This window comes from Altererythrobacter sp. C41 (assembly GCF_016803135.1).
Lineage (GTDB): Bacteria > Pseudomonadota > Alphaproteobacteria > Sphingomonadales > Sphingomonadaceae > Pelagerythrobacter.
This window is the reverse complement of sequence record NZ_JAEVFE010000008.1, coordinates 1-55,143: the sequence shown is the minus strand read 5'-3', so window position 1 is coordinate 55,143 and position 55,143 is coordinate 1. Positions and strand designations below refer to the sequence as shown.

Genomic DNA, 55,143 nt, shown 5'->3' with positions numbered 1-55,143 from the left:
GCACGCGCGTGAGCCTGCGCCCGCGCAGCGGCAGGAAGCTGGCAACCGCGAGCCCCACGGCGATCGCAAGGCCGAGCAGCGGCAGGACGCTTATCTCACCCAGCGCAAGTACCGCGGCGAGCGCCGCCAGCATGATCGCGCCGATCAGGATCAGCGGACGCCGGATCCGCTCGATCGAGTCGCGCCGCCAGCGAAGCAGCGGACCGACGGCCATCACCAGCAGCATCGGAACGGCGAAGATCGCGCCCACCGGGTTGAAGTAGGGCGGCCCCACCGAAACGCGCACGTCGAACGCCTCGGTCAGCAACGGATAGAGCGTGCCGAGCAGCACGATGCCCAAGATCGCGCTCAGCATCACGTTGTTGAATACTAGGGCGCCCTCGCGACTGGTGACGGAGAACCGCTGCCCTTCGCTCACCGTGCCCGCCCTGAGGGCAAACAGAGCCAGGGCGCCACCGATGTAGAGGGTCAGAAGCGCGAGGATGAAGCTGCCGCGCTCCGGGTCGACGGCGAAGGCGTGGACGCTCGTCAGAATGCCCGAGCGCACGAGGAACGTGCCGACCATGCTCATCGAGAAGGCGATGACGCCGAGCATGATCGTCCACGCGCGCAGCGCGTCGCGCGCGGCAAGCACGCTGGCGGAGTGGAGCAGCGCCGTCGCCGCGAGCCAGGGCATGAGCGATGCGTTCTCGACCGGGTCCCAGAACCACCAGCCCCCCCAGCCCAGCTCGTAATAGGCCCAGTAGGAACCCGCGGTGATGCCGAGCGTCAGGAACACCCAGGCCCCGAGCACCCAAGGCCGCATCACGCGCGCGAACTCGGGCGTGACCTGCCGTGTTACCAGCGCGCCGACCGCGAAGCTGAATGCGACCGAGAGGCCGACGTAGCCGAAATAGAGCGTCGGCGGATGGAACGCGAGGCCGATGTCCTGCAGCAGCGGGTTGAGCCCCAGCCCCTCGATCGCAGGCTGCGGCAATCGCTCGAACGGATTCGAGCTGACGATCAGGAACGCGTAGAAGCCGAGCCCGACGAAGGCCTGCGCGGCCAGCGTGGCAAGCATCGTCTTTTCAGGCAGGCGCCGCTCCACCAGCGCGATCAGCGCGCCCGAGAGCGCCATGACGGCGACCCACAGCAGCATCGAGCCTTCGTGGTTGCCCCATGCCCCGGCGAGCTTGAAGATCATCGGCTTGGCCGAATGGGAGTTGGCCGCGACCAGCTTCACCGAAAGATCGGTGATCGCGAACAGCCACAGCAGCATCAGGAAGGCGAACGCGCAGACGATCCCCTGGATCACCGCCGCCGGCCGCACCAGCGCCGCAGCGCCCTCCCCGCCCGGACGCTGCGCCATCGCGCCGGCATAGAGCTGCAAGGCAGCAAGCGCTGCCGCAAGCCACAAGGCGGCCAGGCCGAGCTCCGCAATCACGCCCCGCCCTCGATCTCGTCCTCGGTCTCGGCGACGACTTCGCGCTTCTGATGCTCGGTCATCTCCTGCAACTCGCGCGGGACGTAGTTCTCATCATGCTTGGCCAGCAGATTGTCGGCGACGAATGTGCCGTCGGACGCGAGACGTCCTTCGGCCACGACGCCCGATCCCTCGACGAACAGGTCCGGCAGGATGCCCGCGAAGCGCACCGGCACCCGCGCCTTGCCGTCGCCGACCACGAAAGCGACGGTCACGCCGTCGGGCAGCGTGCGGATCGAACCTTCCTCGACCATGCCGCCGAGCCGTACGGCGCGGTCAGGTTGGGGCGGCTCGGCGACCATCTGCTCCGGCACGTAGAAATAGCTCGCCTGATTGCGCAGCGCCCAGGCGGCCAGCAGGCCCGCCCCGACCAGCGCGACGAGCGCGATGACGACCAGCACGAGCCGCTGGTGCTTCGGTTTGAGCGCGCTCACTTGCGGCGCGCCTCCTCGCGGCGGCGCTCGGCGCGCTTCATGTCCCACCAGGCCCACGCGACCAGGGCCAGCGTCGCAACGATACCGACGGCATAGGCCGCGATCACGAAGTCCCACTGGTCGAGCGCTTCACGCATCACGCCGCCTCGCTCGCCTTGCGCCGCAGCCGCGCCTCGGCCTGGATGTCGCCCAGCAGCGCGCGCATCCGTGCGAGCACGACGCCGCCGAAGATCAGCGAGAAGCCGAGCACGGCGATCAGCAGCGGCACGAGGAACTCGGCATCTATCGCGCTCTTGCCCGCTGTGATGCTCGGCGGCTGGTGGAGCGAGTTCCACCACACGACCGAGCGGTTGATGATCGGAATGTTGATCGCACCGACGAGGCCGAAAATCGCCGGAATGCGGCTCGACCCGCCTTCGCGCGCGACGGCCTGTGCCAGCGCGATATAGCCGAAGTAGAGGAACAACAGCACCAGCATCGAGGTCAGCCGTCCGTCCCACACCCACCAGGTGCCCCAGGTCGGGCGGCCCCAGATCGATCCGGTGGCGAGGCACACCGCCGTGAATATCATCCCCGGCACGGCCGCCGCCCGCGCTGCGAGGTCGGCGAGCGGATGGCGCCAGACCAGATAGACTCCGCTCGCTATGGCGATCGCGGTCCAGCCACCCATGCCGAGCCAGGCAGTCGGAACGTGGAGGAAGAGGATGCGCACCGTTTCGCCCATCAGCCGATCGGGCGGCACTACGAACAGACCCCACACCAGCGCCGCGCCGGCGAGCACGAGCCCGCTCAGGAGCAGCAGCGGGGTCAACCAGCGCGCAAGCGACAGGAACCTCTTGGGATTGGCGAAGCCGTGCATCGATGACATCCGTACGCCGCGCGCAATGGCAGGCCGCGCCCTTGGGGGCAAGGGATTCGCGAAGGCCGCCCGAGAATGCTGCCCCGGAGATCGCAGGGGACCGTCACAAGCTCGCCGTCATCCCAGCGAAAGCTGGGATCGCTGGCCGCAATGTCCGACCTGATGGCACCCGATCCCAGCTTTCGCTGGGATGACGAGGGAGATGGGAGGCGGGAGCAGAAGCGCTGCCGGAGCGGCGGGTACAGCCCCGCCCTCAGCGTCCGATCAGCTTCTGCGCCATGCGGTCGGCGACGACGTCGGGCGAGACGCCGCTCGCATCGCTCTCCTGCCAGATCTCCTCGAGCCGGCCTGGGATCTGCGCGATGCGCTTACGCACCTCGTTGATGTCGCACGGTGCGCTGTTGCGGCGCGCGAGATATTCGAGCGTCACGCTGATGATCCCGCCTGCGTTGATCACGTAGTCGGGCGCATAGAGAATGCCGCGCTCGGCGAGCATCTGGCCATGATGCGCGCGGGCGAGCTGGTTGTTCGCCGCGCCGGCCACGATCGACGCGTCGAGCCGCGCGATTCCCTCGTCGTCGAGAATGGCGCCCAGCGCATTGGGGCTGAACACGTCGCAAGAAACGCTCATGATCGCGTCGGGCGCGGCGGTTTCGGCGCCGAGTTCGTCAGCGAGCGCGGCGGCGCGGTCCATGTTGATGTCCGACAGGGTCAGCTTCGCGCCGTCCTTCGCCAGCAGACGCGCAACGCCCCCGCCGACGCTGCCCGCGCCCTGAACCGCGACGTGGACGCCGCTCACCGAATCCTTGCCCAGCTTGTGACGCACCGCGGCCTTGATGCCGTGGTAGATGCCCATTGCCGTGAAGGGGCCCGGGTCGCCGCCGGCAGTACCCTCGCCCTCGACCGGGAGGCCGGTAACGTACTGCGTGCGCCGCGACACCGCGACCATGTCCGCCTCGCCGATGCCGACGTCTTCCGCCGTGACATAGGCGCCGCCCAGCGCATCGACCGCGGCCCCGAAGGCCTCGAGCATCTCGGGCGTCTTGGTCCGGTCCTTGCCGGCGAGGATCACTGCCTTGCCGCCGCCCATCGGCAGACCGGCCATGGCGTTCTTGTAGCTCATACCGCGGCTCAGCCGCAGCGCGTCGCGCATGGCGTCCTTCGGGTCGGCATAGTGCCAGAAGCGCGTGCCGCCGGCGCCGGGGCCGAGGTGCGTGGAGTGGAGCGCGATGATCGCGGTCAGCCCCGTTGCGCGATCGCGCACGAGCTGAACGAGTTCGTGATCGTCGTAGTCCGGTTCGGTCCAGAATGCCGTCATTTCAGGAAGAAGTCCCACTGCCAACCGACGGCGAAGATTGGGGAAAATGGGGCGATCGACGGGATCCGAACCCGCGACCTCCGGTACCACAAACCGGCGCTCTAACCAACTGAGCTACGATCGCCACATGCCCCGGCCCGTTATCGAACCTGCCGTGCAAGCGGGGCTGATACGCCCCTGCGCCACACGGTCAAGCCGCGAACGGCGCGGGCGCGGGCCTGTTGCATAAGGATGCTCGTTTGGGAAGCGAAATCTTCGCCCTTCGCCGGCAAACGCAAGATTCTTTCGCTGCCATTCGGAGACCGGCGCCGTCGCCGCCGACTTCGGCCGGTTCAGAGCGAATCCCCATGCTGTGCGAGGCCGCGCGCTAGTAAGCGGAAGACCGAAACGCGAGAAGGGCGGCCCGACCGGACCGCCCTTCCCTTTTTCGCCATCCCAGCGACAGCCGGGATCGGACACTACGACTACGGCGCGCCGACGCGCACCATGTCTCGCGTCACTTCTTCTTGAGGCTGAGCCCGCCGAAACGCTTGTTGAACGCAGCCACGCGGCCACCTTCGTTGACGAGGCGCTGGTTGCCGCCGGTCCAGGCCGGATGGCTGGTCGGATCGATGTCGAGCGTCAGCGTATCGCCTTCGCTGCCCCAGGTGGAGCGCGTCTGAAACTCGGTCCCGTCGGTCATCTTGACGGTGATCGTGTGGTAATCGGGATGCGTATCGGCCTTCATGGCGTGATGTCCTTTGCATATGACCGGTTCCGACCGGCCGGCAATGTCGGGAAAGCGGCGCCCTTAAGGCGCTGCGAGCGATTTGGCAAGCCGTTCCCCTCCCGCTCGCGGAAGGCGGGTCAGTCGCTCGGCGGATCGGCGACCATCGCCGTGAACTCGGCTTCGGAGGTGGTCTTGCCCTCCACGCTGGCCCTACCCTTGAACTTGTAGACCCGGCTGCGCTTCTGGAGGAACTCGACTTCCAGGTCGAGCAGGCACCCCGGCGTCACGGGCGCACGGAACTTGGCGTTCTCGATCCCCATGAAATAGACCAGCTTGCCCGTACCCGCGAGTTCGAGGGTCTCGATGCCGAGGATCGCGGCGGCCTGCGCCAGCGCCTCGATCTGGAGCACGCCGGGCATGATCGGCGCGCCGGGGAAATGCCCCTGGAAGAAATCCTCGTTGAAGGTCACCGCCTTCACCGCGTGTATCCGCTCGCCGAGGTCGATCGAATTGACCCGATCGACCAGCAGAAGCGGATAACGGTGCGGCAGGGCCTTGAGCACCTTGCGGATGTCGTACGGCTGCGCGCCCGATTCCTCGCTCATCGCCCTGCCTTCTTCGTCTTACGAATCAACGACCGGTCGGCTGCTGCTGTTGCTGCGCCGGCTGCGCGCCCTGGGCAGCCTGCGCCGCGGCCTGCTGCTCGCGAATTTCGCGCGGCACCCAGCCCTGCGGCGGCGTGATCTGAACGCTGGGCAGCAGCGTGTTGAGTTCGTTCAGCACGTCCTGCGTGAGGTTGTGCTGCGCGCCGGCGAAGATCACCTGGCCCGTCGTCGCGTCGAGGATCAGCGAGACGTTCTTCTTCTGCGCGGCGGCCTGCACCGCCTCGTCCAGACGGTCCTCGATCTGTTCCTGCGTATAGGCGCGGCTCAGCGCGACCGGCGCCAGGATCTGCTGCAGTTCGCGCTGGCCCGACTGCTCGATCTGCTGGATCTGAGCGGCCTGCTGCTGCAGCGCCTGCTGGTCCGGGCTGGCGGCCTGGCGGTCGGTGTTGAACTTCTGCACCATCGGCGTGAGCTGCGTTTCGAGCTGCTGGCGGCGTGCCTCGGCCTGGTCGATCTGCGCCTTGTAGGTCGTCTGGCGCTGCTGTTCCGCCGTCTGGTAGGCGTTGGAATTGGCGATAACGGCCGGAAGGCTGACGACGCCGACGCCGCGGGCGTCCTGCGCCGCAGCCGGCGCCGCGAGGATCATCGGGGCCGAAGCCGCCGTGAGCATGAGACCGGCCGCGAAGACCGGCTTGAGAAGGTTCTTCATCAGAATTGGGTTCCTACGTTGAAAGTGAAGGTCTTCGTGTCGTCGCCCGGCTCCTTTTTGAGCACGTGGGCGAAGTCGATGCGGAACGGCCCGAAGGGCGAGTTCCAGTTCACGCCGATGCCGACCGAGATACGGGGGCTGGCGGTATCGCCCAGGAAGACCTCCTGGAACGGGTTCGCCACCTTGTACATCGCCGGATCGTTCGGATTGCCCGCGGCATCGGTCGGATCGGTGGTCGTCTTCGTCTCGTCGGTCGGATCGATGAAGAGCGGATCGCCATCGCCGTTGCGCAACTGGCGCTGGACGCCGTCGGGGAATGGCGCGCTCTGGAGTATCGGACGCGTCACATTGAACAGCGCGCCGACATCCATGAAGATCGAGGGCCGCAGACCCATTTCCCGCGCGCCGGAGCCGAGCGGAATCTCGAGCTCGGCACGGCCGAGGTAGTAGGCATTGCCGCCCAGGGCGTCATCCCCAACCCGGTCACGGTCCGTGACCACGACCGGATTGCCATCCTCGTCGGCCTCGATCGGCTGGCGCAGCACGCGCGGGCCGACGCCGCGGATGTCGAAGCCGCGCATCTGCGGCTCGCCGAGGAAGAAGCGGTCGGTCAGGCGCACATCGTCGACGCCCGGGCCGCGGTCCTCGAGCCCCTTGATGAAGCCGCCTTCGGCCGACAGCGAGAAGATGAACCCGCTGAAGACGTTCCAGTACTTCGCGCCCTTCGCCCGGAAGCGAAGATACTTCACGGAGCCGCCGAGCCCGGCATATTGGGTGCTCAGCGAGAAGTTGTGCCCGCGGGTCGGCCGGTAGCGGTTGTCGAGCGTGTCGTAGGCGATGGTCAGGCCAAGGATCGAGCTCGTGCGCTTGCCCAGCGCCTCGCACAGATAACGGCCGGCGAGGACGGGGTCGCACTCGGTGATCCCGTCGCCGTCGATGTCGCTGAAGTAAGTGAACTCGTCGAGTGAGACGTTGTCGTAATTCAGCGTATAGCTGCCGATCGCCGACATGTATTCGGTCAGCGGTACGCCGGCACGAACTTCAAAGCCGGTCGTCGACTGCTCGAACGTGCGGTTGCGGTCGTTGTTGAGGAAGTTGAAGCTGTTGTAATCCTTGCGGTAGATGTCCGCGCCCATCGAGATGTTGCGGTCGAATACGTAAGGCTCGGAAAAGCTCAGCGCGGCCGAACGCGAGTAGCGCGACCAGTTGACCGAGGCACCGACCGTCTGGCCGCGGCCGCGGAAGTTGCGCTGGCGGATCGAGCCGGCGAGGATGAAGTTCTCGATCGACGAGAAGCCGGCCGAGAGCTGCAGTTCGCCAGTCGGCTGCTCCTCGACGTTCGCCTCGAGGACGATGCGATCGGGGGCGCTGCCCTCCTTCTGCTCGATCTCGAAGTTTTCCTGGAAGTAGCCGAGCGAATTGATGCGGTTGCTCGAGCGCTTGACCTGAAGCGAGTTGAACGCGTCGCCCTCCGCCACGCGGAACTCGCGGCGGACGACCTTGTCCTGCGTCAGCGTGTTGCCGTTCACGTCGATCCGCTCGACGTAGACGCGCGGCGCCTCGCGCAGGACGAACGTCACGTCCATCGTGAGGTCTTCCTGGTTGCGGACGAACTGCGGCTGCGCATCGGCGAAGGCGTAGCCGAAGGTGCCGGCGAGCTCGTTGAGCTGCTCGACCGTGTCCTCGACCAGCTTCGCATTGTACCAGTCGCCGGTCTTCATCGGCAGGTTCTGCGTCATCCGCTCGCTGTCGAAGTCGCGGATCTGGCTGTCGACCGAGACGTCCCCGAACCTGTAGCGTTCGCCCTCTTCGAGGACGTAGGTGATGATGAAGTCTTCCTTGTCCGGCGTCAGCTCGGCGACGGCGGAGACGACGCGGAAGTCGGCGTACCCTTCGGTCAGGTAGAACTGGCGGAGCTTCTGCTGGTCGAACGCCAGGCGGTCGGGGTCGTAGCTGGTGTTCGAGCTGAAGAAGCGGAAGAAGCGCGCTTCCTTGGTGACCATCTCGCCCTTGAGTTCGCCATCGTCGAACTCCTCGTTGCCGAGGATGTTGATCTGGCGGACCTTCGACTTGGGCCCTTCGCTGATCTCGAACACGACATCGACGCGGTTCTGGCTTAGCTCGACCGTCTTCGGCTCGACCGAGGCGGCGAAGCGGCCCTGGCGCTTGTAGAGCTCGATGATCCGCGCGGTATCGGCGCGGACTTTGGAGCGCGTGAAGATCTGGCGCGGCGCGAGGCGGATTTCGGGCAGGATCTTGTCGTTCTTGATCCGCTTGTTGCCCTCCAGGATGATGCGGTTGATCACCGGGTTCTCGGTAACCTCGATCACCACGTTGCCGCCGTCGTTGCGGACACTGGCTTCGGAGAACAGCTCGGTCGCGTAGAGATCCTTCAGCGCCTGGTCGGCTAGCGCCTGGGTGTAAGTGTCGCCCGCGCGCATCTGGATATACGAAAGGATCGTCGCGGGCTCGAGCCGCTGCGCGCCGACCACGCTGATCGAATTGATCGTCGGACCCTGCGGCGCCGCGGCGGGCGCAGGCTGCGTGGTCGTGGCCGTGGTTGCTGGCGGAGGAGCGACTACGGGCTCGGGCCGATCGGTTTCCGGCGCGGGAGCCGGTGTTTCGGGCACCGGCTGCTCGGGCTGCGTCTCGGGAGCCGGTTGCTGCGGCATCGTTTCCGGCACCGGAGCGGGGGCCGGTCCCACCTGCGCCAGCAGCGGCGCAGGAACGCCTGCCAGCATGGTGCCGCAGAGCAGGGCCAGCGCGAAGCCGGTGCCGGTCTTGCCGAATGCGCCGGCGGCTTTCTCGCGTTCAATCATCGACACGGCGATCCCGTCCAATCCTTACCAACTGCACCACTGGGCCGCTGCCCAAAGCATCGGAGCGACGGCGAATGCCGCCCTTGCCCGATGCCGTGCCCCCAATCAAGCAAAGGAAGGAACCATTCCCCCGCGCTTTTCCGCCCCCAGGTCCGGTCAGCTCCCGAATATCGGCAGCGAAACCAGATCGTTGATCGTGACGAACACCATCAGCGCGAGCACCACCGCAACGCCGGTGCGGAACGCCAATTCCTGTCCGCGCGGGCCGACCGGCTTCCGGCGGACAGCCTCTGCCGCGTAGAAAGCCAGATGACCACCGTCCAGCGCCGGAATTGGCAAGAGGTTGATGAATGCCAAATTAAGCGAGATCAACGCGATGAAGTTGATGAAAGCGAGCGGACCGAGGCTCAGCTGCTCACCCGAATACTTGGCGATCTTGATCGGCCCGCCGAGTTCCCGGACCGAGCGATCTCCGGAGACGATCTGCTTCACCCCGGTCACCATCATATGCGCGATGCCGATGCTGTGATCGACGGCCATGGCGGTCGCGGCGATCGGGCCCTGCCGCTCGAATTCGAATTCCGCCTGCGCAGGGCGGATGCCGAGCAGGCCGATCTTCGACGTGTTGCCGAACCCGTCGGTCACCTGGTGGCTATCCGCGGTCACTCTGATCGGCAGGCGCTGCCCATCGCGGTCGACCACGATCTGGAACGTGCGCCCCGGGTAGAGCATCACCGCGTCCTGAATGTCGCGGAAATCATTCATCCGCTCGCCGTCGATCGAGACGATCCGGTCGCCGACCTCGAAACCCGCCTCTTTCGCCGCAGAGCCCTCCGAGAACTCGGCGACCGTGAGTTGACGGTCGGTCTCCACCGGCACCGGATTGCCGACGACCATGAAGAACGCCGCGAAGATCGCCAGCGCAACCAGAATGTTCGTCGCCGGCCCGGCGAACACGATCAGCGCGCGCTGCCACAGCGGCTTGAAGTGGAAGGACCCGGCGCGCTCGTCCTCGGGGATCGCGGCGATCTTCTCCGGATCGGGAATGCTCGCCGGGTTCATGTCGCCCTTGAACTGGACGTAGCCGCCCAGCGGCAGAGCGGAAAGCTTCCACCGCGTGCCGCGGCGATCGGTCCAGCCGGCGAGTTCCTTGCCGAAACCGACCGAGAAGGCCTCCGCCTGCACGCCGAACAGGCGCCCGACGAGGTAGTGACCGAACTCGTGGATCGTGATCAGCGGCCCAAGCACCAGCAGGAAGCCGACGATGTACATCCAGAATGAAGGCGAATCAGCCAATTGGCGTAGTCTCCAGCAGCTCGCGAGCCCGCCTGCGCGCCTCGGCATCGACACCGAGAACGTCGTCCAGGCTCGAAGGTGCCATGGGGGTATAACGTTCGAGAGTTTGCTCGACCACTAACGCGATCCGCGTGAACGCCATCTGACCGGCGAGGAACGCGGCGACCGCGATCTCGTTGGCCGCGTTGAGCACGGCCGGCGCCGCACCGCCGGCATGCGCGGCCTCGCGCGCCAGCCGGGTCGCGGGAAAGCGCACTTCGTCGAGCGCCTCGAACGTCAGCGAACCGAGCGCCGCGAGGTCGAGAGGTGCGCACGGCGTGTCCATCCGCGCGGGATATGCGAGGCACGAGGCGATCGGCACGCGCATGTCGGAGGGGCCGAGCTGCGCCAGGGTGGAACCATCGCGGTACTCGACCATCGAATGCACGACGCTCTGCGGATGGACGACGATGCGCAGCGCCTCGAGCCCGACCGGGAACAGGTGATGCGCCTCGATGAATTCGAGCCCCTTGTTCATCATCGTCGCCGAATCGACGCTGATCTTGGCCCCCATGCTCCAGTTGGGATGCGCCACCGCCTGCGCGGGCGTGGCAAGAGCGAGCTGCTCCGCCGTCCAGGTGCGCAGAGGGCCGCCGCTGGCGGTCAGCGTAATCGTGCGCACGTCCTCGATCCTGCCGCCCTGGAGGCACTGGAAGATCGCGTTGTGCTCCGAATCGACCGGCAGCAGCGTGGCGCCATGCTCGGCGACGGCGGCGGTCATGACGTCGCCTGCCGAGACCAGCGCTTCCTTGTTGGCGAGCGCGATCGCGCCGCCGCGGCGGATCGCCGTCATCGTCGGGCGGAGGCCGGCACAGCCGACGATCGCCGCGACCGTCAGATCCACCGGCCGCGAGGCGGCTTCGCACAGCGCCGCCGACCCGCCGGCAGCCGCGACGCTCGACCCGGCCAGCGCCTCGCGCAGATCGCTCAGGCAGGCTTCGTCGCCGACCACCGCGATCTCGGCCTCGAATTCGCGTGCGAGCGCCGCGAGCTCACGCGCGCTGCAATTGGCTGTCAGCGCCACCACGCGCCATTCGTCGCGGTTGCGGCGCACGAGGTCCAGCGTCGAAGCGCCAACCGAGCCGGTCGCGCCGAGAATGGAGATCGAGCGTGTCAATTGGCGATGCTCGCCGCAAGCATGCCGACCGCGATTGCCACGGGCAGCAGCCCGTCCACCCGGTCGAACACGCCGCCGTGGCCCGGGATCAGGTGGGAGCTGTCCTTCACGCCCGCGCGCCGCTTGAGCCAGCTTTCGAAGAAGTCGCCAGCCTGCGCCAGAACCGCGAGCCCCGCGCCAAGCAGCGCGGCGCCGCCGAGGTTCTGCGCATCGAGATCCAGGCCGAGTTCGAAGCGCGGGCCCAGCCATGAAACGCTCGAATCGATCGCGACCACCCACAGCACGACCCACAGGGCCGAGGCGGCCATTCCGCCCAGTAGCCCGGCCCAGGTTTTCGACGGGCTCACGCGCGGTGCGATCTTCGGTCCGCCGATGGCGCGCCCGGTGAAGTAGGCGCCGGTGTCGGTGAAGATCGTGACGCCGAGCACGAGCACGATCAGGAAGTCCGCCGCCCCGACCAGGATACCGGCGGCCATGCCGATGTAGAGCGCACCCGCAATCAGTGCGGCGAGCCGGTAGGGCACGTTCGCCGTCGCGCGGGATACGAGCACCACGAACTCTGCGAAGCAGACCAGCGCGACGATACCGACGAACAAGTCGAAGACCCGCCCACCCTGCCAGAACGCGGCGCCTGCGACCGCCAGCATGACCACTGCCGAGGCCAGACGCACCGGCAGGTCCGCGCTGCGGGTCCTCAGCGGAACGGGTTCGCTCTCACCAGTCATCGCTCTCCTCGCTCGTGGGAAACGACGCTCAGGGAACGGAAAGCGTCACCGGCCGCCATAACGGCGCTCCCTTCGCGCGAAATCGTCCAACGCGTTCTGCAGGTGCTCGGGCGTGAAGTCGGGCCATAGCGTATCGACGAAGATCATCTCGGCATAGGCGGCTTGCCACAGCAGGAAGTTCGACAGCCGCACCTCTCCGCTCGTGCGGATCAGCAGGTCGAGCGGCGGCAGGTCGGCAGTATCGAGATGCGCCGCGATCGTCTCAGGCGTAATCTCGCCTTCAGACGCGGCCTTGGCTGCGGCGCGCGCGATCTCCTGCTGCGATCCGTAGTTGAGCGCGACGGCCAGCGTGCGAGCGCCACCGCTGGTCTTCGCCAGCGCATCTTCGAGCATTGCAACGATATCGGGCGCAAGCCCCTGCCAATCACCGATAATCTTGAGCTTGACGTCATTTGCGATGAATTCCGGCAAGTCCGATTTCACGAACTTGCGCATGAGGTTCATCAGGTCGTCGACCTCTTCGCCGGGCCGCTTCCAGTTCTCGGAACTGAAAGCGTAGAGCGTCAGGCATTCGATGCCCGTATTCGAGAGACCGCGCACGAGCGTGCGCACCGCCTCCACGCCGCGCTGATGGCCGAGCGCGCGCGGCAGGTGCCGGCGCTTCGCCCAGCGGCCGTTGCCGTCCATGATGATGGCGACATGGCAGGCCTGTGCCGGGGTGTCGTCAGCCATTTCCCCGCTCCTCTCGGGAGGAAGGGATCAAGGTACGGCGGCACGGCGCGACGCGGCGGGCGCGACATCCGCACCACTCCGCTGCGACCAGGATCACCTTCGGTTCGCCAAGTCTCACTGCCCTTCCTCTGGAAGCGAAGCCGCCCCGAAAGGGCGACAGGAGGGGGAAGGTCGTCCGATCTCCCTCACTGGGTCAGGATTTCCTTTTCCTTCTGCGCGGCGGCGGCATCGGCGTCGGCGACGTACTTGTCGGTCAGCTTCTGCACCTCGTCCTCGCCGCGCTTGCGGTCGTCCTCGGAGATTTCCTTCTTCTTCTCGTCTTCCTTGAGCGCTTCCATGCCGTCACGGCGCACGTTGCGGATCGCGATCTTGGCGTTCTCCGCATACTTGCCGGCGATCTTGGCCAGCTCGCGGCGGCGCTCTTCCGTCAGGTCGGGCAGCGGGAGGCGGATGGTCTGCCCGTCGATCATCGGGTTGAGGCCGAGATTCGCATGCGCGATCCCCTTCTCCACCGCGGTCACGTTGGCCTTGTCCCACACCTGCACGGCCAGCATGCGCGGCTCGGGCGCGTTGACCGTCGCCACCTGGTTCAGCGGCATCATCGACCCGTAGACCTCGACCTGCACCGGATCGAGCAGGCTGGTGTTGGCACGTCCGGTGCGCAGACCGGAAAGATCGCTCTTCAGACTGTCCACCGCGCCCTGCATGCGGCGCTCGATGTCGTTCTTGTCGTACTTCGCCATTCGTCAGGCTTCCTCTTTCACTACCGTGCGGACGCCGTAACCGGCGAGCACCCGCGCCAGATTACCCTTTTCGCGGATCGAAAAGACCACGATCGGAATCCGGTTGTCGCGGCAGAGCGCCACGGCGGAAGCGTCCATCACTTTGAGATTGTTTGCCAGAACCTTATCGTAACTGACCGTGTCGAAACGCTTTGCCGAAGCGTTCGTCTTCGGATCTGCGTCGTAGATGCCGTCTACGCTCGTGCCTTTGAACAGGGCGTCGCAGCGCATTTCAGCGGCGCGCAGCGCGGCTCCGCTGTCGGTGGTGAAATAGGGCGCGCCGACGCCGGCGGCGAAGATCACCACCCGGCCCTTCTCCAGATGCCGCTCGGCCCGGCGGCGGATCACCGGTTCGCACACCTTGTCCATCTCGATCGCGGACTGCACGCGGGTCGGGACGCCGAGCTGCTCCAGCGCGCTCTGCATTGCCAAGGCGTTCATCACCGTCGCGAGCATGCCCATGTAGTCGGCCTGGGCGCGATCCATTCCCTGCGCCGCGCCGGCCATGCCGCGGAAGATGTTGCCGCCGCCGATCACCAGGCACAGCTCCAGCCCGGTATCCTTGGCCGCCTTCACTTCCTGAGCCAGTTCGGAGACGAATGCGGGATCGATGCCGAACTGCTGATCCCCCATCAGCACCTCGCCCGAAAGCTTGAGCAGTATGCGCTTGTATTTGGGGGATGACATAGGCGATGGGGTTTCCGGATTCACTTGCGGGTTGCCGGCGTCCTTAGCCGCCTCGCCCCCCGTGCGCAAAGGGAAAGCCGGTCATGGGAAGAGGATCGCCATGGCGTGCGCTGCGCTGGGCGCTCGTCATGCTGCTGGCCGCCGTGGCGGCGCTGACGGCGAAGGCCTGGAGCGACACGGTGGCCGGGCCCCACGTCATGCGCCTCACCGCCAGGATCAAGGGTATTCCCTCGGACACTCCGCCGATGCGTCTGCTCCTGCTTTCCGACATTCACGTCGCCGGCCCCGACATGCCGCCGGAGCGGCTGGCACGAATCGTCCAGCAGGCGAACGCGCTTCGGCCCGACGTGGTGCTGATCGCCGGCGATTTCGTCAGCGAGAAACGCACCGCGACCCGGCTCTATCCTGCGGAGGCGGCGATCGCTCCGCTGGCCGCGCTGGAGGCGCCGTCCGGCAAGATCGCGGTGCTCGGCAATCACGATCACTGGTTCGGCATCGCGGCCGTCCGCCGCGAGCTGGAGCAAGCTGGATTCACCGTCCTCGCGAACGCCGCCGCGCGCGCGGGCCCGCTTGCGATCGGCGGGATCGACGACGACTATACCGGCCATGCCGACCTGCCTGCGACGCTCGCAGCGATGGACCGGCTCGGCGGAGGATCGGTCCTGCTCAGCCACAGCCCCGATCCCTTCCCCGACCTGCCTGTAGGCTTCGGGCTCATGCTGGCCGGGCACACCCATTGCGGGCAGATCCGCTATCCCTGGGGCGGCTCCCCGGCGACGATGTCCGCTTACGGCGATCGCTATGCCTGCGGTGCGGCGCGCGAGAACGGGAACCTGCTCGTCACCACAGCAGGCCTCGGCACCAGCGTGCTCCCGTTCCGGCTGTTCTCCCGGCCAGAAATGTGGCTTATCGAACTCGTTCCGGCGGGCCGCTGAAAGCCTCCACAAGTCGGCGCGCGCATACGAAAACGGCCGCCGAACCGAGGTCCGGCGGCCGCGAATTTCGCTCGCTCGTTCGGTCGATCAGCCGGCGACGGCTGCGGCGACCTCCGCTGCGAAGTCGCTCTCTTCCTTCTCGATGCCTTCACCGAGCTGGAAGCGGACATAGTCCTTGAGCACGATCTCGCTACCCGCGTCCTTGCCGGCCTTGGCAACGACGTCGGAGATCGGGGTCTTGTTGTCCATCACGAAGAGCTGGCTGAGCAGCGCGTTTTCCTTGGCGAACTTCTTCACCGCGCCGTCGACCATCTTCGCCTGCACTTCGGCCGGCTTGCCGCTTTCGGCCGCCTTCTCTGCAGCGATCTTGCGCTCGCGCTCGATCACTTCGGCGTCGAGGCCGTCGGCGTCGAGTGCCTGCGGGAATGCCGCGGCGATGTGCATGGCGAGCTGCTTGCCAAGCGCTTCGAGCGTGCCGGCGTCGGCCTCGCTCTCGAGCGCGACGAGCACGCCGATCTTGCCCAGGTTCGGCGCGGCGGCGTTGTGGACGTAGGGCACGACCACGCCCTTGGCGACCGAGACCGTCTTCATCCGGCGGAGCTGCTGGTTCTCGCCGATGGTCGCGACGTTGTCGGTCAGCTTGTCCGCCACGGTGCCGCCATCGGGATAGGCGGCAGCTTTCAGCGCCTCGATATCGTCACCCTCGACGCCGAGGGCGACTTCGGTCGCCTTGCGCACGAAGTCCTGGAACTTGTCGTTCTTGGCGACGAAGTCGGTTTCCGAGTTGACCTCGACCGCGACGCCGCGGGTGCCTTCGACGGCAACGCCGACGAGGCCCTCGGCCGCCGTGCGGCTCGACTTCTTCTGCGCGGTGGCGAGCCCCTTGGCGCGCAGCGCGTCGACCGCGGCTTCGATGTCGCCGCCGGTTTCCTCGAGCGCCTTCTTGGCGTCCATCATGCCCGCGCCGGTCTTCTCGCGCAGGGCCTTCACGTCAGCGGCAGTGAATGCAGCCATTGTCGTTTCCTTTGATAATCTCTGGGCGCCGGGCCCGTGTTCAGGCCCGGCGCACTAGGTCGTGTTTGTGACGGCCGTGTGGAAGCTCAGGCAGCCGCTTCGGAAGCCGCGGCTTCCGCGGGCGGCACTTCCATCGCACCCACGTCGTCACCCGAATCGGCGACCTTGCCGCCACGGCCCGCGATCGCCGCGTCGCGCACGGCGTCGCAGTAGAGGCGCACGGCACGGCTGGCATCGTCGTTGCCGGGCACCGGAAAAGCGATGCCGCTCGGATTGACGTTGGTGTCGAGGACCGCGACGACCGGAATGCCGAGCACGTTGGCTTCCTTGATCGCCAGATCTTCCTTGTTCGCGTCGATCACGAACATGACGTCGGGAATGCCGCCCATGTCGCGAATGCCGCCGAGCGAGAGCTCGAGCTTGTCGCGCTCGCGGGTGAGCTGGAGGACTTCCTTCTTGGTGAAGCCCGAGGTGTCGCCGGAAAGCTGCTCTTCGAGCGTCTTGAGGCGCTTGATCGAGCCCGAGATCGTCTTCCAGTTGGTGAGCATGCCGCCCAGCCAGCGGTGGTTGACGAAGTGCTGGCCCGCGGCGCGGGCCGCCTCGGCGATCGGCTCCTGAGCCTGACGCTTGGTGCCGACGAACAGCACCTTGCCGCCCGCGCGGACCGTCTGCTCGATGAAATCGAGCGCGCGCGAGAACAGCGGCACGGTCTGCGACAGGTCGATGATGTGGACACCGTTGCGCGCGCCGAAGATGTACGGCTTCATGCGCGGGTTCCAGCGGTGGGTCTGGTGGCCGAAGTGTGCGCCGGCCTCGATCAATTGCTGCATGGTGACGGTAGAAGTCGCCATTGGTCTTTCCTTTCCGGTTGAGCCTCTGGAGAGCTGGAACCCGTGCGGAGATCCCGCGGCAGGCACCGGTATGTGGCGCTCTCCATGTGGATTTGCGTGGCTGAAACCGGACCGACAGAGTCCGGGAATCGCCCCGCGGGCGCGCCTTTAGCCGGGATCGAGGGAAGAATCCACCCTCGATTCGCCGCAGGAATCGCGAACCCCGGCACAATAGCGCTTGACAGGCTGGAACAAAAAGGGAACATTATTCCCGTCGCCCGGAACGAGTCGTGCGGCAACCCGGTTATCCACAGCGAGCCCACAGTCTGTCAACACCGTGGGATCGCAATGCAAGGATCACGATCATGCTCGGCGTTACCCTGTTTGCACTGTTTCTGACCGCCACCGTGGGCGCTGCAGTGGTGCTGGCGGACAGCTTCGTTCGTGGCCGGGAAGCTTTCGCACGTCTCCGCCGGGAAATGGCGCAGGCCGAGCACGCCGTTGATCCCATCCGCGTCGTGATCGTGAATATGTCGGAGAGCGAGCCGCTTCCCGCCTGGCGCCCTCGCCCGATCAGTCGAGCAGGTGGTCGTCTCCAGCGGCAGATGCCGCGGACGCAGGCATCGCTGCCCGCGGCCGCCTGACGCGGGAATAGCGGACCAGCGCATAGGGCATCAGCACGAGATAGCCGACGCAGATCGCGACGAGCGTCCACCAGGGTTCGAGCAACAGGGCGGCGAAGAGTATCCCGACCCCCGCGATCAGCTCCAGCCTGACATTGCGCCGCGGGCGAATCGAGGTCCAGCTCAGCGTCGCGATGTTGGAGATCATCAGGAAAGCGATCGCCACCATCCAGATCGCGCAGATCACCGGCTCGCGGAAACCCTCCCACCCGGTCGCCATCCACAGATAGAACGGCAGGAACGCCAGCCCCGCCCCTACCGGCGCGGGAACGCCGGTTAGGAACCCGGCCGACTTGTGCGGCTGCTCGTCCACGTCGATCTGCGCATTGAACCGCGCAAGGCGCAGTGCACAGCAGATCGCGAAGGCCAATGACGCGAACCAGCCCAGCCGGGGCAAATCCTGCAAGGTCCAGAGATAGAAGATGAGCGCGGGCGCGACGCCGAACGAAAGCGAATCGGCCAGGCTGTCCAGCTCGGCACCGAATCGCGACTGCGCCTTGAGGAGACGGGCGATCCGCCCATCGATCCCGTCGAGCAATCCGGCCAGAATCACCGCCACGATCGCCAGGCGCCAGTTGTCCGAGATCGCAAAGCGGATTCCCGTCAGACCGGAGCAGAGCGCGGCGGCGGTGATCGCGTTGGGCAACACGGCGCGCAGCGAAAGGCCCCGCACGCCGCCTGCAGCCATGGGTATCTCATCTTCCGCCGCCTTGGGGCCGACGCGCGGATAGTCGTCGTTCACTGGGCGATGCCCTCGATCAACTTCTGCTCGCCGATTTCGGCAAGGATAGTCTCGCCCGCGACCACCTTCTGCCCGACCAGCACCTTCGAATCGGTTCCGGCGGGGAGATAGACATCCACCCGGCTGCCGAAGCGGATCAGGCCAACACGCGCGCCCGCCGCCAGGGTGTCGCCCGGCTTGACGAACGGCACGATCCGCCGCGCGATCAGCCCGGCGATCTGCGTGAAGCCGATGGATACGCCATCCTGTCGTTCGATCAGGATATGCTGGCGCTCGTTCTCTTCGCTCGCCTTGTCGAGGTCGGCGTTGACGAACTTGCCGGGAATATAGACCAGTCGCCGCACCGTGCCGCCGATCGGCGCGCGGTTGATGTGCACGTCGAACACGCTCATGAAAATCGAGATGCGCGTGACCGGCTGATTGGCAAGCGCCGGTGTTCCGCTGCCGTCGTCCATGGTCAGCTCCGCCGGCGGCTCCACCTGCGCTATCAGCGAGACGAGCCCATCCGCGGGCGAGACGATCGCTCGCTCATCCTGCGGGACGACGCGTTCGGGATCGCGGAAGAAGGCGAATACGCCGAGCGAGAGGAACGCCATCGGCCAGGCGATCGTCTCCCATGCCAGGAATGCCGCGGCCAGGCTGATGCCCACCGCGATCAATCCGAACTTGCGCCCTTCGGGGTGAATAGCCGGCCATTGCCAGCCGACATCACCGCGTCCCTTGTTGTCGACCAATTCACCAGCCATCCCCGCCATCTAGAGGCTCGGCTCCATCCAAACAAGCGGCACGACGCTCCCGACTGCGCGTTAGGACGATGCTTACCATCTTGCCCTATCGCCTCCGCTCGATGGGCATGCGAGAAGAAAGCACCCGCCGCTGGATCGGCGAGGTTCCGATCTACGGGGCGACGCTGGCGCTGTTCGCACTGTGCGCCGCACTGCTGACGAGCAAGGGCATCGGTCTGGATGCCGAACCTGCCGTGGCCAATGCCCGGCTCTATCTGGTCGCAATCATCGCCTGGCTCTGCATCGACGCCACGCTGTACCTCGCGCGTCATCGCCCAAGCGAGCCGATCGCCGCGCTGCACCGGCGCTACGCAGGTCCGGCGGCTGCGCAGCAATGGCTTGCCGGGACGCCCCTGCTCGCCCTCTGCGTACTGCTTATGCCGTTCTTCTCGAAGATGAAGGCCGCGATTCCACTGTTCAACGAATATACCTGGGATGCACGGTTCATCGCCTGGGATCGCGCGATCTTCTTCGGTCACGATGCCTGGCAGGTGCTGCAGCCGCTGATCGGCTATCCGCCGATTACCGCGGCTCTCGCATTTCTCTACCATGCCTGGCTTCTGCTGCTCTATCTCGGCTGCCTCTATTTCGCGTTTGCCGCGATCGACCCCGCGATTCGACGCCGCTTCTTCCTTACTTACGTGCTGGCATGGTCGGTGATCGGCGGAGGTGTCGCGACCCTGCTCGCCTCCGCCGGGCCCTGCTTCGTGGGGCCCCTGTTCGGCGATCCCGCGTTCGACGCGCAGATGGCCTATCTGCGGGCAGCCGACACCCAGATACCGGTGATGACGCTGTCGGTGCAGGAGATGCTGCTCGACTGGCATCTGGCCGACACCGACGGCCTCGGTAGCGGCATTACCGCCATGCCCTCGATGCATGTGGCGATCGCGTTCCTGTTCTGGCTCGCGGCCCGGCACGTATCGCCGATCGCCGGACGCTGGCTCCTTGCCTTCTTCGTCGCGATCTGGATCGGCTCGGTCCACCTCGCCTACCATTATGCGGTCGACGGGCTGGTCTCGGTCGTACTTGTGGCGCTCCTGTGGCGCGCCTCGGCCCTCACGTTCGACTGGTGGAATGCAAGGACCGCGGCCTACGCCGCGCGGGTTCAGCCGATCCTGCGAACGAAGACCGTTCCCGCCGAGTAACCCGCGCCGAAACTGCAGATCAGCCCAGTATCTCCTGGCGCGAGATCGTCGCTGTGGAGATGAAACGCGATGATCGAGCCGGCGCTCGACGTATTGCCGTAGGTGTCCAGCACGGTCGGACTCTCGTCCTCGTTCGCCTCGTGCCCCAGCACCCGATGCGCGATCAGACGGTTCATTCCGGTATTGGCCTGGTGGAGCCAAAGCCGGCGCAGTGTCTGTGGATCGATGCCGAGCCGTTCGGCCTCGTCCAGAATCATCTGCGAGACCATCGGCACGACTTCCTTGAACACCTTGCGCCCCTGCTGGACGAAGAGCTTGTCGGGCCGGTCGGCGGTTTCAGGATGCGCGCGGTTGAGGAAACCGAAGTTGTTGCGGATATTGTTCGAGAACACGGTCTTGAGCCGCGTGCCGAGGATGTCCCAGTGCTGCGCCGGCGCGATGGCCGCGTCCTCCACCAGCACGGCCGTGGCAACGTCGCCGAAGATGAAATGGCTGTCGCGGTCGCGCCAGTTGAGGTGGCCGCTGGTGATTTCGGGGCTGACGACCAGGACCGAACGGGCATTGCCGGCGCGGATGTAATCGGCAGCGGTCTGGATGCCGAACGTGGCCGAGGAACAGGCGACATTCATGTCGAAGCCGAAGCCGTCGATGCCGAGGGCCTGCTGGATCTCGATTGCCATGGCCGGATAGGGCCGCTGCATGTTCGACGCGGCGCAGAGCACCGCATCCACATCGGCAGCATCGCGCCCCGCCCGCGCGAGTGCTTCGCGGGCCGCGGCAACTCCGATTTCGGCCAGGATCGAAAGCTCCTCGTTCGCGCGCTCCTCCCACCGCGGCGCCATAACCTCCGGATCGAGAACCGGCGCTTTCGCCATCACATGGCGGGCCTTGATCCCGCTGGCCTTCTCGATGAAGTCGACCGAGCTCGGCTCGAGCGGCTCGACCTCGCCCGCCTCGATCGCCTCGGCATTCCGCGTGTTGAACCGCTCGACGTAGGTGTTGAAGCTGGCGACCAGTTCCTCGTTGGAAATGCTCTCTTCCGGCGTGAACAGGCCGGTCGCGGAAATCACTGGACGATGTGTCGGCTGCATTGCGCTCAACTAAAGCGGCCTGCGGGGACCGGCAAGCACCGACGCCTGACCGCGCCTCCAGAACGCTATGTCCCGCCATGCAATCGATGCCGTTCCGATAGCCCGGTGAGTCCCACGACCCGCCGCTTTCCACGGCACCCGCCTCATAGCCCGGCATTCCGCATCCGGGGCGTCAAAATGGAGTGACAAAATGCGAAAGCCAACCGTGCTCATAGGTCTCCTGGGAGCAGCAGCGGGCTTGGCCGCCGTCTCCTCGGCGGCGGCACAAGCCAAGGGCGAGCCTCAACGGTCTTCCGAACCGCCCCCCGGGCTGATGAAGGCATTGGAGAAAGCGGCGCCGGGCATTCTTCGGGCAATGAACGCAACGGAGGGCTCCAACAGCCGCCTGCAGGATCTGCCCATCAGCGTTTAGGCATAGACAAAGGGCGTAAACCTGACCCCGCTTCGGCGGGGTCTTTTTATGCCAGTGGCGATGACTTGGAAGGCGTGGTGGACAGGGCTGGATTCGAACCAGCGTACGCTTGCGCGGGCAGATTTACAGTCTGCTGCCTTTAACCACTCGGCCACCTGTCCACATGCCTGGCGTGCGGGAATTGGCGTCTCCTCAAGGGAGCTGCCGTCTGCCGAGAGGCGCCCCTTTGGCGAAGCGGCGCTTGCCTGTCAATGGGGCCGCTGGCATGGGCCGGACCGAGCGAAAGATCGAGCGAAGATAGGGAGTTTCGATTGGCCAAAGGTGATCGCAAGCGAGCGCTGCGCGGGCGCGCCGGGCGTATGCAGGGCGGGCGCGGCAGCGGACGCGCGAGCACCGGCCAGGTGCGCCTGTGGGGCCGGCACGCCGTCGAAGCGGCACTCAGGAATCCCGCGCGCGTCCATCGCAAGCTGTGGGCGACGCGAGAGGGGATCGATTCGCTCGATGGCGAACTGCCGCCCGATTTCCCTGTCGAGTTTGCCGATGGCCCCGATCTTGCGCGGCTCGTCGCGCGCGATGCACCGCACCAGGGGCTGGTGCTGGAATGCGCACCGCTCGAGGACATGCATCTTGACGAGGTGCTTTCCGGAGATCCGGCGCATCCGCTCGTGGTGCTCGATCAGGTGACCGATCCGCACAACGTCGGCGCGATCCTCCGCTCTGCCGCGGCATTCGATGCCTGCGCGATCGTGACGCAGGACCGCCACGCACCGCCGGAATCGGGGGTGGTAGCCAAGTCCGCGTCGGGTGCGCTGGAGATCGTGCCCTGGGTCCGCGTGGTGAATCTGGCCCGCGCGCTGGAGAGCGCCGCGGAGGCGGGATACTGGCGGATCGGCCTCGCCGGGGAGGCGGAGACGACTCTGGCGGACGCGCTGCCAGCGGCGCCGATCGCACTCGTCCTCGGCGCCGAAGGCGAAGGCATGCGGGCCAATATCGCCGCGCATTGCGATGCGCTTGCACGGCTGCCGATCAGCAGTGCGATGGAAAGCCTGAACGTTTCGAACGCGGCTGCGATCGCGCTATATGCAGTGGCGACGCGTTGACGGGCGAACAAGCGGGGGCAGACAGGATGACTATTGCGACCACGATCCGGCGCACGGCGATGGCCGGGTTCGCCTCTGCTGCGGCGCTGCTGCTGACCGGCTGTTTGCTCTCACCAGGTGTCTTCACTTCCCAGCTCGAGCTACGGAAGGGCGGCAGCTTCTCCTACACCTACGACGGCGAGATCTATCTTCTCGCTCTGAGCAAGCTCGCCGACCTCGGCAATGCGGCGGAGGATGCGGCGGACGAGTTCGTCGAGCAAGCGTGTTACGACGACGAGACGTTCGAAGAGCATCCGTGCACCGAAAAGGAGCTCGCCCAACAGAAAAGCGACTGGGAACAGCAGGCGGAACAGCGCAAGCAGGAGCGGGAGAGAGAAGCCGAGATGACACGCGCGATGCTCGGCGGCATCGATCCGGCCGATCCCGAAGCCGCGCAGGAATTCGCCGAACGGTTGCAGCGGCAGGCGGGCTGGGAGAGCGTCGAGTACAAGGGCGACGGGCTGTTTCAGGTGAATTTCCGCATCGCCGGCAAACTCGATTATGATTTCGTCTTCCCGACCATCGAACGCCTGCCGACGTTCAACTTCTTCGTGCTCGCCGCAAAGCGCGACAACGGCACCGTGCGGATTGATGCGCCCGGCTTCGCGCCGCAGAGCAGCGGCAGCCCGTTCCGTGAAATGATGGCGGGAATGGCCGGCGCCACCACCGCGAGTGAGGGCTCGGCCGAGCAGGACGCGTTGTCCGCTCCCGAGTTGAACGGGACGTTCCGCATCGTGACCGACGGCGAAATCCTCGCCAACAACACCGACGAGGGCCCTGTCGAAACGCCTGATGGCAGCATGCTCGAGTGGAAGGTGACCAAGCGCACGCAAGTCGCTCCGACAGCGCTGATCAAGCTGGTGGACTAAACCCGCTTCTGTGCAGATGCCGGGATCGAAGACATCGCCTCGATCCCGGTGAGAAAATTAGCGCTTTCCGAACAGGTTGCCTGCGAAGCCGGCGATGTCGTCGAACGGGTTGCCGTCGTGGTCCTGGTCGAGGATCTGGGTGAAGCGCGCAAGCGAGCCTTCCCCACCGATCTGCTCGACGATCTGCTGGAGGACACCAGTATCGAGACCCGTCTTCTGCGCGGCGATGCCGACGGTGTCCCCATCCTCGTGATGTGCTTCCCCCAGCGCGGCGATCGCCTGCTCGGCCTGAGCCGGATCGATGCCGAGCTTTTCGGCCATGTTCTTTACGGTGGGATGGTTATGCGCCGCACCGAGCAGTTGATCGAAAAGAGCCATTTGTCGTCCTCCTGGTGATTGATCCGTCCGCGCCCGATTGTACGCGCGCACGGCTGAAACGAAAGGCCCCCGCTCCGGTTTCCCGGGCGGGGGCTCTCCTCTCCAACTTGTGCACGGCTTCCTCTCCGAAGAGAGGAAGCGGATCAGGCCGCTACCGGCGCGTTCGGTGCGGCGTCGCGGACGCCTTGATCCACATGATCGGCGAAAGGTGAGAAGTTGTCGATGAAAAGCTGCACCAGCTTCTGGGCGGTCCGATCGTATTCGCCCTGGTCCACCCAGGTCGAACGTGGATCGAGAATCCCGCTGTCGACGCCGGGCACGCTGACCGGGACCTCGAACCCGAAGTTCGGATCCTTGCGGAACTGGGCATCGTTGAGGCTGCCGTCGAGCGCTGCGTTCAGAAGCGCGCGGGTGGCCTTGATCGGCATGCGGTGGCCGGTGCCGTACTTGCCGCCGGTCCAGCCGGTGTTGACCAGCCAGCACTGCACCCCGCCCTCGGCGATCCGCTTCTTGAGCAGATTGCCGTACACGCTCGGATGGCGGGGCATGAATGGGGCGCCGAAGCACGTGCTGAAGGTCGCCTCCGGCTCGGTCACGCCGATCTCGGTGCCCGCGACCTTCGCGGTGTAGCCCGAGAGGAAGTGATACATCGCCTGGTCGGGGGTCAGCCGCGCGATGGGGGGCAGCACGCCGAAGGCGTCCGCGGTGAGCATGATCACGTTGCTCGGCGGCGGCCCCATGTTCTCTTCGCTGGTGTTCGGAATCGAGCTCAGCGGATAGGCGCCGCGGGTGTTCTCGGCGAGGCTGTTGTCGTCGAGATCTATCTCGCCGTTTTCGTCCATCACCACGTTTTCGAGCACGGTGTCTTCCATGCGCGTCGTGGCGAAAATCTCCGGCTCGGCCTCGGGATTGAGGCGGATCATCTTGGCGTAGCAGCCGCCTTCGAAATTGAAGACCGCCGTGTCCGACCAGCCGTGCTCGTCGTCGCCGATCAGCGTGCGGCTGGCGTCGGCCGACAGCGTGGTCTTGCCGGTGCCCGAAAGACCGAAGAACACCGCGCTCTTGCCGTCAGGCCCGATGTTGGCGCTGCAGTGCATCGGCATCACGCCTTGCGGCGGCAGCAGGTAGTTGAGAATGCCGAACACGCTCTTCTTCATCTCGCCGGCGTACTTCGTGCCGCCGATCAGGATCAGCTTTTCCGACAGATTGACCGCGATCACGGTCTCGCTGCGGGTGCCATGGCGCTCAGGATCGGCGCGGAAGCTCGGCAGGTCGATGATCGTGTATTCCGGCACGAAGCCGTCGAGCTCGGCCGCGGTCGGACGGACGAGCAGCGTGCGGATGAACTGGTTGTGCCACGCCAGCTCGTTCACGACGCGCACATTGACGCGGTATTCGGGCTGCGAACCGCCGAACAGGTCAGCGACGAAAAGGGTTTCCTTGTCGGCCACGGCAGCGAGGAAATCCGCCTTGAGCGCCGCAAAATGGTCGGGCGTCATCGAGGCATTGTTGTCCCACCATACGGTGTTTTCGGTCTCGGCGTCGCGGACGATGAACTTGTCCTTCGCGCTGCGGCCGGTGTGCTTGCCGGTCTCGACCACCAGCGGCCCATGCTTGGCGCGCCGACCTTCGCCGTTCGCCAGCGCATGCTCGGTCAGCTCGCTCGAGGACAGATTCGCGTAAATGGTGGCCCGAGTTTCGATACCCTGGGTGGAAAGCGGGTGTGACAGGGGGGTGCTCACTTCAATCTCCTGATCGCACCGGAGGCTGCCTGCAGGCGCCAACGGCGAGTCGTTCGCATACGAATGCACGGAATGCCCCCCGCGCATAATCGCGCGCTGCGGCTCCGTCAAACGCCGACCTGCCCGCGCGCGTTGTCTCGCCGCGCGGAAGCGTCTAACCGTCAGGTCGTATCACGGCCCTGATAACGGAGGCGAAATGGCTGAGGCGGAGCGGTCTCGATCGGACGGCGAGAAGATCATCGCGCTGGTCGACGATGACCGCAACATCCTGACGACGGTTTCGATCGCGCTGCAAGCGGAAGGCTATGCTACGCGGCTCTATTCCGATGGCGAGACCGCGCTCAAGGCCCTGCTCGAAAACCCGCCGGATCTCGCAGTGTTCGACATCAAGATGCCGCGGATGGACGGAATGGAACTGCTCCACCGCCTGCGCCGCCACTCGGCGCTGCCGGTGATCTTCCTGACCAGCAAGGATGACGAGCAGGACGAGGAAGCAGGCCTGGAGCTGGGTGCCGACGACTATATCGCCAAGCCGTTCAGCCTGCGGCTCCTGCTGGCCCGCATCCGCGCCATCCTGCGCCGGACTGAGGTGCTCGGCGACGGCGCCGAGCGTGCGTCGGACAACAACGAGGAGCCGGGCGAACCGCTCGTGCGCGGCCGTCTGACGATGGACCCGGCGCGGCACCAGGTCACCTGGGACGGCCGGCCGGTGTCGCTAACCGTGACCGAGTTCCTCCTGCTCGAAGCGCTCGCTGCGCGGCCGGGCGTGATCAAGTCGCGCAACTCGCTGATGGATGCCGCCTATCCGGACGACGTGTTTGTCGACGATCGGACGGTCGACAGCCACATCAAGCGCATGCGGCGCAAGTTCCGCACGGTCGATTCGGAATTCACGGCCATCGAGACGCTCTACGGAGCCGGTTACAGCTTCAGCGATGGCTGAGAGCGGATTCCGCGACAAGATCGACGCACGGCTGGACCGGCTGAGCTGGTCGCGGCGGCTGTCGCTCACCACACGCATCCTCGCGGTGAACCTGCTGCCGCTCGCGCTGCTGGGCGGCGGCATCTTCTATCTCGATACCTACCGCAAGCAGCTCCTTTCCGAACGCTACAAGCTCGCCCGGATCGAGGCGCAGATCACCGCTGAGGCGCTCGCCGGGGCATCGCGCAAGCGGCAGGAGGCTCTGCTGATCCAGATCGGCAAGGAACAGAAGATGCGGCTGCGCATGTTCGATGCCGAAGGCCGGCTGTGGGCCGACAGCTTCGCTCTCGACGAGCCCGCCTTCGAGTTCGACGATGTGGGCGACGATTCGTTCTCGATCGAATTCGCCCGTGTGCTCGATCGGTGGGTGGACACGATCGTCGGCGCCGATCCGATTCCAGACTACATCGAGCCCGAGGAAACGATCGCCGATGCCTGGCCCGAGCTTGCGCGCGCACGCGAGGAAGGCCTGTCCCAGATCCAGCTCCGCGACGCGCCCGACGGAACCCCGGTGATCAACGCCGCGGTCCCGGTAGGGCTCAACGGCGCGACGCTGCTGACCACGCGCAACGCCGTCGACATCACCGAGAAGGTGCGCGAGGCACGCTCAACGCTGGGCATGGCGGTGTTCTTCGCCCTGCTCGGCTCGATCTTCCTCTCGCTCTATCTCGCGCGGACGATCGTTCGCCCTTTGCAGTCGCTCGCGCGCGCGGCAGTGCGCGTGCGGCTCGGGCGGGAGCGCGAGGTCGAGGTGCCGCGTCTTCCGGACCGGCGTGATGAGATCGGCGCCCTCGCCCGTGCCGTCTCGGACATGACCAACGCTTTGCGGCAGCGGATCGACGCAGTCGAGCATTTCGCCGCGGATGTCGCGCACGAGATAAAGAACCCGCTCGCCAGCCTGCGCAGCGCGATCGAATCGCTCGGCAAAGTGGAAGACGAGGATCTGCGCCGCCAGTTGACCGGGATCGCGGCGCACGACATCCGCCGCATCGACCGGCTGGTGACCGAGATTTCCGACGCCAGCCGGGTCGACGCGGAAATCTCGCGCGCGATCTTCGAGCGGCTCGATCTCGGCAACCTGGCTGCAGCCATCATCGCCGCGCGCGAAGATCGCGCGGAAAACGACGAGCACCGGGTCGAACTGAGCCGCTCGATGGGCGGCGCGCAGGTGATGGGCGTCCCGCTGCGGCTCGAGCGAGTGATCGAAAACCTGCTCGACAATGCGGTCTCCTTCTCGCCGCCGGGCGGCGTGATCGAGGTAAGCGTGACTCGCAGCGACGACGACCGGGTGACGCTCTCCGTCTGCGACGAGGGCCCGGGCATACCCGAGGACTCACGCGAAAAGGTGTTTCAGCGGTTCCACTCCGTCCGCCCGGATGCGGAAGCGTTCGGTGATCACAGCGGGCTCGGCCTCGCAATCGCGCGCACGATCGTCGAAGCGCACGACGGCACGTTGGAAGCGCGCGACAGGCCCGACGGACGCTCCGGCGCATGTCTCGTACTCAGGTTGCCCGCAGCGGGCCGGTCGCGGCGTTGAGCGAGGTTCTGCTCCGGCAAGCCACCTGTGTCGCGATCGGCGGCCGCGGCGTGCTGATCGAGGGACCGCCGGGCGCCGGCAAGAGCGGGTTGGCGCTCGAACTGATCGATCGCGGCGCCATGCTCGTGGGCGACGACGGCGTCAGGCTGGAGCGGCGCGGAGAGACCCTTTGGGCGCTGCCTCCCCCGAACACGCACGGCCTGCTTGAGGCGCGGAATCTGGGGCTTTTGACCTTTCCGACGACCGAAGCGCCGGTCGCTTTGCAGCTCATGCTCGACCCGGATGCACCGCGTTTCATCGATGCTGCGGAGATCGCCGAGATCGCGGGCGTGCCGGTCCCGGTGCTTGCGTTCGACCCTCGCATCACGCCGGCTGCGGTGCGTGCCGAACTGGCCCTGCGCACCTATGGGCTGGCTCCGGGGATGCCGCCCGCCTGACCCCTTTCTTTCGTCCACGCAACGGGCCACATCGTCTCCATGGCCAACGATTCGCCAGACGACCGCCAGCACATCCTGCTCGTCACCGGACTTTCCGGTGCGGGCAAGACGACCGCCCTGCGCGTTCTCGAGGATCTGGGGTGGGAAGCGATCGACAACTTTCCGATTCGCCTGCTCGGCCGCCTGATCGGTGGCCCACAGCACGACGGACCGCGCCCGCCGCTGGCGATCGGCTTCGATTCGCGCACGCGCGGCTTCGTGCCGAACGAGATCATGGCCAAGGTGAAGGAGCTCGCCGCACGCCGCGACCTCGTCGTCACGACCCTGTTCCTCGATTGTAACAGCAGCGAACTCGAGCGCCGCTACAACGAGACCCGCCGCCGGCACCCGATGGCGGACGGCCGACCGGTGCGCATCGGGATACAGGCGGAACGCGAATTGCTCGAACCGCTGCGCCGCTGGGCGGACGCGGTGGTCGACACTTCCGACTTCTCGAGCAACGATCTGCAGCAGGCCATTCGCGCGCATTTTGCGGGCAGCGCCCCGCGTGAGATGGCGGTGATCGTCTCCAGCTTCGGCTTCGCGCGCGGCACCCCGCCCCTGGCCGATCTCGTGTTCGACATGCGCTTTCTCGACAATCCGCACTGGGTGCCGGGCCTGCGCGAACAGACCGGTCTGGATGCCGCCGTGGGTGAGCACATCGAGCGCGACGAGAGCTACGGGCCGGTTCTGGAGCAGATTCGCGAACTCGTGCTCAAGCTTCTCCCGCGCTACGCGGCGCAGGGAAAGAGCTACGTCAACATCGCTTTCGGCTGCACCGGCGGGCGGCACCGGTCCGTCTACACCGCCGAGAGGTTCGCACAGGCCTTGCGCGATGCGGGATTTTCGCCCACGATCATCCATCGCAATCTGGGATCGCGCGCGGCCGACGAGATCGAAGGCCCGCAATGAGACAACGCCCTTTGGCCATGGTTCGCATGCCCCACCCCCGACATTCCGGACAAAGTCCTTTCGCATGATCGGCGTCATCCTGGTCACCCACGGCCGCCTGGCCGAAGAGTTCGTCCGTGCGATGGAGCATGTCGTCGGCCCGCAGGAGGCGATCGCCACCGTCTGCATCGGCCCCAACGACGACATGGAGCAGCGGCGCAAGGAAATCGCCCAGGCGATCAAGGACGTCGACGACGGCAGCGGTGTGGCGGTGCTGACCGATCTATTCGGCGGCACACCGTCGAACCTCGCGATCTCGCTGCTCGAGGCCGGCAAGGTCGAGGTTGTCGCCGGGATCAACCTCCCGATGCTGATCCGCCTCGCCGGCGTGCGCAAGTCGCACGGTGTGGCGGAGGCGGTGCGCGCCGCGCGCGATGCCGGGCGGACTTACATTACCGTCGCTTCCGAGCTGCTCGGCCAGCACGCGAAAGCGTGCTGATGCCGCGGCGCGAAGTTAACATCGTCAATTCCCGCGGGCTTCACGCCCGGGCGAGCGCCAAGTTCGTCAATATCGTCAGCGAGCTTCCCGCAGGGGTCGACGTGCGCGTGGCGAAGGACGGCTACGAGGCCGCGGGCGGTTCGATCCTGGGGCTGATGATGCTCGGCGCGGCAAAGGGCGACACGGTCGAGATCGTCGTCGAAGGGCCCGGTGCCGACGGGGTGCTCGACGAACTCTACGTGCTCGTGCGCGACGGTTTCGGCGAGGATTGATGGCGGCCATTCCCCGGCAGCGGATTACCGGATTTTCCAATCCGACCGTCAAGTTCCTGCGGTCCCTGCGCGACAAGAAGCATCGGCGGCGCGAGCGGCGGTTCCTCGCCGAAGGGCTGCGCCTGCTGACCAATGCGCGCGAATCCGGAATCCTGCCCGAGTTGCTGGTGATGGCGGAGGGGCGCGACCCGCATCCGCTCGCCGATGCGCTGGAAGGCGCAGTGGCCGATGCGGGCGGCGCGATCATCGAGACCTCGCCCGATATCCTCGCCAAGATCACCGGCAAGGCGAACCCCCAGGCGATCGCCGGCGTGTTTGCCGAATTCGACACCTCACTCGCCGCACTCGATCGGACCGCTGCGCCGATCTGGCTGGTGGCGCAGGCGCTGCGTGACCCGGGGAATCTCGGCACGATGCTGCGCACCGGCGACGCGGTCGGTGCGGGCGGGCTGATCCTGATCGACGACTGCGCGGACCCGTTCAGCGTCGAGGCGGTGCGCGCCAGCATGGGTGCGGTCTTCACCCAGCGGATCGCACAGGCGCGCTGGGAGGAATTTCTGCCGTGGCTCCGCGACGGGGACGGACAACTCGTCGCCGCAAGCCTGCGCGATGCGGTGCCTTATCGCGGCGCGCCCTATGCGCAGCCGTGCTTCATTCTGGTCGGCAACGAATCGCGCGGCCTGCCGGAGGAGTACGAGGCCGCATGCGATCTGCGCGTGACGATGCCGATGCGCGGCCGCGCCGACAGCCTCAACGCGGCCGTCGCGGGTGCGGTGCTCGCTTACGAGGTTTTGGCGGCTTTCGACTAATATTCATTCACCGGCCACTCAGCCAGGCCGCCCTAGGTCGGTGGCCGATGACGAGAATCGCCCTCTCCCTTTCGCTTGCTGTGCTGTGCGCGGGCTGCGTGGCCCGCCCGGCCGCGCCCGAACGGCTCTCCGAAAGCGAATGGAGCTTCATCAAGATTGACGACTACGAACCGGCCCGCGCCGAAGGCGCCCGGCTCTCGTTCGGCGAGGAGAACATTTCCGCGAGCGTCGGCTGCAATACGATGGCCGGCAAGTGGCGGGTCGAGGAAGGGCGGCTGATCGCGGGGCCGCTCGCCGGCACCAGGATGTTCTGTCAGGGCGACGTTTGGGAGCAGGAACAGGCGATCGCGGCGTTGCTGGTCGCCGCGCCTACGCTCGAATGGAGAGACGATAACCGGCTGATCCTGCGTTCGAGCGGCCATAGCGCCGAACTGGCGCGGCTCAGTCCCCCGCCACCAGGCTCGTGATGCTCCATTTGCCGTCGCGGCTCGACGCGAGCAGCCGGTAGTCGATCAGGCTGCGCAGTTCACTGGTGGCGATGTAGCCGCGCTTGCCCTTCACCGTCGCGACGTGCTGGAACGGTGCCTCGGGCTGCAAGCCGTCGACCAGTTCGACCACGTCCCACGACACTTCCTCCAACGTCTCCGCTTCGGCCTCCGGCGCCATCCGCAGCGGCACGTTCTCTCCGGTCACCATCATGCCCGCCATCGGATCGACCGCGTCGATCTCCTGGGCGAAGTACCACGGCAACGTGATGCCGCTCTGCCCTTCCGCCGCGCAGCCCAGCGCCAGCAGCGAGTCGAGCTCGTCCCACAGCGTCGGGTTCTCGCCATCCAGTTGGGCGCGCAACTGCGCCGACCCCGCGCCCCCGCCGAAGTCGAGCTTCACGTCGGGCGCCGCGAGCGCGATCAGCGCCTCGGCGTCCCTCGCCTCTACGGCCTGCGCGAGTTGCTGGCGGAACGCATCGGCACCCGGCAGCCCCGCGCATTCATCGCGCGGCGCATAGGGACCTTCGGCGAGCTTGGGCGGCATCTTGCCCGCTGCTTCCTCGACCAGCCCCTCGGCTGCGTCCTTCAACTTCTCCGACGGCGCCTTGCCTTCTCCGCACGCGGCGAGCGCGAGCGAGAGCGTGATGGCAAGGCAGATCGTCGGGCGCATCGGCAGAGTCCTCTTCGGTTATTCGTTATCGCCGCCCACTGAGGGCAACGCAGGCTCTTCCGTAGCGTCCGAATCTTCCGCGGTATAGCGTGGCGCGCTTTCGACGAGCGGCACTTCGTCGATTTCCCGCTTGCCGATCTCGATCCCCTTGTCCTTCAGGCGTCTGCCCGAAGAAAGCACGTTGCGCTCGAAGCTGCCGACGAACTTGTTGTAATTGTTGACCGCAGTTTCGAGCCCGCCGCCGACCCGCTTCATGTGCTCGGCGGCGATCGCGAGCCGGTCGTACAGTTCCGCGCCCGCCTTGCCGATCTCGATCGCCTCGCGCGCGATCGTGTCCTGCCGCCAGACCTGCGCCACGGTGCGCGCGATCGCAACCAGGTTGGTCGGCGTCGCCAGCAGCACGCGCTTCTCGAAGGCGAAGTCCCACAGCTCCGGATCGTGTTCGAGCGCGGCGGCGACGAAATGCTCGCCGGGCACGAACATGACCACGTAGTCGGGCGCCTCGTCGAACTGGCTCTGGTAGCTCTTCGCCCCGAGCGTCTGCACGTGCCCCCGCATGGACCGGGCGTGGAGATCGAGATGACGTCGGCGTTCCTCGTCGTCGTCGGCCTCGAACGCGGCCTGATAGGCGTTGAGCGAAACCTTGGCGTCGATCACCAGCTTCTTCTGTCCCGGAACCCGCACGATCGCGTCCGGCCGCAAGCGGCCCTCGTCGGTCTCCATCGAATGCTCGAGGATGAAATCGGTGTGCTGGCTGAGGCCGCATTGTTCGAGCACGTTCTGCAGCGCCCGCTCGCCCCAGCGCCCGCGCGCCTTGGGCGCATTGGTAAGCGAGTTGCCGAGCCGCTGCGCCTCGCGCCGCACTTCCTCCTGCCCGCGCTGCATCTCCGTGATCTGCTGGTGAAGCCGCGCAAAGGCGTCCGTCCGCTTCTCCTCCAGCGTGGCGACCTGCTCCTCGTACTTCCTGAGCCGATCGCCGACCGGTTGGAGCAGGGCCTTGATCTTCTCCTCCGACGCCTTCTCCGAATGACCGAGCCGTTCCGCGGCCCGCTCGAGAAACCGCTCCTGCGCGGCGCCGAGGACCTTGGCGCCGGTGTTCTCGAATTCCTTGAGCAGGTTTGCCCGCGATTCCTCGAGCAGCCGCTTCTGCTCCTCGAACCCGGCCGCTTGCGCCCTCAGCGCGGTCAGATCCTCCCGCGCAGCATCGAGCCTTGCCGCGAGGTCGTCGGCCCGCGCCGCCCGCTCGCTCATCGCCGCCAGTTCGGGCGCCATGCGCGAGAGCTTCCCCGCGAGTTCCTTCGCCTCCGCATCGCGCTCGCCATGGCGCGCTTTCCAGTCGGCTGCGGGGCGCGAGCCGAAGAACCAGCCCAGTCCGGCGCCGAAGACGAGTGCAAGCAGGGCAGCGATCATTGCAGTCATATCCATCGCGGGAACATAGACGGAACGGCGGCGGCGCGAAAGACCCGCCCGGAACTATCCCCCGCCTTCGCTCGCTAAGCCAGCGAAGGAGGCATTCCATGTCGATCAAGGAGATGATTTCGGAGCACCCGCAGGTGGGTGCGGATTTCAACGAGGCGCTGGCCGAAGCGGTCAAGCACGCAGTGTACTGCGCGGCTATCTGCAACTCCTGCGCCGATGCCTGCAGTGCCGAGGATGCCGACATGCGCCGCTGCATCCGTCTGTGCAGCGATTGTTCGGACATCTGCGAGGCGACCTACCGCGTGGCGACCCGGCGCACATCGGGTAATGTCGCGGTGATCAAGTCGATGCTGCAGACCTGTATCGAAGCGTGCGAAGTCTGCGCAGCCGAGTGCGAGAAGCACGATCATGCCCACTGCCGCCGCTGCGCGACGATGTGCCGCGAATGCGCCGACGATTGCCGCAAGGCGCTGGAGGTGATGAATGCCCATGCGTGACGGGCGAGCGGCGATCCTGGCGATGGCTGCGGTGCTCGCCGCCTGTTCGCCGGCCGCAGACGATAAGACGGCCGCGCAAGCCGCATCTCCCGCTACTGAGGAGAGTCCAGCGACGCAGCCCGAGGCTGACGAAGAAGGAGCCAGACAGGCCGCCGCACTGCCCCCGTCCGATGCCACGTTCCGCTACATCGGACGCTGGGCCGAAAGCGTCGATCAATGCCGCAATGAAGCCTGGACGTTCACCAGCAATCGCCTGACGGCACCGGAGGACATCTCGTGCGAGTTCATGCAGATCGAGAAATCGCCTGGCGGCTATGCGGTCGACGCGGTCTGCACGATCGAGGGCGAGGAAGAGGACAACAACATCACCCTGCGCTTCGCCGAATCGGCCGGCGCCATGCTCGTGGAAGGGGCGACCAGCCTGCCGGAGACGGGCCTCATTCCTTGCGAGCCCGGATGAGGAATCCGACCATCCGCCGGTGATCGCGGCAGTACGAGAAAGGGGTTAACCCTCCGTCGTGGGGCTAGGCGCCCACCCCCTCCAAAAGGCCGGCATGCTCCAGCGCCGCGTCGACGGCCTTCTTCGCATGCTCGGAGCACTCGACCAGCGGCAGGCGCACGCCCGGCAGAATCCAGTCGTGCACGCGGCTGAGCGCGTACTTGACCGGCGCGGGGCTCGCGTCCTCGAACATCGCGTAGTGCAGCGGATAGAGCAGATCGTTGAGTTCGCGCGCGCGGACGAGGTCATTGTCGGCGCAGGCCTGCTGGAACTCGGCGCAGAGCGCGGGAGCCACGTTCGCGGTGACGGAGATGCAACCGACCGAACCCGCGGCGTTGGCGGGCAGCGCGAGTTCGTCGTCGCCGGATAGCTGACAGAAGTCCTTGCCGATCCCCATCCGGTGATCGGTCACCCGGCTGAGATCGCCGCTCGCGTCCTTGATCGCGACGATGCGGTCCGGATAGCGCTTGGCGAGTTCGCAGACCGTCTCCGGCTCGATATCGGTCACCGTGCGGCCCGGCACGTTGTAGAGCACGATCGGCAGGTCCGAATGCTCGGCGAGATAGCTGAAGTGTGCGATGATTCCAGCCTGGCCAGGCCGGTTGTAGTAAGGCGCGACGCAGAGCCCCGCGGCTGCGCCGGCCTTTCTCGAGAAGTTCATGTGCAACAGCGCGTTACGCGTGTCGTTGCTGCCGCACCCGGCGATCACCGGCACCCGCCCGGCGGCCTGTTCGATGCAGATTTCGATCACCCGGTGGTGCTCGGCGTTCGAAAGCGTCGACGCCTCGCCCGTCGTGCCGCAGGGGACCAGCGCCTTGCTGCCGCTCTCGATCTGCCAGTCGACCAGACGGCGGAAAGCCGCCTCGTCGAACGTTCCGTCGCGAAAAGGAGTCACCAGGGCCGGAATCGAGCCGGAAAACATTGCCACTATCCTTGTGTCTGCCCACGGCGCGAGGCAGTATCCCGCACGATGGAAATCTTCATTCAGCGCCTGATAAGGAGCCGGGGGCCACGATGTCCAGCATGACACGGATTCCCTTGTACGGTCTCGCCCTCCTTGCCACCACTGTTCTCACCGCTTCGGTCCCGCTGGTCGCCCAGCAGGATGCGGTGGAGAGCGCGCGCCATTCGCTGACCGCGACGGTGCCCTCGCAGATCGGGCAGGCGGTCGAACGATGGAAGTTCCTGACCTCGAACGACCACATGGGGTTCGCGGCCTATGCGGGCCTCGCCCTCGCCTTCCCCGAATTCCCGCGCATGGACGTCATCCGCGCAAGGGCCGAAGGCGCGCTGGAGCGCGACGCGCCGACGCCCGAGCAGCTCGTCGCCTATTTCGACCGCAACCCGCCGCTGAGCAATCCGGCGCGCGCCCGCTACGCTCTCGCGCTGGCGGGGCTGCAGCGGCCCGAGGCGTTCGAGGTCGCACGCGCGGCCTGGCGCGGCGGCGACATCAGCACGCCGGCGGAAGCCTATATGCTCGGCCTGTTCGGGTCGCGCTTTACCGTGGAGGATCACGACGCGCGCATGGCGGCGCTGCTGTGGCAGGGCAAGGCCGACGCGGCGGCGCGCCACATGAACAATATTTCGCCCGGCTACCGCCCGATGGCGATGGCACGACTGTCCCTCCTCCAGGGCCAGAACCCGGTCACCGCCGGGCTGCCGACCCCGAGCAACGCGCGGACCGACCCCGGCTACGTCTACACGCTCGCGCGCTACTACCGCTCAAGCGGCCAGCTTCCCCAGGCGATCGACCTGCTCGCCAACCGCCCGGCCTTCGCCGCGCTGCCGTTCGACGCGCAGGACTACGTGACCGAGGCGCTGCGCATCGCGAAGGGCGCGGGTGCGCGGCCGGCGGTGCAGATCGCATCCAAGGTCGACGATCTCTTCGCGCCGGGCGCCGATATCTCCGGCATGAGCTACCGCCTGCGCGACGACTACACCTCGCTGATGTGGCTCGGCGGCACCAAGGCGCTGTGGAGCCTCGGCGACGGCAATGCCGCCGCACCGCTGTTCTACCGCTACGGTGCGGCCGCGCGGACGCCGCAGACGCGCTCCAAGGGTTTCTACTGGGCGGGCCTCGCGTCCGATCGCGCGGGGAATGCCGGCGAGGCGCGGCGCTACTGGGAAATGGCCGCGCAGTACCCTGAGTATTACTATGGCTTGCTCGCGCTGGAACGCCTTGGGCGGCCGAAGCCGACCTTCGGCGCGGCCACACCGGCGCAGCCGACCGCGGACCAGCGCGCTGCGTTCCGTTCGAATCCCCTGGCGCTCGCGGTGCGCGAGCTCGCGCGGGGAGGCGGCGACTGGCGCACCGAGCGCTACTTCTTCACCGCACTGGCCGAATCCGCAGACGACGCGGCCGAGATGCAGCTCGTGGCCGAGCTCGCGCAGGAACTGCGCCTGCCCGAACTCGCCGTGGTGATCGGCCGCACTGCGCCCGAGAAGAACATTTCCGGGTTCGAGCGGATCGGTTTCCCCACCGTGTCCCAGCCGACGGGCACCGACTTCACCATCGTCCACGCCATCGCGCGGCAGGAAAGCGAGTTCGACCAGGATCGGATCAGTCATGCCGGCGCCCGCGGCCTGATGCAGTTGATGCCGGGAACCGCGCGCGAACAGGCGGGCAAGCTCGGCATGAGCTACAACTACGGCAATCTCACGAGCGATCCGCACTACAATGTGCGCCTCGGCAATGCCTACTTCGCGCGGATGATGGACAACTACGGCGGCAGCTACCCGCTTGCGGTCGCGGCTTACAATGCCGGGCCCGGCAACGTGAACAAGTGGCTGCGCCAGAACGGCGATCCGCGCACCGGGGCGGTCGACTGGCTGCGCTGGATCGAGGAGATCCCGTACTTCGAGACCAAGAACTACGTTCAGCGGGTGCTCGAAAATGCGGTGGTCTACGAGGCGATGTATCCCGACCGGGTCCGCTACGGCCAGCCCAAGGGGATCAGCCAGTTCCTCGGCAAGTCCACGCCGGGCTGAACCAGCTCCGTCATCACGGCTTTTGCCGGGGCGAGGAATCTTGTTAAGGGCGTCCGGTGAGCAGCGCCCCGACCAACCCGATCACGCCGGCAGGCCTCGCCGCGCTCAAGGCGCGGTACGATCATCTGCTCGGCACCGAACGGCCGGAGATCGTCGAGATCGTGAGCTGGGCAGCCGGCAACGGCGACCGGAGCGAGAACGGCGACTATCTCTACGGACGCAAGCGCATGCGCGAGATCGACCGTGAACTGGCGCACCTCGCCCGGCGCATGAAGGCCGCCCGGGTGGTCGACCCGGCGGATCAGCCCGACCGCAGCCGCGCCTTCTTCGGCGCGACGGTGACGCTCGCGGACGAAGACAATGCGCGGAAGACCGTCACTCTCGTGGGCGATGACGAGCAGGATGCGAGCGCGGGGCGCATTGGCTGGTCCAGCCCGCTCGCGCGCGCCTTGCGCGGCGCGGCGGTCGGCGACCTGCGCACGGTCCGTCTGCCGGGCGGGGAGAAGGAATGGGAAGTCGTCGCGATCGTCTATCCCGCGCCCGTCATCCCTGCGGCGGCAGGGGCCTAGATGGCCTGCGTGGAGCGCAATATGCCTTGCTGGCAAAGCTTCCGATGACGGCGCAGCGCCAGCCGTCGCAGGGGCGACGCCTCTGTTTTGCGGCAATAGCGGCCCTCGCCCTCGCCGCACCGCTCTCCGCGCGCGACAGCCTTGGCGTATTCTCGAACTGGGGCGCCTTCCGCGACCCGGGGGTGCCGCGCTGCTATGCCATCGCCCAGCCTTTCGAGAGCGACCGGGAGGGCGACTACCGCGCCTTCGCCAGCGTCGGCACCTGGCCGCGTAGGAACGTGCGCGGACAAGTCCACTTGCGCCTCTCGCGTAAGCTCGCAGAGGACGCGGCGATCACGCTCACGGTCGGCGACAGGCGTTTCGAACTGACCGGGGGCGGCGGCGACGCCTGGGCCCGCGACAAGGCGATGGACGCGGCGATCGTGGCCGCGATGCGCGCGGCCGGGCGGATGACGGTTACCGCCCGCGATTCGCGAGGACGACGCTTCTCCGATCGATACGACCTCACCGGCGCCGCCACCGCGATCGACGCCGCCACCGTCGGCTGCGCGCGAGTAACCTCATGACCGACTTTCATCCCGCTCCCTCGCCCGGGCAGATCGCCGAGGCGGCACATGCTTTCGCCCGGAACGGCCGCATCCGAATACCCGACTTCCTCCAGCACGGCGCGGCGGAGGCGCTGCACGCCTTTCTGCAGGCCGCCCCCTGGTGGAGGACCTTCAACCAGGGCGAGCGAACCTGGGATCTCGGTCCGGAATCGATCGAAGTGCTCACCCCCGAGCAGGCGAGTCAGCTCGAACAGGCGATCCATGAAGGAGCCCGAAAGGGCTTTCAGTACGTCTACGAGACCGTGCGAGTCTCGGAGCAATCGTCGGAGCGCTCGGAGCGCGGATTCCCCGTGGATCGACTGCTGGAGGCAATGAACACCGCGCCTGCGCTCGAGATGTGGCGGGAACTGACGGGCGACCCGGACGTGGGGTTGGTCGACGGTCAGGCCACACGCTACCTGCCGGGGCATTTCCTGACGCGTCACGACGACGATGTCGAAGGCAAGAACAGGGTCGCCGCCTACGTCCTCAACCTGAGCCCGGAATGGGCGCCCGAATGGGGAGGACTGCTGCAGTTCCACGATGCCGCGGGCGAGGTGACCGGCGCCATGGTCCCGGGTTTCAATGTCCTCAATCTCTTCCGCGTCCCCCAGTCGCACAGCGTCTCCATCGTCGCGCCGTTCGCGCCGGCGCCCCGCTACTCGATTACCGGATGGATCCGCCGCGGCTGATATGAAAAGGGCGGAGCCGAAGCCCCGCCCTTCCCTCCTTATCGGTGCAATGCCGCCGCTCAGAAGCGGTAGCCGACCGACGCCATGACCTGGTGACGGTCGAGGTCGACGTCGAAGCGTTCGCTGTCGGGCAGCGTGTCTTCCATGTCGATTTCGGCTTCCGAATAGTTCGAGTAGCGATACTCGCCCTTCAGATACACGCCGTTGCCCATCGCGTATTCGACGCCCCCGCCGATACGGTAGCCGTCGGTGTCGATGTCGTTGCTGAACTCGGTCGTGCCGTCGTTCGAAAGAACGTCGAACTTGGCGTTGGTGTAACCGCCCTTGGCATAGACCAGCGTATTGGGCGTGGCCTTCACACCGGCGCGCAGGCCGACATAGAGGTCGCGGTTCGCCTCGATATTGCCGAGCCCGAAGCCTTCGAAATCACCGTTCTCGAATTCGGTGTCGGCGGTCGAGTCCATGTACTCGCCCTCGATACCAATTACGGCACCGCCGGTGTCGAGGTCGTAGCCGACTTCCACACCATAGCCGACGCCTTCGATCGACTGGTCGTTGTTGTCCTCGTTGGCGTCGTCGTCCACGCTGCTGCCGGCGCCTGTCTGGTCGTAACCGACCAGAACACCCGCACGCGGGCCGTGGAACGGCGAATCCTCGGTCGATTGCGCCATCGCGGGTGTGGCTAGGGCCACCAAGGACCCGGTGGCGATGAGTGCTATCGTCTTTTTCATAACTACTCCGTAGGTTATCCGGCGCTCGGCCCTGCGGCCTCCTGCCTGGACCACCCCAACGGCGGTGCCCACGAACCGGTTTCATGAACCTCACACAACAACATTTGTGTGGTTTTCCAGCCACATATCCGGGGACGAGCCGCAGGATTTCATCGACGAAGCGTCGGAACGATGTGGGCGCGCCCGGGTGAGGCTATAAAATAGGCCGCATCCGCCTCGCCGGGCGGAGAGCCTTTGCCTTGGCGGGCGCGCCACCCTATATGCGCGCGGCCATGGCCGATACCGCACTCATGCCCATCCCCGGACAAGTCGATCCGGTCCCCGTCGCGCGCGACATCACGCCGCGCGCCGATGGTCGTGTGGATCTGCTCGGTCTGCCCAAGGGACGGATTGCGGAGCTGTTCGCCGAAGCGGGCCTCGACGCCAAGCAGGCGAAGCTGCGCGCGAAGCAGGTGTTCCACTGGCTCTATCACCGCGGCGCAACCGATTTCGAAGCGATGACCGACATCGCCAAGACGATGCGCCCCTGGCTTGCGGAACGCTTCGTCATCGGGCGCCCCGACGTGGTGGAAGCGCAGCACTCCAGCGACGGCACGCGCAAGTGGCTGCTGCGGACCGCCGACGGGCACGAGTTTGAGATGGTCTTCATCCCCGATGCGGACCGCGGCACGCTGTGCGTTTCGAGCCAGGTGGGCTGCACGCTCAACTGCCGCTTCTGCCACACCGGAACGATGAAGCTGGTGCGCAACCTGACGCCGGGCGAGATCGTCGGCCAGGTCATGCTCGCACGCGATGCACTGGGCGAATGGCCGCGCGGCCGGATGGACGTTGGCGAGGACGCCGACGAGGCGGAATACACGGCCGACGGCCGCCTGCTGACGAACATCGTGATGATGGGCATGGGCGAGCCGCTCTACAACTTCGACAACGTGCGTGACGCGCTCCGCCTCGTCATGGACGGCGACGGACTGGCGCTGTCGAAGCGGCGGATCACGCTCTCGACCAGCGGGGTCGTGCCGATGATGGAACGCTGCGGGGAGGAGATCGGGGTCAACCTCGCGGTCTCGCTCCATGCGGTGACCAAGGAGATCCGCGACGAGATCGTGCCGCTCAACAAGAAGTACGGCATCGAGGAACTGCTCGCCGCCTGCGCGGCCTACCCCGGCGCGTCGAACGCACGCCGGATCACGTTCGAATACGTGATGCTGAAGGACAAGAACGACACCGACGAGCATGCGCGCGAACTGGTCCGCCTGATCAAGCAGTACAAGCTGCCGGCGAAGGTCAACCTGATCCCGTTCAACCCCTGGCCCGGCGCGCCCTACGAATGCTCGACGCCCGAGCGGGTGCGGCGCTTCTCCGAAATCGTCTTCGAACACGGCATCAGCGCGCCCGTACGCACCCCGCGCGGGCGCGACATCGACGCGGCCTGCGGCCAGCTCCGAACCGCCGCGCAAAAGAAGAGCCGCGCAGAACGCGACCGCGAAGCTGCCGCATTGGCGTGACCCGCCAGCGACGCGCTAGCCGGCCGGACTAGTCCTCCTCCAGCGAGTCGAACCGCGCCCGCGCAGAATCGATGTGCGGGCGGTTCTCCATCGCCCAGGTGCCGAGCGCGGCGACGGGTTCGCGCAGCGAGCGGCCGAGCATGGTGAGCGAATAGTCCACGCGCGGCGGCACGCTGGGCGTCACCTCCCGGTCCACCAGTCCATCGCGTTCCAGGGCGCGGAGCGTGCGCGTCAGCATTCGCTGCGAGATGCCGTCGATCGCGCGGCGCAGTTCGTTGAAGCGCATCGGGCCGGCCGAGAGGCTCATGATCACCTGCATCGACCACTTGTCGCCCACGCGCGCGAGGATGTCGTTCACCGCCTGGCAGCGGACGGGCGAATGGTCGGCCTCGGTCACATCGATGTGCCTATCGGACAGAAATGTGCCTTCTTGCGCGGGTGCAGAGATAGTTTCCATATGGCCCCTAGTTATCATCCGTAACCAAGGAAAGCAAAGCCCATGCAGATTCTCCGTATCGACAGCGCAACCACCGGTGCGAATTCGGTCAGCCGTATTCTCACACAGGCCATCACCGATCACCTGACCGCCAAGCACCCGGAAGCGACGCTGATCGAGCGCGACCTCGTCACCGCTCCGCTGCCGCATATCGATTCGGCCGCGACCGGCGCGATCCGCCTGCCGCAGGACAGCCACGACGAGGCGATGGCTGCCGCCTTCCCCGCCGAGCGCGCAGTGCTCGACGAATTCCTGGCCTCCGACATCGTGATCGTCGGCGCACCGATGTACAACTTCACCATTCCCAGCCAGCTCAAGGCATGGCTGGACCGGCTCGGCGTTCCCGGCGTGACCTTCACGTACAAAGACGGCGCGCCGCAGGGGCTGGCCGGTGGCCGGCGGGTGATCATCGCCTCCTCGCGTGGCGGCGCCTACGAGCTGGGCGGCGCGGCCGAGCATCAGGAAACGCTGCTGCGCGACTTCTTCGGCTTCATCGGCCTCTCCGACCTCGAGTTCGTCCGCGCGGAAAAGACGGGCTTCGGCCCCGAAGTTCGCGATCAGGCGATCGCCGACGCGAGAGAACGGATCGGGCAGCTCTGAGGGTCCCCTGCAACGGCTTGCCGCAGTCCTGCACCGCTCTGTCGGACCGCTCCCTCGGGTGCAAACTCGTTCATCTGGGGTTGGGGATCGATGAACAAGTTGAGCCGTAATGGCTGTGCAAGCCCAGTAGGGAGTCGAAAGATGAAGAAGACACTGTTCGCTATCGCCGCCGCCTCCATGGCGGTGACTGCCACCCCCGCGATGGCCGACCCGCCGCCGTGGGCCCCGGCGCACGGCAAGCGTTACAAGGATTCGGGCATCTACGATCGTGACGGCCGGTACTACGAGCCGCGGCGCATCACGCGCAACTCGCGCATGTGGCGCGGCGACGACGGCCGTTACTACTGTCGCCGCGACAACGGCACGACCGGTCTCGTGATCGGCGCGGGTGTGGGGGCGCTGGCCGGCCACGAGCTCGCCGGCCGCGGCGATCGTACGCTCGGCGCCGTTCTCGGCGGCGCCGTCGGCGCGATCATCGGCCGCGAGATCGACCGCGGCAGCCTGCAGTGCCGCTAGGCGCTCATCGGGAAGCGGGCGAGCCCGTCTAACTGGCGGCTCGTCCCTTCCCGCCGCACGTTTCGCCGCAACCTGCCCGAAGATGACATTTGTTCATCCGGCGTTGTGGGTCGAGAAACGAGACGGCGGCCGAACCCGGAATCCCGCATCCGAAAGGAGATAGAACAATGATGAAGAAGACCCTTTTCGCCGCTGCCGCAGTAGTCCTTTCGGCAACCGCCGCGCCGTCCATGGCGCTCGAGCTTCCGGCGCCGACGCATACGACCGTCGCAGCCCATACCGACGTCTCGGCATCCTACGACCGCGACCGCCGCTGGCGCGATGGCGATCGTTATGACCGCCGCGGCCGTTATCGCGAACCGCGCCGCATCACGCGCGGCTCCAGCATGTGGCGTGGCCGCGACGGCCGCTACTACTGCAAGCGCGACAACGGCACGACCGGTCTGGTGATCGGCGCCGGTGTCGGTGCGCTTGCCGGCCACGAGATCGCCGGCGACGGCGACCGCACGCTGGGCGCGATCCTGGGCGGCGCGCTGGGCGCTGTCGTCGGCCGCGAGATCGACCGCGGCAGCCTCAAGTGCCGCTGATCTCCAGTCGGGCCTGAATGCGAGCAGGGCCCGGCAGGAAGGCGCGTCGTCCACCGGACGGCGCGCCTTTTCCTTTGCGCGGCGGCGCCCCTGTGCTTGAGTGGGCGCGATGAACGAAGGCACGCAAGACCGCCCCGCAGTCCTCGTCACCGGCGGGGCCAGACGCATCGGTGCCGCCATCGCGCGCCGTTTCGGCGAGGCGGGCTGGCACGTCGTGATCCATTACGGCCGTTCGGCGGACGAGGCGGAGGCGCTTGCCGCCGCCCTTCCCTCGGCCGAAGCGATCCGGTGCGACCTGGCCGACGGCGACGCCGCGGTGGCGATGGTCGAACAGCTCGCCGCGCGTCTGCCCGACTGGCGCGTTCTGGTGAACTCCGCCTCCACCTTCCTGCTCGACGGCGCCCGCGCGCTCGATCCTCCGACCTGCGCCGCCGCCATGCAGGTCAACGCAGTGACGCCGGTGCGCATGGCGCAGGCCTTCCTCGCCCGGGCCGCGGCGCGCGGCGGGCGGCGGGTGATCCAGGTGACCGACCAGAAGCTCGCCAATCCCAATCCCGACTTCTTCAGCTATACGATGAGCAAGCACGCTGCGGCGGCGGCCGTGCGGATGCTCGCGATGGGAGCGGCAGAGACCGCCGACCGCGTCTACGCCCTCGCCCCCGGCGCGATCCTCGCGAGCCACGACCAGAGCGAGGCCGAGACCGAAGTCTCGCACCGGCTCAACCTGCTCGGGCGCAAGACCGGTGCGGACGAGATCGCCGATGCCTGCCTCTGGCTTGCCGAAGGATGGCTCGCCAGCGGCGAGACCCTCTACGTCGACAGCGGGCAGCACCTCCTCGCCCAGCCGCGCGACGTGATCTATCTCGCCCGGGAGGGCGCAGGACTTTAGCCGGGCCGAGCCCAGCAACGTTGACAGCATGCAAGCGCTCGGGCGAAGCTCACCCCGTACGCAATGGGAGATGCGCTAGGCATGTGGCTGCTCGACAAGTTCCTGAAATCGGCGATCAAGCGCGGCAGGCTGATCGTCACCGACCACGACGGCAAGATCTACGAGTACGGTCCGGACCCGGCTTCCGATGCGAAGGGTCCCATCCACATCACCCTGACCCACCCCAAGGCCGCCGCGCACATCGCCCGCTACCCGCAGCTCGGCGCGGGCGAGGCCTTCATGTGGGGCTGGCTGGTCGTGCAGCCGCCGCACGACATCCGCGACATGATCCTGTTCGTCACCGAGAACACCAAGTCCATCGGCGACAAGGCGATCCAGTCGCAGGGCCTCCTCCGCCGCGCCGCGCAGAAGGCGATCGCGAAGCTCGATGGGGTCAACCTCAAGGGCAAGGCGCGCAGGAACGCCGAGCATACCTACAACCTCACCCGCGAACTCTACGAACGCTTCCTCGACGAGGACCGGCAGTACACCATGGCGTACTACCGCGACCCTTCGAACAGCCTCGAGCAGGCGCAGATGGACAAGAAGGCGCACATCGCCGCCAAGCTCCACCTGCAGCAGGGCAAGTGCGAGGGCATGCGCGTGCTCGACATCGGCTGCGGCTGGGGCGGCCTCGCGCTCTACCTGCACAAGATGTACGGCGTGGAAGTGCTCGGCGTCGCTCTCGCACCCGACCAGATCGCCTTCTGTCAGGAGCGCGCCGAGGCGGAGGGCGTGGCCGACAAGGTCAAGTTCGCGCTGATGGACTACCGCGACGTCGAAGGGCAGTTCGACCGCATCACCAGCGTCGGCCTGCTCGAGCATGTCGGTACGATCCACTACCCGCAATTCTTCCGCCACACGCACGCGCTGCTCAAGCCCGACGGGGTCATGTTCAGCCACTGCTGCGGCCGCGCAGGCCCGCCGGGGTTCACCGACGCCTGGACGCGCAAGTACATCTTCCCCGGCGGCTACATCCCCGCCCTCTCCGAACTCGTGACCGAGAGCGAGAAGGCGGGCTGGCAGGTGATGGATGTGGAGGCGATGCGTTTCCACTACAGCCACACGCTGGAGGAATGGTACAACCGCACCGTGATGCACCGCGAGGAAATCACCGCGATGTACGACGAGACCTTCTATCGCATGTGGCTGTTCTACCTCGCCGGCGCCGAGCAGAGCTTCCATAACGGTACTCTGGTCAACTGGCAGGTCCAGTACGTGAAGGACCGTGCAGCCATCCCGATGACGCGAGACTACATGTACGAGGAAAGCGCGCGCCTGCGCGAGCGGGGCGAAGTGCCGGGCTGGCGCTTCGATCCAGCGCTGCGGGAGGCGGCGGAGTAACGCGCACTTTGTAATCCGGTCCACCACCACACTGGTCATGACGATGAACGCAGCTTCGCTCTTCGACAAAATCATGGGCCGCACGGTACGCTCCGGTCGGCTGACCGTGGTGCACGCCGACGGCAGGCGCGCCGAGTTCGGCGAGCCCGCTCCGGGCTATCCGAACGTCGCGGTTCGCCTGGCGGACGATAGGGTCGCGCGCGACATCCTGCTCGATCCCAGCCTGGGGGCGGCCGAGACGTTCATGGACGGGCGGCTCGTGATCGAGACGGGCGACGTGATGCAGCTCGTCGAGTTGATCCGCATGAACGCCCCGTGGGAAGCGGGTGCGCGCCTTCATCCGCCGAGCGCCATGCGCCGCCTGAAGAATCGCCTCGGGTTCACCGCGGAATCGATCAATCAGGCGCGCTCGGCGAAGCGCAACGTCGCGCATCACTACGACATCGGGAACGAGCTCTACCGGATGATGCTCGATGCCGAGCACATGCAGTATAGCTGCGCCTACTGGCCCCGCGAGGACATGACCCTCGCCGAAGCGCAGGAAGCCAAGCTCGCGCACATCGCCGCCAAGCTCCTGCTCGAAGCCGGGCAACGCGTGCTCGACATCGGCTGCGGCTGGGGCGGCATGGCGATCTACCTCGCGCGCCATTTCGACGTGCGGGTCAGGGGGATCACGCTGAGCGAGGAGCAGATCGCCCTCGCCCGCCAGCGCGCCGAGGAAGCGGGCGTGGCCGACCGGGTCGAGTTCGAGCTGATCGACTATCGCGACCTCGCGGTGCGGGGCGACCGGTTCGACCGGATCGTCTCGGTCGGCATGTTCGAACATGTCGGACGGCCCCAGTTCGAAACCTTCTTCCGCGCCTGCGCCGGGCTGCTGGCAGGCGACGGGGTCATGCTCCTCCACACCATCGGCCGGATGGGCGGCCCCGGCATGACCGATGCCTTCACCCGCAAGTACATCTTCCCCGGCGGCTACATCCCGGCGCTCAGCGAAACGGTCGCGGCGAGCGAGAAAGTCCGGCTTATCGCCTCCGACATCGAGATGCTCCGGCTGCACTACGCCAGGACCCTGCGCGCGTGGTACGCCAATTGCGAGGCGAACCGCGCCGGGATCGAGGCGCTGTTCGACCCGCGGTTCTACCGGATGTGGACCTTCTATCTCGCCGGGGCGACCGCCGCGTTCGAGAGCGGCGGCATGTGCAACTACCAGATCCAGTTCACCCGCAACCGCTACGCCGTGCCTCTCACCCGCGACTACATGGGCGAGGTGGAGGCGGGCCTCGGCGCTGCCGGCAAGTAGCGCTCCGCCGCTCCCAACCGCTTCTCCGTTGCCGCGCGGGGCGCTGCCTGATACCGGCCCGCCGGAATCACGGAGTTGCATCGAATGTCGGATATCAAGCGTGTCGTTCTCGCCTACTCGGGCGGTCTCGATACCAGCGTCATCGCCAAGTGGCTGGAGGTCGAGCGCGGGCTGGAGGTCGTCACCTTCACCGCCGATCTCGGCCAGGGCGAGGAGATCGAGCCCGCGCGCGCCAAGGCCCGGGCGATGGGCATTCCCGACAAGCACATCTTCATCGAGGACCTGCGCGAGGAGTTCGTGCGCGACTTCGTCTTCCCGATGATGCGCGCCAACGCCCGCTACGAAGGGGACTACCTGCTCGGCACCTCGATCGCGCGGCCGCTGATCTCCAAGCGGCTGATCGAGATCGCCCGCGAGACAAACGCCGATGCGATCGCGCACGGCGCGACCGGCAAGGGCAACGATCAGGTCCGCTTCGAGCTGTCGGCCTACGCGCTCGATCCCGACATCAAGGTCATCGCACCGTGGCGCGAGTGGGATCTCGGCTCGCGTACCGCGCTGATCGCCTGGGCCGAAGCGCATCAGATCGCAGTGCCGAAGGACAAGCGCGGCGAGAGCCCGTTCTCGACCGACGCCAACCTCCTCCACACCTCGTCCGAAGGCAAAGTGCTGGAAGATCCGTGGGAGGAGACGCCCGACTACGTCTACTCGCGCACCGATCACCCGGAGGATGCGCCGGACACGCCCGAATACATCACGATCGACTTCGAGAAGGGCGACGGCGTCGCGCTGAACGGCGAGGCGATGAGCCCCGCGGCCCTGCTCGCCGCGCTCAACGATCTCGGCCGCAAGCATGGCATCGGCCGGCTCGATCTGGTCGAGAACCGCTTCGTCGGCATGAAGAGCCGCGGGATGTACGAGACCCCCGGCGGCGAGATCTACGCCCGGGCCCATCGCGGGATCGAGCAGATCACGCTGGACCGCGGCGCGGCGCATCTCAAGGACGAGCTGATGCCGAAGTATGCCGAGCTGATCTACAACGGCTTCTGGTTCAGCCCCGAGCGCGAGATGCTGCAGGCGGCGATCGATCTGAGCCAGGAGAAGGTCAGCGGGACCGTGCGGCTCAAACTCTACAAGGGGCTGGCCAGCGTGGTCGGGCGCAAGTCGCCGAACTCGCTCTACTCCGAGGCGCACGTCACGTTCGAGGACGATGCCGGGGCCTACGACCAGAAGGACGCGCAGGGCTTCATCCGGCTCAACGCGCTGCGGCTGCGGCTGCTGGCGCAGCGGGACAAGAACGCCCGCTGACTCGGCCCGGCTGACTTTGCGATAAGCGGTTGACTTATCCACTCGTGTCCACAGCGAAATCTGCGGAAAGTGGATAACTGCGGGCTTGCAAACTTGCCCGACTCGTTTCCCGGGCGCAGTCTGAAGACATCGAAAGGGCGCGGAAAGCTTCCAGTTTGACGGTCTAGCGACCTGAAAACATGAAACTTTCCAGACCGTTTCGACGTGACGGAAACTGTCCGCGCGGTCTTCGAGGAACACCTGCAGAAGGTTTCGGCCGGATGCAAGTGCACCGCTTGAGAAGGACGCGAAAGCAACGCCGTCGCGAGGCCGGACGATCCGGTCGGAGGTCGAGGAACTGCGAAGGTGCGAGCCTGCGCAGAGCCGTTCGAGATCACCGGCCAACATGGTTCGACCGGTCGCGGAACCGCCGAGCGGCTGAGGAAAGGTCTTCGGACCGGCACTCGCCACCCGACGGAACCGGATGCCGGCGCGAGCGCCGGTGACGGAAGCGAGAGGTCCGGTTCGCCGGGCAGCCGCTGAAACACCGGCGCCAAGCGCTTCCGCAAATGGCTCTGCCAGGACGGAAGACCACGCATCGGTGAGAGTGGGGTCGGCAGCGATGCCGGCCCCATTTGCATTCCGGGCTCCGATTTCCCGCGTCCCTTTCCGCCCTCTCCGCGACCCGAAAACCGGCCTGCGAATCGGCTTCCGAAGGGGTCCAGCGAGGCGGGTGCAGCGGCCCGATCGCATCGGGCCGGGCGGTCCAAAAGGCGGCCTTGCGTTCCCCGAAGCGGGATGAATCGAACGAGAATCGGGGCGAGCGGCCTCCGGGGTGGTGCCCGGGCGGGATCGCAGCAGGTATAGCCCCACCGCTATGGACGGGACCAAAGCCCACCTCCGCCGCGGGCGGATGCGCGCACTGGCCGGGCTCGGCGCGGCGCTGATGCTGACCGCCCCTGCCGGCGGTCCGGCGCTCGCCGATACCGGCGCGCCGACCGGCAAGGACACCACCCCCCTCACCGCGCAGTACGCCGTGCCGACCGCGGCGATGATCCGCATCGCGCCGACCGTGAGCGCGGTCGAGGCGATCGCGATCGATCCGCCGGCCGCGCCGGAGGAACCCGCTATGCGCTCGCTCGGCAGCGGGGTCGCATCGTACTACGGCCGCCGGTTCCACGGCCGCCCGACGGCGAGCGGCGAGCGGTTCGACATGAACGGCCTGACCGCCGCGCACCGCACCCTGCCCTTCGGCAGCAAGGTCCGCGTGACCAATCCGCGCACCGGCAAGTCGGTCGTGGTGCGGATCAACGACCGCGGCCCGTTCTCCGGCAAGCGCACGATCGACCTCTCCCGCGCCGCGGCGGAGGAGATCGGCCTGGTTCGCGCCGGGCACGGCCGGGTCGAGCTCGAGCTGTTCGAAGAATAATCGCCCTGGCGCCTGCCGCCCTCTCCATCGCCGCCGCTGCAAGCAGGGACCCCGCCCGAGGCGAGGCCCCTGCCGCGCGACGTACCGGCGTTCCGGTCGACGTGCTGTCCTGACGGACGCGAGACGGCGCGCGAGCCCGGGGGAGGGGGAGAGGGAAGGCCGCGCGCCGCCTCTCCCGGCTGCAATCCCCCCCTGCCCCGCCGGGTCCCGCCGCAATCGGCAAGCCGTGCGCGGCCTGCGACGGCAGCGGCGGGCGCACCCCGGCGCGGGACGAACCGCGCCGCCTCCGCCGCGGCCAGCCGCGCGCTGTTGACACCTGCGACACGGTCCAGGGCTCCCGCGCGCGCCGCCGGGGCGAGGCCGAGTTCGAGCGACTTGTATTCGCGCGGGGGCCCGGCCGCAGGCGCGGCGGCTGCGGCGCGGCGGGCGGCGCGGGCCCTGGCGGCCTGGCGCCGCTTCGCCCGCTTGCCGTGGCGGGTCGTGGGGATGGAACGAGCGGCGGGTGCGGAGGGGGTTTCGGGCGGAGCGCCGATGGCCTGAGGTCCCCGCCTACGCGGGGACTCGGGGGCGGCTTGATGCCTCTTCCACCTCCTCCGATCCCCCGCGCAGGCGGGGGTCTCGGGCCGCCTGGTCGGCCGGTGCGGGAGCGTCCTCGGGTGGAGCGCCGGCGGCCTGAGGTCCCCGCCTGCGCGGGGACTCGGGGGCGGCTTGCGATGCCTCTTCCACCTCCTCCGATCCCCCGCGGAGGCGGGGGTCTCGGGCCGCCCGGTCGGCCGGGGCCGGAGCGTCTTCGGGTGGAGCGCCGGCGGCCTGCGGTCCCCGCCTGCGCGGGGACTCGTCGTTCGCGTCGCCTCCGCCTTGCGTTCCGGCGAGGATCGCGTCGAGGCGGGCCATGCCTTGCGCCTGCCAGGCGTCGTAGCGCGCGGCGACCTCTGCCTCAGCCGCGGCGAGCGTGTCCGCGTCGTCCTCGCCAGCGCCGCCCTCGCCGGCCTCATCCTCGTCCGCCGCGCCCTCGTCGGCGTCCCACGCGTCCCAATCCTCGAGCGCGAACTTGTCGAGCAGGCGGTCGCGGGCGTGGGCGAGGATTTCCGCGCGCGTCGGCGGCAGGCCCACCTGCGCGGCCGTATCGGCGGGATCGCGCTCTCGCGCCGCTCCGGCCAGATCCTCAGCCAGATCCGCGGGCGGCGCGTGCCCGGCCAGCCCGGCGAGCAGTTCGTCGAACCGCTCGGCGCGCGCCGTGGCGGCATGGTCGTCCTCCACCCGCCGGTCGAGCCGGCCGAGGTGCGCGAGGAGCAGCCGCGCGTCGTGCCGGCGCCAGGTGGCGACGTGCTCGCCGCGCACGAAGACCGGCACCTCGATCCCGTGGAGCGCGCGGGTGGCGAGCTCCGCCTCGGCCTGCGCGCGCGCGTGGACCAGCGCCGCATCCCACAGCCGCTTGAAATCGGGATCGCGCCGCCGCGCGCGGTAGCACGTCTCGCGGCTCACCCCGACCCGCGCCGCCGCCGCGCGCACCTCGCCGCAGGTCGCCAGCGCATCGAGAAACCGCACCCGCCGCTCGGTGTCGAACACGCGGGAGGCAGCATAGGGATCGGCCGCGTCCCCGGTGTCGCCGGTATCGATCAGGATCGGCGGATCGCCCGGCAGCCACCCGCCGGGCCACGGCTTGTCCCCCGCCGGCGGCCGCAGCGCGACGCCGTATTCGGCAAGCCGGGCGTCGAGCGCGGCGTCGGAGAGCGGAGCGCCCTCACCCTCAATGAGCCCCCGCGAAGGCGGGGGCCTCAGGCTATCGAGCGAAGCGCCAGATTGCACGAGGTCCCCGCCTGCGCGGGGACTCACGCTGGCGGCAGGCTCCACCTCCCACCCCCGCCCCGCCGGATGCCTGAGCCCGCGCGCGAGCCAGTCCTGCACGGGGACGCGGTCATCCCCCTCCCGTTTACGGGAGGGGTTAGGGGTGGGCCTGTCCTCAGGCGGCCCCTCAAAACCCACCCCGCTGCGACTAACCGCGACTGCGTCGCGGCAAGTCTCGCTCCCCTCCCGCGCGCGGGAGGGGGCGGAGCCGGGCTCATCGGGAATGTCGCCGGGGAGCGTAAAGCGGTCGAAAGTCTGCTCGGACATCGGTTCTCCTCCATATGGAACAAAGAGAGAACCAAGCCTTTATGCAGAAAAGGGCCATGTAGGAAAATGGTTTTTGCGGGGCCGGCGCCAGCCGCGCCCGCGGAGGCCGGACGGCGCGGTCAGCTCCGCGCGGAATCGTCGTCCCGCGCCGACCCGCCGCGGCCACGCCGGACAAGCCACTCGGCAAGCACGAGCGCGCCCGCAAGGAAGAGCGCGGCGATGGCGACAAAAGCTGTAATGAAAATCGGGGACATGGTTGTGCTCCGGTTCGTGGCGGGAGCTCATCCAAGTCTCTCGACGCCGGCTGCCAGGGCAAATTTGCCAGCGATGCGAGCGGTATAGCGCAGTTCGGGGCTGGTGGCCAATCAATTCGGGTGGGCGGCGGGAGTGAGCGGTGCGCGGCGCGGCGGCGAGGTGGTTAGCGCAACTCGCGCGATGCGGGTGCGCTGCGGCCCCCCTCCCGCTTGCGGGAGGGGACCAGAACAATCAATCCGCTGGCAGCCTCGCCAAACGATCTTCAAGTTCTTGTAGCACTCGTTTCGAGCGTCTTTTAAAACCCGCCCCGAGATTTACGACGGAACGCCTCGCAAGATTCTCCTGAAAGAATCGCATAATCAGCTTCTTCGTTAATTTCGAAACCCCCAGCAATTTCTTTATCTCTTCTTTTGCGCTCTCGTCCAGAAGATCTTCGATCTCTATTAGATCGCTCTCACAATCACTCAGACTGCAAATTGCCTCGACCCTAGCACCCCGATCGATCGCATACCGCTCCCGTTCCTTGAGGCCAGCATTGTCGCTATCCAGCAGAAAAAGAAACTTCGTGCCCCAAGTGGCGCCTAGCCCGATAAGCGCATCAAATGTGCCAGATCCAGTTCCAGGTAGTAATCGAAGCGACGTATAATCATGCATTAGTGCAGCATACCGGAGTATGTAAAAGTCCGATTTTCCCTCAACAATTATACTCGGGAATGACACATCGAATCGACTAGGGACGACCTCAATTCTGTCGATGATTGGTTGGAAATAACTAGTATCGGAAGGATGTTCATTGGCAAATTTTCTGTACAACTGCGCACGGATGTCCAAAAACTCATCCTCGATCACGGCAGCATCCACAATGCCCTTGTCTGGAGCGTCCGCAGCATTGGTAACAATGAACGTCTGCTCAAGCCAATCTGGGCTAATCATATAGTGAGAGTGGGTACTATAAATTAGCATATTGTTACCGGTTGCGATCTCCGGAAAACTCTCAATCAAGCGCTCTTGAGCCGCGGAATGCAAGTTAGCGGCAGGTTCGTCGAACAGAAAAAGTACTGGGTGGTCATCTACACGCTTCGTGCGAAATTGAGTAAACAGCAGAAATGCAAAGAACCAGCGAAACCCTAATGAGCGATCTTGAATAGGGAACCGACGAGTACCGTCCTTTATTTCTAACGAAACATATATATCGTGATCTTCAGACTCGACGTATGATTTTATTTCTTTATCGAAGCGCCTCCCCTGCTCCACACCATACTGGACAGATATTTCTTTATCACCCACATCTTCCTTAAATATTTTATTCCATTTCCCAAATACGGAAGTCGTTATTGTTTCTGACGCCTGATCGATAATTTGCTGGACACGGAGTTTATCATCATTCTCAGCCCACGCTGCTAATACATCAAGCCATGTCTTCTGGTATTTTTCACTTCGTATACGCTTGGTAATATCATCCAGCTCGTAAGGAATTCGCCCTGCAGCCAAAACATCCTCAAACATCTTGCGATAAACCCAATCGCCAGCACCTGGCCTATTGGTGAGATATATCTTCTTAGGGAAGTCAAAAAGAAAGCTATCGTGGTAAGCGATACTTGGTGTAAATTCGTATAAAGACGAGTATACATACTTTTCATCGTCTACATCCAATGGTTTGAACTTACGATCGCCCTTCTTTTTTAGCTCAATATCGAAGGAAAATTTACGGTCAGTCCTTACGTAATCACCACGATCGAATACATCCGCACGACGCAAAGTGAAGGTGTCAGGAATTTCCCCATTGATTTCCTTCGCGCCGGCCTCATCCTTAATCATCTGTTTGATGGCGGTTTTGTCATCTTCATCTACCGAAACGGTGGCCTCAACCACGATCTCTCCGGTAAATCGAGCTAGAAGGTGGCGAGGTAGTCGCTCCTTAGCAGTCTGAGCCTCGCCCTTGCTGGAGTCTTTCCGCAACGTGCGGGTTCGATAATCAGGTGCAAAGCTATTGACGTGACCCCCAGCTTTCCTCCAGCTGGGATTAGAGCCGGGCGGTTGTTTTGCGCATGAGCGCGGTTGAAGCAATGGGCTGCGCAGCGGAGCCCGTAGGGCGTAGCGGAGCAGGCCATTGCTTT

Annotated in this window: 56 protein-coding genes and 2 tRNA genes (1 of these 58 only partly in view); 27 read left to right on the top strand and 31 right to left on the bottom strand. The window is 66.4% G+C overall.

Translation table 11 applies throughout. The features are described 5' to 3' along the window. The 16 genes from JNO53_RS12890 to pyrH all read right to left on the bottom strand — a co-directional run. Positions 1 to 1,423 carry the 5' portion of a heme lyase CcmF/NrfE family subunit gene (locus tag JNO53_RS12890; protein WP_203111945.1) on the bottom strand. It extends 524 nt beyond the left edge of the window, so only the first 1,423 of its 1,947 coding nucleotides appear in the window; its start codon is at positions 1,421 to 1,423; the stop codon falls past the left edge of the window. Further along, positions 1,420 to 1,896, bottom strand: coding sequence for a cytochrome c maturation protein CcmE (gene ccmE, locus JNO53_RS12885; protein ID WP_203111941.1), 477 nt, complete (start codon positions 1,894 to 1,896; stop codon positions 1,420 to 1,422). The genes JNO53_RS12890 and ccmE overlap by 4 nt, the downstream gene beginning before the upstream one ends. Continuing rightward, the gene (locus JNO53_RS12880; RefSeq protein ID WP_203111939.1) at positions 1,893 to 2,033 is read right to left on the bottom strand and encodes a hypothetical protein; all 141 of its coding nucleotides are present in this window, start codon (positions 2,031 to 2,033) and stop codon (positions 1,893 to 1,895) included. Before JNO53_RS12880 ends, ccmE begins: the two co-directional genes overlap by 4 nt. Beyond that, positions 2,033 to 2,755: a heme ABC transporter permease CcmC gene (ccmC, locus tag JNO53_RS12875; protein ID WP_203111936.1), complete on the bottom strand. Its 723-nt coding sequence runs from the start codon at positions 2,753 to 2,755 to the stop codon at positions 2,033 to 2,035. The genes JNO53_RS12880 and ccmC overlap by 1 nt, the downstream gene beginning before the upstream one ends. Positions 2,756 to 3,008: 253 nt before the next feature. After that, positions 3,009 to 4,073, bottom strand: a complete 1,065-nt coding sequence (locus JNO53_RS12870) for a Leu/Phe/Val dehydrogenase (protein ID WP_203111927.1) — start codon at positions 4,071 to 4,073, stop codon at positions 3,009 to 3,011. A 47-nt stretch (positions 4,074 to 4,120) separates the two neighbouring features. Further along, a tRNA-His gene (locus tag JNO53_RS12865) sits at positions 4,121 to 4,197 on the bottom strand. Between the two features lie 372 nt (positions 4,198 to 4,569). Further along, positions 4,570 to 4,800, bottom strand: a complete 231-nt coding sequence (rpmE, locus tag JNO53_RS12860; RefSeq protein ID WP_203111925.1) for a 50S ribosomal protein L31 — start codon at positions 4,798 to 4,800, stop codon at positions 4,570 to 4,572. 119 nt (positions 4,801 to 4,919) lie between these two features. Further along, complete coding sequence (gene fabZ / locus JNO53_RS12855; RefSeq protein WP_203111923.1) at positions 4,920 to 5,387, bottom strand: 3-hydroxyacyl-ACP dehydratase FabZ; 468 nt, start codon at positions 5,385 to 5,387, stop codon at positions 4,920 to 4,922. A gap of 25 nt (positions 5,388 to 5,412) precedes the next feature. After that, a complete protein-coding gene (locus JNO53_RS12850; RefSeq protein WP_203111921.1) occupies positions 5,413 to 6,096 on the bottom strand; it encodes an OmpH family outer membrane protein in 684 nt (227 codons plus the stop codon). After that, the gene (gene bamA, locus JNO53_RS12845) at positions 6,096 to 8,915 is read right to left on the bottom strand and encodes an outer membrane protein assembly factor BamA (RefSeq protein ID WP_238401907.1); all 2,820 of its coding nucleotides are present in this window, start codon (positions 8,913 to 8,915) and stop codon (positions 6,096 to 6,098) included. The genes JNO53_RS12850 and bamA overlap by 1 nt, the downstream gene beginning before the upstream one ends. Before the next feature lie 156 nt (positions 8,916 to 9,071). Continuing rightward, complete coding sequence (gene rseP / locus JNO53_RS12840; protein ID WP_238401899.1) at positions 9,072 to 10,211, bottom strand: RIP metalloprotease RseP; 1,140 nt, start codon at positions 10,209 to 10,211, stop codon at positions 9,072 to 9,074. Then, positions 10,204 to 11,367 carry a 1-deoxy-D-xylulose-5-phosphate reductoisomerase gene (locus tag JNO53_RS12835; RefSeq protein ID WP_203111918.1) on the bottom strand — a complete coding sequence of 388 codons (1,164 nt, stop codon included), beginning with the start codon at positions 11,365 to 11,367 and terminating at the stop codon, positions 10,204 to 10,206. Before JNO53_RS12835 ends, rseP begins: the two co-directional genes overlap by 8 nt. Next, a complete protein-coding gene (locus JNO53_RS12830) occupies positions 11,364 to 12,092 on the bottom strand; it encodes a phosphatidate cytidylyltransferase (RefSeq protein ID WP_203111904.1) in 729 nt (242 codons plus the stop codon). The genes JNO53_RS12835 and JNO53_RS12830 overlap by 4 nt, the downstream gene beginning before the upstream one ends. 45 nt (positions 12,093 to 12,137) lie before the next feature. Continuing rightward, complete coding sequence (gene uppS, locus JNO53_RS12825; RefSeq protein WP_203111902.1) at positions 12,138 to 12,824, bottom strand: polyprenyl diphosphate synthase; 687 nt, start codon at positions 12,822 to 12,824, stop codon at positions 12,138 to 12,140. Positions 12,825 to 13,009: 185 nt separating this feature from the next. After that, complete coding sequence (gene frr, locus JNO53_RS12820; RefSeq protein ID WP_203111900.1) at positions 13,010 to 13,567, bottom strand: ribosome recycling factor; 558 nt, start codon at positions 13,565 to 13,567, stop codon at positions 13,010 to 13,012. Positions 13,568 to 13,570: 3 nt separating this feature from the next. Further along, positions 13,571 to 14,293 carry a UMP kinase gene (gene pyrH / locus JNO53_RS12815; RefSeq protein WP_203112095.1) on the bottom strand — a complete coding sequence of 241 codons (723 nt, stop codon included), beginning with the start codon at positions 14,291 to 14,293 and terminating at the stop codon, positions 13,571 to 13,573. A gap of 83 nt (positions 14,294 to 14,376) precedes the next feature. On the opposite strand from pyrH, the gene JNO53_RS12810 reads away from it, so the two are divergent. Next, complete coding sequence (locus JNO53_RS12810; protein WP_238401898.1) at positions 14,377 to 15,228, top strand: metallophosphoesterase; 852 nt, start codon at positions 14,377 to 14,379, stop codon at positions 15,226 to 15,228. Positions 15,229 to 15,315: 87 nt separating this feature from the next. Here JNO53_RS12810 and tsf read toward each other — a convergent pair whose 3' ends face one another. From tsf to JNO53_RS12790, 4 genes are all read right to left on the bottom strand, one after another. Beyond that, the gene (tsf, locus tag JNO53_RS12805; protein ID WP_203111898.1) at positions 15,316 to 16,242 is read right to left on the bottom strand and encodes a translation elongation factor Ts; all 927 of its coding nucleotides are present in this window, start codon (positions 16,240 to 16,242) and stop codon (positions 15,316 to 15,318) included. Positions 16,243 to 16,328: 86 nt separating this feature from the next. Next, positions 16,329 to 17,093 carry a 30S ribosomal protein S2 gene (gene rpsB, locus JNO53_RS12800; RefSeq protein ID WP_203111895.1) on the bottom strand — a complete coding sequence of 255 codons (765 nt, stop codon included), beginning with the start codon at positions 17,091 to 17,093 and terminating at the stop codon, positions 16,329 to 16,331. A 552-nt stretch (positions 17,094 to 17,645) separates the two neighbouring features. Beyond that, the gene (gene pssA, locus JNO53_RS12795) at positions 17,646 to 18,443 is read right to left on the bottom strand and encodes a CDP-diacylglycerol--serine O-phosphatidyltransferase (RefSeq protein ID WP_203112089.1); all 798 of its coding nucleotides are present in this window, start codon (positions 18,441 to 18,443) and stop codon (positions 17,646 to 17,648) included. Between the two features lie 50 nt (positions 18,444 to 18,493). Beyond that, positions 18,494 to 19,243: a phosphatidylserine decarboxylase gene (locus JNO53_RS12790; protein WP_203111892.1), complete on the bottom strand. Its 750-nt coding sequence runs from the start codon at positions 19,241 to 19,243 to the stop codon at positions 18,494 to 18,496. Positions 19,244 to 19,311: 68 nt separating this feature from the next. Between JNO53_RS12790 and JNO53_RS12785 the strand changes: the two genes are divergently transcribed. Beyond that, positions 19,312 to 20,427 (top strand): phosphatase PAP2 family protein, encoded by a 1,116-nt coding sequence (locus tag JNO53_RS12785; RefSeq protein WP_203111889.1) that lies wholly within the window; start codon positions 19,312 to 19,314, stop codon positions 20,425 to 20,427. On the opposite strand, the gene JNO53_RS12780 is transcribed toward JNO53_RS12785, so the two are convergent. Continuing rightward, positions 20,388 to 21,518 (bottom strand): beta-ketoacyl-ACP synthase III, encoded by a 1,131-nt coding sequence (locus JNO53_RS12780; protein ID WP_203111887.1) that lies wholly within the window; start codon positions 21,516 to 21,518, stop codon positions 20,388 to 20,390. The two genes, JNO53_RS12785 and JNO53_RS12780, sit on opposite strands and share 40 nt — an antisense overlap. 487 nt (positions 21,519 to 22,005) lie before the next feature. Next, positions 22,006 to 22,091: transfer RNA gene (locus JNO53_RS12775), tRNA-Tyr, on the bottom strand. A gap of 150 nt (positions 22,092 to 22,241) precedes the next feature. Between JNO53_RS12775 and rlmB the strand changes: the two genes are divergently transcribed. Continuing rightward, positions 22,242 to 23,030 (top strand): 23S rRNA (guanosine(2251)-2'-O)-methyltransferase RlmB, encoded by a 789-nt coding sequence (gene rlmB, locus JNO53_RS12770; protein ID WP_238401897.1) that lies wholly within the window; start codon positions 22,242 to 22,244, stop codon positions 23,028 to 23,030. A gap of 26 nt (positions 23,031 to 23,056) precedes the next feature. After that, positions 23,057 to 23,938: a hypothetical protein gene (locus JNO53_RS12765; protein ID WP_203111884.1), complete on the top strand. Its 882-nt coding sequence runs from the start codon at positions 23,057 to 23,059 to the stop codon at positions 23,936 to 23,938. A 57-nt stretch (positions 23,939 to 23,995) separates the two neighbouring features. Here JNO53_RS12765 and JNO53_RS12760 read toward each other — a convergent pair whose 3' ends face one another. Both JNO53_RS12760 and JNO53_RS12755 read right to left on the bottom strand, forming a co-directional pair. Next, complete coding sequence (locus JNO53_RS12760; RefSeq protein WP_203111881.1) at positions 23,996 to 24,316, bottom strand: hypothetical protein; 321 nt, start codon at positions 24,314 to 24,316, stop codon at positions 23,996 to 23,998. A 143-nt stretch (positions 24,317 to 24,459) separates the two neighbouring features. Beyond that, positions 24,460 to 26,058 (bottom strand): phosphoenolpyruvate carboxykinase, encoded by a 1,599-nt coding sequence (locus JNO53_RS12755; protein WP_203111878.1) that lies wholly within the window; start codon positions 26,056 to 26,058, stop codon positions 24,460 to 24,462. 196 nt (positions 26,059 to 26,254) lie between these two features. On the opposite strand from JNO53_RS12755, the gene JNO53_RS12750 reads away from it, so the two are divergent. The 8 genes from JNO53_RS12750 to JNO53_RS12715 all read left to right on the top strand — a co-directional run bounded on the left by JNO53_RS12750 (position 26,255) and on the right by JNO53_RS12715 (position 31,991). Then, positions 26,255 to 27,001 (top strand): response regulator transcription factor, encoded by a 747-nt coding sequence (locus JNO53_RS12750; RefSeq protein WP_203111875.1) that lies wholly within the window; start codon positions 26,255 to 26,257, stop codon positions 26,999 to 27,001. Beyond that, entirely contained in the window at positions 26,994 to 28,577 is a 1,584-nt protein-coding gene (locus tag JNO53_RS12745; RefSeq protein ID WP_203111872.1) for a sensor histidine kinase, read from the top strand. The genes JNO53_RS12750 and JNO53_RS12745 overlap by 8 nt, the downstream gene beginning before the upstream one ends. Further along, the gene (locus tag JNO53_RS12740; RefSeq protein WP_203111869.1) at positions 28,532 to 29,014 is read left to right on the top strand and encodes an HPr kinase/phosphorylase; all 483 of its coding nucleotides are present in this window, start codon (positions 28,532 to 28,534) and stop codon (positions 29,012 to 29,014) included. The genes JNO53_RS12745 and JNO53_RS12740 overlap by 46 nt, the downstream gene beginning before the upstream one ends. 39 nt (positions 29,015 to 29,053) lie before the next feature. Beyond that, positions 29,054 to 29,965, top strand: coding sequence for an RNase adapter RapZ (gene rapZ, locus JNO53_RS12735; protein ID WP_203111866.1), 912 nt, complete (start codon positions 29,054 to 29,056; stop codon positions 29,963 to 29,965). 64 nt (positions 29,966 to 30,029) lie between these two features. Further along, on the top strand, positions 30,030 to 30,443 hold the full coding sequence (locus JNO53_RS12730; RefSeq protein ID WP_203111863.1) for a PTS sugar transporter subunit IIA: 414 nt from the start codon (positions 30,030 to 30,032) through the stop codon (positions 30,441 to 30,443). Beyond that, positions 30,443 to 30,715: an HPr family phosphocarrier protein gene (locus JNO53_RS12725; RefSeq protein WP_203111861.1), complete on the top strand. Its 273-nt coding sequence runs from the start codon at positions 30,443 to 30,445 to the stop codon at positions 30,713 to 30,715. The genes JNO53_RS12730 and JNO53_RS12725 overlap by 1 nt, the downstream gene beginning before the upstream one ends. Further along, positions 30,715 to 31,524, top strand: a complete 810-nt coding sequence (locus JNO53_RS12720) for a TrmH family RNA methyltransferase (protein WP_203111859.1) — start codon at positions 30,715 to 30,717, stop codon at positions 31,522 to 31,524. Before JNO53_RS12725 ends, JNO53_RS12720 begins: the two co-directional genes overlap by 1 nt. A gap of 47 nt (positions 31,525 to 31,571) precedes the next feature. Further along, entirely contained in the window at positions 31,572 to 31,991 is a 420-nt protein-coding gene (locus tag JNO53_RS12715; protein ID WP_203111857.1) for an META domain-containing protein, read from the top strand. Here the strand turns inward: JNO53_RS12715 and JNO53_RS12710 are convergent. Both JNO53_RS12710 and JNO53_RS12705 read right to left on the bottom strand, forming a co-directional pair. Next, positions 31,966 to 32,682 carry a hypothetical protein gene (locus JNO53_RS12710; RefSeq protein ID WP_203111855.1) on the bottom strand — a complete coding sequence of 239 codons (717 nt, stop codon included), beginning with the start codon at positions 32,680 to 32,682 and terminating at the stop codon, positions 31,966 to 31,968. The two genes, JNO53_RS12715 and JNO53_RS12710, sit on opposite strands and share 26 nt — an antisense overlap. 18 nt (positions 32,683 to 32,700) lie before the next feature. Then, on the bottom strand, positions 32,701 to 34,101 hold the full coding sequence (locus JNO53_RS12705) for a DNA recombination protein RmuC (protein WP_203112083.1): 1,401 nt from the start codon (positions 34,099 to 34,101) through the stop codon (positions 32,701 to 32,703). A gap of 98 nt (positions 34,102 to 34,199) precedes the next feature. Here JNO53_RS12705 and JNO53_RS12700 point away from each other — a divergent pair, with 98 nt between their 5' ends. Together JNO53_RS12700 and JNO53_RS12695 are read left to right on the top strand one after the other, a co-directional pair. After that, positions 34,200 to 34,598: a four-helix bundle copper-binding protein gene (locus JNO53_RS12700; RefSeq protein WP_203111852.1), complete on the top strand. Its 399-nt coding sequence runs from the start codon at positions 34,200 to 34,202 to the stop codon at positions 34,596 to 34,598. Next, positions 34,585 to 35,058 carry a hypothetical protein gene (locus tag JNO53_RS12695; protein WP_203111849.1) on the top strand — a complete coding sequence of 158 codons (474 nt, stop codon included), beginning with the start codon at positions 34,585 to 34,587 and terminating at the stop codon, positions 35,056 to 35,058. Before JNO53_RS12700 ends, JNO53_RS12695 begins: the two co-directional genes overlap by 14 nt. A gap of 64 nt (positions 35,059 to 35,122) precedes the next feature. On the opposite strand, the gene dapA is transcribed toward JNO53_RS12695, so the two are convergent. Then, on the bottom strand, positions 35,123 to 36,019 hold the full coding sequence (gene dapA, locus JNO53_RS12690; protein ID WP_203111846.1) for a 4-hydroxy-tetrahydrodipicolinate synthase: 897 nt from the start codon (positions 36,017 to 36,019) through the stop codon (positions 35,123 to 35,125). Positions 36,020 to 36,111: 92 nt separating this feature from the next. On the opposite strand from dapA, the gene JNO53_RS12685 reads away from it, so the two are divergent. From JNO53_RS12685 to JNO53_RS12670, 4 genes are read left to right on the top strand one after another with little or no spacing between them, the layout of a single operon-like run. Then, positions 36,112 to 38,085: a lytic transglycosylase domain-containing protein gene (locus JNO53_RS12685; RefSeq protein ID WP_203111838.1), complete on the top strand. Its 1,974-nt coding sequence runs from the start codon at positions 36,112 to 36,114 to the stop codon at positions 38,083 to 38,085. Between the two features lie 56 nt (positions 38,086 to 38,141). Beyond that, positions 38,142 to 38,654, top strand: coding sequence for a transcription elongation factor GreB (greB, locus tag JNO53_RS12680; RefSeq protein ID WP_203111836.1), 513 nt, complete (start codon positions 38,142 to 38,144; stop codon positions 38,652 to 38,654). Positions 38,655 to 38,698: 44 nt separating this feature from the next. After that, positions 38,699 to 39,220: an invasion associated locus B family protein gene (locus tag JNO53_RS12675; RefSeq protein ID WP_203111834.1), complete on the top strand. Its 522-nt coding sequence runs from the start codon at positions 38,699 to 38,701 to the stop codon at positions 39,218 to 39,220. After that, complete coding sequence (locus JNO53_RS12670) at positions 39,217 to 39,933, top strand: 2OG-Fe(II) oxygenase (protein ID WP_203111833.1); 717 nt, start codon at positions 39,217 to 39,219, stop codon at positions 39,931 to 39,933. Before JNO53_RS12675 ends, JNO53_RS12670 begins: the two co-directional genes overlap by 4 nt. A 59-nt stretch (positions 39,934 to 39,992) precedes the next feature. Here the strand turns inward: JNO53_RS12670 and JNO53_RS12665 are convergent, their stop codons facing one another. Next, entirely contained in the window at positions 39,993 to 40,664 is a 672-nt protein-coding gene (locus JNO53_RS12665) for an outer membrane protein (protein ID WP_203111832.1), read from the bottom strand. 272 nt (positions 40,665 to 40,936) lie between these two features. Between JNO53_RS12665 and rlmN the strand changes: the two genes are divergently transcribed. Then, a complete protein-coding gene (gene rlmN, locus JNO53_RS12660; RefSeq protein ID WP_203111831.1) occupies positions 40,937 to 42,169 on the top strand; it encodes a 23S rRNA (adenine(2503)-C(2))-methyltransferase RlmN in 1,233 nt (410 codons plus the stop codon). 28 nt (positions 42,170 to 42,197) lie between these two features. Here rlmN and JNO53_RS12655 read toward each other — a convergent pair whose 3' ends face one another. Further along, positions 42,198 to 42,566, bottom strand: a complete 369-nt coding sequence (locus JNO53_RS12655; RefSeq protein WP_338015358.1) for a winged helix-turn-helix transcriptional regulator — start codon at positions 42,564 to 42,566, stop codon at positions 42,198 to 42,200. Between the two features lie 102 nt (positions 42,567 to 42,668). Between JNO53_RS12655 and JNO53_RS12650 the strand changes: the two genes are divergently transcribed. The 8 genes from JNO53_RS12650 (at position 42,669) to JNO53_RS12615 (ending at position 50,656) form a co-directional block, all read left to right on the top strand. Further along, positions 42,669 to 43,265, top strand: coding sequence for an FMN-dependent NADH-azoreductase (locus JNO53_RS12650; protein ID WP_203111827.1), 597 nt, complete (start codon positions 42,669 to 42,671; stop codon positions 43,263 to 43,265). A 141-nt stretch (positions 43,266 to 43,406) separates the two neighbouring features. Further along, complete coding sequence (locus tag JNO53_RS12645) at positions 43,407 to 43,781, top strand: glycine zipper 2TM domain-containing protein (RefSeq protein ID WP_203111825.1); 375 nt, start codon at positions 43,407 to 43,409, stop codon at positions 43,779 to 43,781. 170 nt (positions 43,782 to 43,951) lie between these two features. Then, the gene (locus JNO53_RS12640) at positions 43,952 to 44,368 is read left to right on the top strand and encodes a glycine zipper 2TM domain-containing protein (protein ID WP_203112080.1); all 417 of its coding nucleotides are present in this window, start codon (positions 43,952 to 43,954) and stop codon (positions 44,366 to 44,368) included. A 109-nt stretch (positions 44,369 to 44,477) separates the two neighbouring features. Next, entirely contained in the window at positions 44,478 to 45,257 is a 780-nt protein-coding gene (locus JNO53_RS12635; protein WP_203111821.1) for an SDR family oxidoreductase, read from the top strand. An 81-nt stretch (positions 45,258 to 45,338) separates the two neighbouring features. Beyond that, positions 45,339 to 46,640 carry an SAM-dependent methyltransferase gene (locus JNO53_RS12630; RefSeq protein ID WP_203111818.1) on the top strand — a complete coding sequence of 434 codons (1,302 nt, stop codon included), beginning with the start codon at positions 45,339 to 45,341 and terminating at the stop codon, positions 46,638 to 46,640. A gap of 73 nt (positions 46,641 to 46,713) precedes the next feature. Next, a complete protein-coding gene (locus tag JNO53_RS12625) occupies positions 46,714 to 47,940 on the top strand; it encodes an SAM-dependent methyltransferase (RefSeq protein ID WP_238401895.1) in 1,227 nt (408 codons plus the stop codon). An 84-nt stretch (positions 47,941 to 48,024) separates the two neighbouring features. After that, positions 48,025 to 49,248, top strand: coding sequence for an argininosuccinate synthase (locus JNO53_RS12620; protein ID WP_203111816.1), 1,224 nt, complete (start codon positions 48,025 to 48,027; stop codon positions 49,246 to 49,248). Between the two features lie 856 nt (positions 49,249 to 50,104). Next, positions 50,105 to 50,656, top strand: coding sequence for a septal ring lytic transglycosylase RlpA family protein (locus JNO53_RS12615; RefSeq protein ID WP_238401894.1), 552 nt, complete (start codon positions 50,105 to 50,107; stop codon positions 50,654 to 50,656). A 549-nt stretch (positions 50,657 to 51,205) separates the two neighbouring features. Here JNO53_RS12615 and JNO53_RS12610 read toward each other — a convergent pair. Beyond that, the gene (locus JNO53_RS12610) at positions 51,206 to 52,465 is read right to left on the bottom strand and encodes a hypothetical protein (protein WP_203111813.1); all 1,260 of its coding nucleotides are present in this window, start codon (positions 52,463 to 52,465) and stop codon (positions 51,206 to 51,208) included. Positions 52,466 to 53,257: 792 nt separating this feature from the next. Continuing rightward, on the bottom strand, positions 53,258 to 54,532 hold the full coding sequence (locus tag JNO53_RS12605; RefSeq protein WP_238401904.1) for an ATP-dependent nuclease: 1,275 nt from the start codon (positions 54,530 to 54,532) through the stop codon (positions 53,258 to 53,260). Positions 54,533 to 55,143 lie beyond the last annotated feature (611 nt).

Bases quoted from the DNA above. Each gene is read 5' to 3' on its own strand.
- JNO53_RS12700 (WP_203111852.1), top strand. From the start codon at position 34,200: ATGTCGATCAAGGAGATGATTTCGGAGCACCCGCAGGTGGGTGCGGAT.
- bamA (WP_238401907.1), bottom strand. From the start codon at position 8,915: ATGATTGAACGCGAGAAAGCCGCCGGCGCATTCGGCAAGACCGGCACC.
- JNO53_RS12605 (WP_238401904.1), bottom strand. From the start codon at position 54,532: ATGTTTGAGGATGTTTTGGCTGCAGGGCGAATTCCTTACGAGCTGGAT.
- tsf (WP_203111898.1), bottom strand. From the start codon at position 16,242: ATGGCTGCATTCACTGCCGCTGACGTGAAGGCCCTGCGCGAGAAGACC.
- JNO53_RS12880 (WP_203111939.1), bottom strand. From the start codon at position 2,033: ATGCGTGAAGCGCTCGACCAGTGGGACTTCGTGATCGCGGCCTATGCC.
- rapZ (WP_203111866.1), top strand. From the start codon at position 29,054: ATGGCCAACGATTCGCCAGACGACCGCCAGCACATCCTGCTCGTCACC.
- JNO53_RS12715 (WP_203111857.1), top strand. From the start codon at position 31,572: ATGACGAGAATCGCCCTCTCCCTTTCGCTTGCTGTGCTGTGCGCGGGC.
- JNO53_RS12695 (WP_203111849.1), top strand. From the start codon at position 34,585: ATGCCCATGCGTGACGGGCGAGCGGCGATCCTGGCGATGGCTGCGGTG.
- JNO53_RS12720 (WP_203111859.1), top strand. From the start codon at position 30,715: ATGGCGGCCATTCCCCGGCAGCGGATTACCGGATTTTCCAATCCGACC.
- JNO53_RS12765 (WP_203111884.1), top strand. From the start codon at position 23,057: ATGACTATTGCGACCACGATCCGGCGCACGGCGATGGCCGGGTTCGCC.
- JNO53_RS12725 (WP_203111861.1), top strand. From the start codon at position 30,443: ATGCCGCGGCGCGAAGTTAACATCGTCAATTCCCGCGGGCTTCACGCC.
- JNO53_RS12645 (WP_203111825.1), top strand. From the start codon at position 43,407: ATGAAGAAGACACTGTTCGCTATCGCCGCCGCCTCCATGGCGGTGACT.
- JNO53_RS12640 (WP_203112080.1), top strand. From the start codon at position 43,952: ATGAAGAAGACCCTTTTCGCCGCTGCCGCAGTAGTCCTTTCGGCAACC.
- JNO53_RS12730 (WP_203111863.1), top strand. From the start codon at position 30,030: ATGATCGGCGTCATCCTGGTCACCCACGGCCGCCTGGCCGAAGAGTTC.
- JNO53_RS12625 (WP_238401895.1), top strand. From the start codon at position 46,714: ATGGGCCGCACGGTACGCTCCGGTCGGCTGACCGTGGTGCACGCCGAC.
- JNO53_RS12665 (WP_203111832.1), bottom strand. From the start codon at position 40,664: ATGAAAAAGACGATAGCACTCATCGCCACCGGGTCCTTGGTGGCCCTA.
- JNO53_RS12630 (WP_203111818.1), top strand. From the start codon at position 45,339: ATGTGGCTGCTCGACAAGTTCCTGAAATCGGCGATCAAGCGCGGCAGG.
- JNO53_RS12670 (WP_203111833.1), top strand. From the start codon at position 39,217: ATGACCGACTTTCATCCCGCTCCCTCGCCCGGGCAGATCGCCGAGGCG.
- JNO53_RS12635 (WP_203111821.1), top strand. From the start codon at position 44,478: ATGAACGAAGGCACGCAAGACCGCCCCGCAGTCCTCGTCACCGGCGGG.
- JNO53_RS12850 (WP_203111921.1), bottom strand. From the start codon at position 6,096: ATGAAGAACCTTCTCAAGCCGGTCTTCGCGGCCGGTCTCATGCTCACG.
- pyrH (WP_203112095.1), bottom strand. From the start codon at position 14,293: ATGTCATCCCCCAAATACAAGCGCATACTGCTCAAGCTTTCGGGCGAG.
- JNO53_RS12615 (WP_238401894.1), top strand. From the start codon at position 50,105: ATGGACGGGACCAAAGCCCACCTCCGCCGCGGGCGGATGCGCGCACTG.
- JNO53_RS12785 (WP_203111889.1), top strand. From the start codon at position 19,312: ATGCTTACCATCTTGCCCTATCGCCTCCGCTCGATGGGCATGCGAGAA.
- JNO53_RS12685 (WP_203111838.1), top strand. From the start codon at position 36,112: ATGTCCAGCATGACACGGATTCCCTTGTACGGTCTCGCCCTCCTTGCC.
- rlmN (WP_203111831.1), top strand. From the start codon at position 40,937: ATGGCCGATACCGCACTCATGCCCATCCCCGGACAAGTCGATCCGGTC.
- pssA (WP_203112089.1), bottom strand. From the start codon at position 18,443: ATGGCTGCAGGCGGCGTGCGGGGCCTTTCGCTGCGCGCCGTGTTGCCC.
- fabZ (WP_203111923.1), bottom strand. From the start codon at position 5,387: ATGAGCGAGGAATCGGGCGCGCAGCCGTACGACATCCGCAAGGTGCTC.
- JNO53_RS12780 (WP_203111887.1), bottom strand. From the start codon at position 21,518: ATGCAGCCGACACATCGTCCAGTGATTTCCGCGACCGGCCTGTTCACG.
- rpmE (WP_203111925.1), bottom strand. From the start codon at position 4,800: ATGAAGGCCGATACGCATCCCGATTACCACACGATCACCGTCAAGATG.
- JNO53_RS12810 (WP_238401898.1), top strand. From the start codon at position 14,377: ATGGGAAGAGGATCGCCATGGCGTGCGCTGCGCTGGGCGCTCGTCATG.
- ccmC (WP_203111936.1), bottom strand. From the start codon at position 2,755: ATGCACGGCTTCGCCAATCCCAAGAGGTTCCTGTCGCTTGCGCGCTGG.
- JNO53_RS12750 (WP_203111875.1), top strand. From the start codon at position 26,255: ATGGCTGAGGCGGAGCGGTCTCGATCGGACGGCGAGAAGATCATCGCG.
- JNO53_RS12675 (WP_203111834.1), top strand. From the start codon at position 38,699: ATGACGGCGCAGCGCCAGCCGTCGCAGGGGCGACGCCTCTGTTTTGCG.
- JNO53_RS12870 (WP_203111927.1), bottom strand. From the start codon at position 4,073: ATGACGGCATTCTGGACCGAACCGGACTACGACGATCACGAACTCGTT.
- JNO53_RS12830 (WP_203111904.1), bottom strand. From the start codon at position 12,092: ATGACTGGTGAGAGCGAACCCGTTCCGCTGAGGACCCGCAGCGCGGAC.
- JNO53_RS12740 (WP_203111869.1), top strand. From the start codon at position 28,532: ATGTCTCGTACTCAGGTTGCCCGCAGCGGGCCGGTCGCGGCGTTGAGC.
- JNO53_RS12620 (WP_203111816.1), top strand. From the start codon at position 48,025: ATGTCGGATATCAAGCGTGTCGTTCTCGCCTACTCGGGCGGTCTCGAT.
- JNO53_RS12790 (WP_203111892.1), bottom strand. From the start codon at position 19,243: ATGGCTGGTGAATTGGTCGACAACAAGGGACGCGGTGATGTCGGCTGG.
- uppS (WP_203111902.1), bottom strand. From the start codon at position 12,824: ATGGCTGACGACACCCCGGCACAGGCCTGCCATGTCGCCATCATCATG.
- JNO53_RS12650 (WP_203111827.1), top strand. From the start codon at position 42,669: ATGCAGATTCTCCGTATCGACAGCGCAACCACCGGTGCGAATTCGGTC.
- JNO53_RS12760 (WP_203111881.1), bottom strand. From the start codon at position 24,316: ATGGCTCTTTTCGATCAACTGCTCGGTGCGGCGCATAACCATCCCACC.
- rpsB (WP_203111895.1), bottom strand. From the start codon at position 17,093: ATGGCGACTTCTACCGTCACCATGCAGCAATTGATCGAGGCCGGCGCA.
- dapA (WP_203111846.1), bottom strand. From the start codon at position 36,019: ATGTTTTCCGGCTCGATTCCGGCCCTGGTGACTCCTTTTCGCGACGGA.
- JNO53_RS12710 (WP_203111855.1), bottom strand. From the start codon at position 32,682: ATGCGCCCGACGATCTGCCTTGCCATCACGCTCTCGCTCGCGCTCGCC.
- JNO53_RS12705 (WP_203112083.1), bottom strand. From the start codon at position 34,101: ATGACTGCAATGATCGCTGCCCTGCTTGCACTCGTCTTCGGCGCCGGA.
- frr (WP_203111900.1), bottom strand. From the start codon at position 13,567: ATGGCGAAGTACGACAAGAACGACATCGAGCGCCGCATGCAGGGCGCG.
- JNO53_RS12745 (WP_203111872.1), top strand. From the start codon at position 26,994: ATGGCTGAGAGCGGATTCCGCGACAAGATCGACGCACGGCTGGACCGG.